The sequence below is a fragment of the Agrobacterium sp. B1(2019) genome (assembly GCF_008274755.1).
GTDB classification, from domain to species: domain Bacteria; phylum Pseudomonadota; class Alphaproteobacteria; order Rhizobiales; family Rhizobiaceae; genus Agrobacterium; species Agrobacterium salinitolerans.
This window is the reverse complement of the sequence record NZ_VTPB01000006.1, coordinates 1-55,844: the sequence shown is the minus strand read 5'-3', so window position 1 is coordinate 55,844 and position 55,844 is coordinate 1. Positions and strand designations below refer to the sequence as shown.

Sequence of the window (55,844 nt, the reverse complement as noted above, 5' to 3'; positions counted from 1 at the left end):
CGGAGCAAACAGCGACGGCTGTCAAAGCTTTCTCCGCCTACGCACGCAAGGTTCCGACCGAAGATGGAAGCTACACAATGGACCATACGGCTGGCGTATACATGATGGACGCCAATGGTAGCTTCAAAGGAACGCTCGACATGCATGAATCCCGCGAGGTTCGCATGAAGAAAATCCGAAATCTGATGACCGGCTCGTAAGCCAGAACTTCAACCGTCGAGAGGAAATACATTGCAGTCTGGCAAATTGACACGACGAGGCTTCGTTATCGGGGGGGCTGGGGCAGCGGCGGCTGTATTGACTGGCTGCTCGGCAACGACCGCAGAGACGACACAGTCTGAAATCGTACCCATATCCCATCCAGTTCTGGAAACCACCTATGGACCGATACTGAACGAACAGTTCCCGCTGCCTGCTATACCCTACCAGAAGATCGCCAAGCGCTATTACCGGCAGATGGTGAGTGATCCGACTGGAGAGCGGCCAGGCACATTGGTCGTGGATACGGCCAACTATTTTCTCTACCTGACTTACGAGGGCGGACAGGCGATGCGATACGGGGTCGGTCTCGGCCGGCAGGGGTTCGAATGGTCGGGCAAGGGGGTCATTCAGTACAAACGTCAGTGGCCGCGCTGGACGCCACCTGACGAGATGGTCGTTCGACAGCCGGAACTTGCGCCCTACAGCATTGCCAATGGCGGTATGCCACCTGGCCTCAAGAATCCATTGGGCGCGCGTGCGCTTTACATTTTCCAGAATGGCGAAGACACGCTTTACCGCATCCATGGATCGCCAGAATGGTGGACGATCGGCAAGTCGGTATCCTCAGGGTGTGTCCGGATGATCAATCAGGACGTGGTCGACTTGTATGGTCGAGTGCCAGGCAAAACCCCCATCGTCGTTACCAGCCTGCCTCGCTTCTCTGAGGCATAGGCGGAGAAAACCGTGAAGTCCCCACCGACAGTTCAGCGGCCTGAAGTCGTGAGGCCAGGCATGCGAGGCCTGTGCCCTGTAGGAGCTGACTCCGATTATCCGCATTCCCCTGGCGCTGTCATGTAGAGGCTGTCGGAAAACACCGGAAGCCTCAGCTCGTGCCCGGGCTATGCCAAACTGAACCAGATGTCCGATGGTCGTGCACTCACCAGGCAGGCCATGCGACGGAAAACATCCGATAGATCGTGTAGATCGTACACAAAAGAGTTTCTGTTTGTGCCTGCGATTTGATTTGGTGAAGCGATATGGACGGTTTGTCTGATCTAGTACGAGAATACGGGACATGGATGTACATCCTGCTTTTCGCATACTGCATGCTGAAAAGCGGTAGTCTCCCGTTGTTCGCGGGCTATGCGGCTCAAACACAAGCTTTGGACTTGTCCCTTGTTTTAGCGGTGACCTTTGCCGGCGGCTATCTCGGGGACGAAGCACGGTTCTTTATCGCGAGACGATACGGGGATGCGTGGTTAACGAGGTGGCCTTTTGCCGAAAAGGCCTATGCGGCCGCGAAAATCCTAGTTGCAAAGTACGGCTGGGCCTACATCTTTCTTTACAGATATCCCAAGGGTATGCGGACCATCGGCGCGCTTCCGGTTGGTCTCGGATCAATGTCATGGGCAAAGTTTACAGTTCTGAATGCAGGATCAGCAATAATTTGGACCGTCTGCCTGGTTTCAACGGGCTTTGTTTTCGGCGCACAGATAGAGGAGGCGGTGGAAACCGGCTGGGGCTTTGCAAGTATTGTCTTACTTGCCGCAATGCTCCTCCTGTCGGTCTTCGCATGGTGGCGTATAAATCGGATAACTGTCCGGATCCCGAAAATTGGAGAATGGAGTGCTCCCCGTTTCACCGGACAGGTCGGCTAGATTGATTTTGCCCTGATGAACTGCCGAGGGGAAGCCATCTTGAGCGCTGAATGTGGATGGATTTCGTTGTAGTCTTCGATCCATCCGTCGATGAGCCGGAGCGCCGTTTCGGCGTCCGGTAGTGCAGAGATGCGGATGTAATCCCGCTTCAGGGTTTTGACGAATGCCTCGGACATTCCGTTCGACTGCGGGCTGGCCACCGGCGTGAAGCAGGGCGTCAGATTGAGCGCCTGGGCAAACAGCCTCGTGTCCCGTGCTGTATAAGCCGAACCGTTGTCCGAGAGATGCTCGATAGCATGCGGGGCTCGGGTTGCATGGAAGCGTTTCTCGACCGCCTCCAGCATCATGTCGCGGACATCCGAGCCGGATATTCCGGCATTGGCGACCGCTGTCCAGGCGATGATCTCGCGGTCGAAGGCGTCAATGATGAAAGCGAGGCGAACGACCTCCCCATCCCAGCAGGTGAACTCCAGACCATCGGAGCACCAGCGCAGGTTGGAGCGCATGACCATGACCTTGCCGTCGTGGAGGCGGCCCTTGCGAACGGCCGTATGCTTCTCCAGCAGCATGGCGTGGTTGCCCATGATGCGATGGACCCGTTTGGCGTTGACGACAGGCTTATCGGCGGCTCGCCTTTCGCGATTGAGGAGCGCGGCGATCCGCCGATAGCCATAGGTTGGCCTTTGATCCACCAGCCTGCGGATGGCGGGCAGAAGCTCTGCATCCCCGACCTTATGGTATGCTCCACGCGGCTTCGATCTACCTTTCAGCCGCTCGATGACGTTGGAACGGGAGACGCCCAGCGTGTCTGCGACGGTCTTCATCGGGAACCGTCCTTCGGCAACAAGATCGGCCGCGATATCCGTTTTTTTGAGTCCGCTTTGGAAAGGGCTTCGCGGAGGATTTCGACCTCCATCGTCTTGCGGCCGAGCATGCGCTCCAACTCGCGGACGCGATCTTCCAGTTTCTTCACTTCCGAATTGCCGACTACCGGCTCGTCAGAATCCACGGCTGCAGCACCTCCCTCGCTCAAGAGCCTACGCCACCGATAAAGCAGATTGGGGGCAACGCCGTGACGGCGAGCGGTCGAAGATACCGTCTCGCCTGGTTCGAAACTCTGCTCAATGATCGTCAGCTTTTGCTCGGTTGTCCATCGCCTGCGGCGAACATCACCCGTCAGCAGTTCAACGTGTCGATACTCGTTAGACATAAGCCTATCCTCAAGCCTGTGCTTGAGCCTTTCTGCTTATGCCGACTGTCCGGTCGAAATGGGGGGCAGTTCAGAGAACAATCCAATTGAAGTCATCAGCAGTTTCATGCCTGTTTACTATGGAAAGGCAGAGGACAGCGCATGAATGTGATTAGGCATGGAATAAGGACCCCGCACATGGGGTGATCGGCGTCCAAACGGGACCCCCATTTGCAATGGGGTTACAACAGCCTCCGGTTTCATCGGAGGCTTTTTGTTCGGATGCTTATTGTGGAAACAATTCTGAAGATACGGCGGCTAGCCCATGTTCAGGGCAAGTCGATCAAGGCGATCTGCCGGGAGTTGGGCATATCGCGGAAAGTGGTGCGGAAGGTTTTGCGCACCGATGAGACGGAGTTCAAATACGAACGGACCCGTCAACCTCAGCCGAAGCTCGGCCCCTGGCGCGGTCAGCTCGATGGAATGCTCCTCGCCAATGAGGCCAAATCTTCTCGCGAACGGCTGACACTGATCCGGATATTCGAGGACTTGCGCGACCTCGGCTACGAGGGCGGTTACGACACAGTCCGGCGTTACGCCCGAACATGGGCGAAGGAGCGCGGGTCCGTGACGGCGCAAGCCTATGTGCCGCTCTATTACGCGCCGGGCGAGGCCTACCAGTTCGACTGGAGCCACGAGATTGTCGTGCTGAACGGCGTGACGACGACGGTGAAGGTTGCGCATATCCGGCTCTGCCACAGCCGGATGATGTATGTGAGAGCCTATCCGCGCGAGACGCAAGAGATGGTCTTCGACGCCCATGACAGGGCGTTCGCTTTCTTCGGCGGGGCCTGCACGCGCGGCATCTATGATAATATGAAGACCGCGGTGGAGACGGTCTTCGTCGGCAAGGAACGGCAATACAATCGCCGCTTCCTACAGATGTGCAGCCATTACCTGATCGAACCGGTGGCCTGCACGCCGGCGTCGGGGTGGGAGAAAGGCCAGGTCGAGAACCAGGTCAATCTGGTGCGCGAACGCTTCTTCACGCCGCGACTGCGCTTCAAATCCTACGATGAACTGAATGGCTGGTTGCTGGACAAGTGCATCAGTTACGCCCGCGCTCATAAGCACGTCGATCAGACAGAGCGCACGATCTGGGAGGTGTTCGATGCGGAGCGGCCGCACCTGGTCGGCTATCCCGGCAAATTCGACGGCTTCCACGCTGTGCAGGCCTCGATCGGCAAGACCTGCCTCGTGCGTTTCGACAACAACAAATACTCGGTACTGTCTACGGCAGTCGGCCGCCCTGCCGAGATACATGCCTATGCAGATCGCATCGTCATCCGGCAGGATGGCGTGGAAATCGGCCAACACGATCGCTGCTTCGGCCGTGGCGAGACGATCTATAATCCCTGGCATTACGTGCCGGTCCTGACCCGCAAACCGGGAGCACTGCGCAACGGTGCGCCGTTCCACGACTGGGTTTTGCCCGCCGCCATGGAGAAGGTGCGCCGCCGGCTGAAGGCAATGCATGACGGCGACCGGCAGATGGTGTCGATCCTCGAATGCGTGGGCCTGGACGGGCTCCCCGCCGTCGAAGCGGCCTGCCAGGAGGCGATCGATCAGGGCGTGTTCTCGGCCGCCGTCATCATCAACATTCTGGCCCGCAAGCGTGATCCGCAGCCGGCCGCCATCCTTTCCATCCCCGATGCGCTTCGCCTGACCCATGAGCCTCTGGCCGACTGCGCCCGTTACGACAGCCTGAGGAGGGCAAGCTGATATGGAACGATCCCAAATCCTCGACATGATGGGCACGCTGAAGCTGTTCGGCATGCGTAGCGCCTATGACGAGATCATGGCCTCCGGCATCAAGCGACAGCACGAACCGCCGCGCATCGTCGGTGACCTGCTTCAGTCGGAGATCGCCGAGAAGCAAGCGCGCTCCATCAAATACCAAATCACCGTCGCCAAGCTGCCGCTGGCCAAGGACATCGACGACTTCGACTTCACCGACACGCCGGTCAACGAAGGCCTGGTGCGCCAACTCGCAACCGGGGCCTTCCTCGCCGAGCAGCACAATATCGTTCTGGTCGGCGGAACCGGCACGGGAAAGTCTCACCTGTCCATCGCCCTTGCTCGTGCTCTGATCCGCAATGGCGCACGCGGCCGCTTCTTCAACGTCGTCGACCTCGTCAATCGGCTCGAGACGGAGGCACGTAGCGGCAAACAGGGACGGCTGGCCGACTTCATCACCAGGCTCGACTTCGTCATCATGGACGAACTGGGCTATCTCCCATTTGCCCAGGCGGGCGGCCAGCTCCTCTTCCACCTCATCAGCAGGCTCTACGAGCGGACGTCCATCATCGTCACGACGAACCTGGCCTTCGGCGAGTGGCCGGCCGTATTCGGCGACGCCAAGATGACCGCCGCTCTGCTCGACAGGCTCACCCACCATTGCGAGATCGTGGAAACCGGGAACGAATCCTGGCGCTTTAAAAACCGCTCTCAAAGCTCACATGAGGATTTCGTCGTCAAGATCAATCATCGTTTCATAGCGTGCCCCTTCGATTTCGTATCGAACCCATGGTCTGAGCCACCTTGCTTGACGCGGCACGTTTCCTTCACCGGTTCAAACTCACATACGGTCGCCGTTTTGTCCGGCAGCACCATTATCCCGCTTGCGTAGCGGCAAGGCTCAGCATTTGAAGCCCGACTTCGAGGCGGTTCGCTCACCTGGATCCGCCAGGAGTGATCAGTCCTGGAAGATTTGTGTGTTCGGCAATTTTTTGGTTGTCAGGCGGTCTTCATGACAGCCCCCTCGACGAGAACACCCGCAGTGACAAATTTCCACAGTGCGATAAGGAGTTTGCGCGCCAAGGCAACTATCGCGGCTTTCTTTAAGCGTCCACCATTCGACTGAACCCGATCCACAAACCAACGGCTGAGCGCTGATGCTGGCTGATTGCGTAGCCACAGCCACGATAGTTGGATCATCGTAGTGCGCAGCCGAGGGTTCCCTGCCTTTGAGACACCCTGCTCGTGGTCGATGGTCCCGCTCATCCATGGGGTTGGTGTCAAACCGGCATAGGCGGCAATCTGCCGCCTATTATCAAAATGCCGGGACAGGGCTTCGGTCCAAAGAACGGCGGCAAATTCAGCGCCAACACCCTTCAAGGACAGCAGCATCGCTGCGGGCGAGGTTGCCTCAACCGCTGGCTGGTCCTCCATCGATAGAAGAGAATTACGCTCGCTCTCCACTGCAGCGATCTGCTCTAGCAGCAACTCGAGACGGTCGAGTTCCCGATTGATTTGAGCCTTCAAGTGTTTCGGTAACTCACGCCCATCTCCAGTCTGAAGCTCCTCCAGCCGCTGACGGCGATCTTTACGGAGCGGCTGATAGCCGCTGACGCCTTGAGTAAAGAGTAGCCCCTTCACGCGATTGACATGCCTGACCCGCTCAGCAATCAAAACTTTGCGTTCCCGGCAAATCCGACGCCGATCTTCGTCACTCGGATCTGGCGCTCTGACCATCGCACATACGCGTGGCTCGCCGCGCTTGAACGCGAGCAATGTGCGCGTCAGAGCCTCTCCATCGATCTTGTCGGTCTTAGCACGCCGACGTCGACGGGAAGTCGCGATCGAAGCTGCGTCGACGACGTAACTCTCGATGCCGTGAGCCTCCAGCACGCGGTGTATCCAGAAGCCGTCCAATCCTGCCTCCTGGATCGTTACGATGGGAAATAATTTCCCTGTTCTCAATCGCGCCTTCTGCTGTAGCTGCTCAAATCGTTCCAGCAACTCGGCTACATTGCCACCGGCCACTACATGCTTCGACATCTTCTCGCCGCTGCCTGGCGACAACGAAGTGATCAACCAGGTCGATCGGCTCAGTTCCAATGACACAAAAATTGCGCCAAGATCGATGCGGACAGCGGTCGGTTGAATGGATGCAGGTTCCATAAACTGCTCCTCCTGAGCGAGTGTTTAGATGCAACCTCACTCTGCCAGAGCGGCGGCCGCTGTTCACTCCTCATGGGATCTAAAGCCGAAAAGACAAACAACCCGCGCCCGCAGGCCCTTGCGCTAAATGGAGAGCCCCGGGCCTACGCGCGCTGACCCGATGCAACTAGAGGCAGGGGTCCCTTTTGGGAGCCGATAAGGGGTCCCGTTACGACGCCGATTGACAACCAGGGAGTTGTGACTTGACCGCGTTGGAGGTGCTGGTTCCCCTTTCTGTCGCGATGGGCGCAGTTGGCCTCGGCGTCTTCCTATGTGTAGCGGCTTGCCAACATAAGCGCCTCTGCTCGCAAACATCGGCATTTTCTGCTCGAATTATCTGACAATGGAGCGGGCGTCGTGCTCACGCTCTTTGCCAATGTGCTCGCAAACATCCGGGTCTGCTTGCAAACATCCGCCACGTGCTCAGATTAATTGCCAGCGACGGCATGGTCAAACCGGGACGCCTGCCTGTCGTAGTTGCTCGGTCAGCTGACGGGAATATTCGGGATCAAGGGTGCCCGCCAGGAAGGCGCGGATATCCGACGGCCGAGCATTGAGGTGCGTGACCAGAGCCGTCGCATCGTAACCATTTCGGGTCAACGTCGGTTCGAGATCGTCGATGGCGCGGGACAGGACCTGCTCGACGATTTCGGCGGTAACCGGCTTGGCGCCGAGGCGAAAGCCCTGCTCGAATGCGAGGGTGAGATGCATCTCGATCTGAAGCGGCGTGCGCAAACGTTCGGCGATGAGGTCGATGGCTTCTTCCTCGAGGAGTTCGCCAACCTTTACGCCTTCGGCCGCACAGGCGCCAAGCAGCCAGGCAACATAGTCGCGGCGCGCGGAGCCGATCCCCTCGTAGTCAAAAATGGTCGTGCGGTAGCCAATCTCCTCCATTTGCGGCCGGCGCAGATCATTGCGCAACCGGGGATGCCCGACAAGAAGTACGGAAAGGAGCACGCCGGCGTCGGCGACCACCTCCATCAGTCGCTTCAGGCCGGTTAAGGTCTTGTGGTGCAGGTCATGGGCCTCGTCGACCACGAGGACGATCGGCCGTTTGCCTTTTTTCATGATGTCGCGCAGGTCGCGCTCCCGGCGCTCGGCCTGCTTGGGGATCTTGACCTGCGCACGATCGCCGGGAGACAAGTCGTAGAACAGGGCTTCAATGAGCGATGGCAGCGAAGTGCGCCGCTTGTCGACCGCCAGCGATTTGGCGAGTGCGACCTTGCCGGCTTTGGTGAGTTCGGCCTCGATGCGGCGCAAAAGGTGGGTTTTCCCCGAACCGACCAGGCCGGAGACCACGACAAGCCGACCGGTCTGGACGGCCGCACACACCTCGCGGATGATCGTGCGCTGATGCTCGGTCTCAAAGTTGCCGGCCCCTTGGAAAGGCCGGTCGAGGCCGTAACTGGATTGAACGTCAGCGAGCATCATTCTTCCTTTCTTCGCGCCTGGAAGCGTTCGCGGATACGGGCCGCGATCATCTTTTTGTCGAGTGTTTCTCCAAGCAGTTCATTGATGAAGGCGCGGTCACCGGCATTCATCGCGCCGATCGGCCGGCCGAGCTGGTCGGCGATGGCCCCACGGGCTGCGAGGCCATTTGGATAAGCGGTCTCTATTGCGGGTTCCGGAAACGGTGTCCGCCGTACACTCAGCCCAGCCGTGGTCGGGGGCAGCGAAGGCAATGGACGATCCCCGCCGGTGACCGCGGCGCGGGGGAGCCCAAGTTGGTCTGCCAGGCGCACCACCTTGTCGAGCCGCTCTTCGAGCTTGCTCTTCTGGTATTTGCGATAGCGAAAGAGGGGAACCGCCCCGCGCGAAGGTTGGAATGGACCGAAGCGCTTGCCCTCATGCTCGACGAACAGTTCCTGATCGAACAGGCCCCAGAGCAAGGTCACCGTTTCGCCGGCAAGTTCGGGCTCGACCTCATAGGATGCGCCTTCGACCGATACGGTCGCGTCTCCAGCAACCGTCCGTCGTTCCGGTTCGCGCGCAAAGGCGCAGAACCGCTCCCAGGAGCACATCGCCCGCACCCCGTCAGGAGGAAGATGCCGCAGCCAATCCTCGATGCGTGCATGAGACTCTGTGCGATGGTCGCCGTTATTGTAGGTGACCAAGGCGCGCCTGAGCCAAAGGTTGGCTTCCTCTTCGTCCTTCGGCTTGTGGAAATGATAGAGGGTCTCGTGCACTTCCTTGATCGTGCGAAACGGCCGCTCGACCTTGCCTTTCGCTCGCGCCGGCGTGCGCCGCTCGCTGTCCGACGGGGGCATATGCGTGAGAACCCGGACACCAAGGCTACCCATGACGGACTGGAAAACGCGCGAGCGGCTCACCGGCCCGTTATCCATATGGATGGTCGTTGGAATCCCCTGAAGCGGCAGTTCCGGTTCAGGCTTGGCGGCGAAGGCATTGTAGAGAAAGCGCAAGGCGGACTCCGCGTCCTCGCCGTAGACGGAGCGGTATTCCTGATAGCTCGCGCCGGAGCGATCATCGACCACGGAGAACAGCATCAGCGTCGGCCGGCCGCGCCCTTCCTCGACCCAAAGCGGCGCTTCCACCTGCTTCAGGTCGGACGGGCTCATGTCGAAGTGCCAGAGTTCGTTGGAACGCCGCGCCTGGAATCGGACGGCAGCCACCGGGCGGGTGACGCGCGCATAATCCAGGCCGGAAACACGCAGCAGCCGATCGACCGTTGCGCGTTTCAAGATGCCGGGCGGTGCACGGACCAGGCCATCGGGCGTCACCACGCCGTCTTCCTCAAGCAGCTTGATGGCGCGCGCCGTGGAGATATGCCGCCCCTTCCGGTTCGCCGTTCTGATCTTCAGGGCCGCGATGATTTCGGCATAGGTTTCCATCTCCGGCTGCGGGGCGATCCGGGAGGTTCCGTGATCGGCGCGCCGTACGGATTTCGGGCGGTTCAACTCCCGCAGCGCCCGATACAGGGTCCAGATCGAGATGCCGTAGGCATCGGCGGCACGAGCAACAATCTCGGTACGGCCTGGATCACGGGGAGAAAGCAGCGACAATCGGCGTCGAAGATCGACAAGAGCCTCTCCGGGCGGCCGCTTTCTCCGCTCAGCCATGGACGTCCTCGGATTCCACTGTTTTGGGAGAGCCACCCTTCTTGCCGATATGACGATAGAGGGTTGCAACAGAAACCCCCATGCGCTGCGCAATATTGCGTACCGGTATGCTGCCTTCCTTCATCAGGGCGCGCGCCGCGGCAATATCGCCCGGGCGCATCGCGGGCGGGCGGCCACCCTTGCGGCCACGTTGCCGCGCCTCGACCAGTCCAGCCGTCGTGCGTTCGCGGATCAGAGCACGTTCGAACTGGGCGATCGCACCGAAGACATGGAAGGTCAGCATGCCGCCCGGCGTCGTCGTATCAATGCTCTCGGTCAAGGACACGAGCCCGATCTTCGCGCGCTCCAACTCTTCCGCCGTCGCGATGAGCTTCTTTAGCGATCGCGCCAACCGATCGAGTTTCCAGACAACGAGCGTGTCACCAGTGCGAAGCACGTCGGAGAGAATTCGGCCCAATTCCGGGCGGTCATCGCGAGCGCCTGACCCGCGCTCGGTAAACACCTTCTCGCAACCGGCGCGTCTCAGCGCCTCAAGCTGAAGCTCCGGATTTTGATCGATCGTGCTGACCCTGGCGTACCCGACCCGCATAGCCATCCAAATGTTCTTGAAAGTCGTTGGACACATAGCATTTTGCGACAACCGTTTCTATAACAGTTTTGAGAAGATTCCATCGCGCCATTCAAGGGGCGTGACGGCATGCGCTATGGCATGCTCAAAAACCCTCGTTTATGACAAACGATCCATGGAAACCAACTATGTGTCTGACGGCCGAATATTCGCGACATGGAGCAGGGAACCTTACGCATCGAAAATCGGGCGGTCCCCGATCTTGTCCCCCTTGTATGGGATACTCCGGGAATTGAGGCGGCGATACCAAAGGATGCGGTCGGCCAGGCCGTTACCATGTTCGAGCCGCAGGAATGCGCCAACTACTTCAAATCTTGCGGATATGACCCCGAGTAATGTGGACGTGCTCTAGGTCACCCAGAGGGGCGCTCGCATCGAGTATAACCTTAAGCGCGATTGCTTCCGGTGAACCATCCTCCATATGTACGGGATGTACAGCCCACACAGACTTTTCGAGAACCACATTCTCAACAGAAACCTCATAAAGCCTACCCGACGCGAGCTCATCGAGGACAGTGCTCCTCATCACGATCGAAATGCCGAGACCAGCTCGAACTGCATGCTTCACAGCCTCAGTGCTCCCGACATTGAATGAGATTGGGAATTGCTCTGCCGCTTGGCCGAAGGCCTCGCGGAGCACGGATCCGGTACCGGTTCCACGTTCTCCGCCAATGAGGGACTCTTGAAATAACTCTGCCGCTTCAATTGTTTTTCGCGTCCTCCAATTATGCTGTGGGGATACGATTATTACCAGCTTTTCCTTCCGCCAAAGGCGGGCTTGATATCCTTTTCGATCGTCCCACCATTCGGTAAAGGCTAGATCAATCTCCTTCCTCAAGAGCTTTTCGATGATTTCAGGATTTGAGGCAACGGCCACCTCAGGTGGCCGGCCTTGAGCATCCTGTAAACGCTTCAAGTGGACTGGCAAAATATAGGTACCGATGTTAGTACTGGCACCCAACGTAATCCGGCCGCTGTGCAGGCGGTCCAGAGATCTCTTCGTGACGGTCAAAAGGCTGCGTGCGAATGGCAAGAATACGAGCCCTTGCCGAGTCGGCACACACTTGTCCTTCCTCCTCTCGACCAGCCGCACCCCTAGTATATCCTCCAATCGTTTCACATTATGTGAGACAGTCGGTTGGGATATCTGAAGCCGTCGCGACGCCTCGTGAAAGCTGCCAGTTTCGATTACCTCTATGAATGCTGCGACATGCGAAAGGCTAAACATTACTTTCTCTAATCAAGGAATTAGTTGAACCTCGTTAATTGCCGCACGAGGTCTTCGGCCTTGGACAAAATCTATAATGTTGTCAGCAGCCTCGTGCTCGATAGCCAAACGCGACTTCGCCACTGCTGAGCCTATGTGGGGTGTCAAGATCGAATCATGTTCGCGATTGAGGAGACCCCCGTGGACCTTGTCAGGCCGGTCGGGTCTGGCCCAGTCCTCCATCTCATAAACATCAGCGGCGTAGCCTCCCAAGCGCCCCGCCTGCAATGCAGCGACAACAGCCTCTTCATCAACCACGCTTCCGCGTGCAGGATTAATAAGAAGTGCTCCTTTGGGCATTTTGGCGAGTTGTTCAGCGCCGAGGAGATGCTTCGTTTCGGCCGAAAGCGGGAGTGCACACACAAGAAAGGTAGACGACGAGATCAACTGGTCAAATTCAAGAGGCTTTACGTTCAGTCTGATCTCATCGGCTTTGTCCAGGGATTGACGATCCCAGTACGACACAATGGCGCCGAAGGTACTTAGGCGCTGTGCTATAGCTTTTCCGATCGCTCCCATCCCTAAAATGCCGATTGCTGTGCCCTGCAGCCCAAGGCCGTAAAACCGAGGGCGCCAACCTTTGTAATCCCTCCTGACGCTCTTGTCGCCTGGCAGAATGTGCCGCCCAAGAGCAATCATCAGACCGATTGTAAGTTCGGCTGTCGGGTCAGTGAGAAGATCGGACACTATCGTGACGTGGACTCCACGCTGCGTGCAGGCTTCGATGTCGAAGTTATCGAAGCCTTTCAGCGCACATGCCACAAGTTGAAGATCGGGAGCGTGCGCGAGTACAGACGCGTCGATCATGTCCGGCATGAACGCCATCATCGCCTTGGCGTCGCTCAATTCTGCGAGCAGTTTCTCGCGGGGCCATGTATCATCAGTATCGTTGCAAACTAAACGAGCGTGGGGAGATAGCTTTGAGATAATCTCCTCGTGGACGCGATGGGTGATTACTACCTTTGGGAGCATTTAATTTATCCTTCTATTGCAGCTGGCGGCGGAGGAGAGCGCCGACCTGGTCAACGATGGTGACCATCAGAAGGACAACGAGCATGATCGCAAGAACCTCCTGATAATTCATGATCCGGAGGGATGTCATCAACTCGAAACCGATACCACCAGCTCCCACAGTGCCCAGGATTGTCGAGGCGCGGAAGTTGTACTCCCACCGATAGATGGTCACATCGGCCAATTGCGGTAGAACTTGTGGCAAGATCGCCCGCGTCACGATCTGGAACGGCGACGCACCAGCTGCGCGTGCGGCTTCTATAGGCGCATTATCGCAATGCTCGATCGCCTCCGCAAAGAACTTGCCCACCATGCCAACCGAGTGAAGACCAAGAGCCAGCACGCCTGGGAGCGCTCCAAATCCCACTGCCGCCACGAAGACGATGCCCATAATCAGCTCCGGGATCGACCGTAGACCATTCAACAATCCACGCGAGATCATATAGATGACAGCGTTGGGTGCTGTTTTCCCTGAGGCGAAAAAGCCAACTGGAAGTGATATCAGTACCGCGATCGCAGTCCCAGCTATACTCATCGCCAGAGTGTCGATGAGAGGGCTGATCCACTCCAAGCCTCGGTTGAAATCCGGGGGAAACATTTCCGTACCGAGCTGCCAGAGCGCAGGAAACCCAGATCCCAGACGCTCCAGATCAAGAAGACCGGAGTGATAACTGCTAACAATGATCACACACGCAATTGCCAACGCGATCACGCCAGCTCTGGTCCAAGCTTTGTTTTGATGTTGAAGGATAGAGTCGTAGTCGGCCGACGGCTGTGTCATCACATATCCTGGAAGAAAGGACGCAGGCCAGCGCCTGCGTCGAAAGGTGAGAAACTGTCTCGAACGCGCCTTACTGACTCAGGTCCAAGTTCAGCACTTTACCGAGCTCACGGACGACGTCGTAGGCTTTGTCATCGATCGGAGCGAACCCATCGGCTTTGAAGGATGCCAATACCTTTTCGTCTTTAAGGTCGATGAAGGCTTTGGTGATCGCCTCTTTCAACGAAGTGTCAAGATCCGACCGCATGGTCCAGGGGTACTGCGGGAACGGATCGGACTCGGCGAGGGCGATAACTTTCTTAGGATCAATGGTGCCACGAGCGACCATTGAATTGTAGATGGGCAACGAAAGTCCGCCAATCTGAGCATTGCCATTCTGCACTGCAATAGCCACGGCATCATGCGACCCTACGAAGTTCTCGCTATAGTCTTTTCCAGCCTCAACTCCGGCCTTAAGCAGCATAGATTTCGGGATAAGGTGGCTTGAGGTGGAAGCCACGTCCCCAAACGCGACCTTTTTCCCTTTTGCATCTTCAAGGCTTTCGATGCCAGCCTCTGCATTGGCGACAACTACAGCGCGATAGGTAGTTTCGCCATCCTTCATAAGTGCTGCGAAAGGCTCGATATCAGCCTTGGTTTTCGCGAGCGTGTAAGAGAGCGGCCCGAAATAAGCCAACTCAAGCCGGCCGAAACGCATCGCTTCGATCATTGACGAGTAGTCGGTCGTTACGATCAGTTCAATCTCCCGACCGAGTGTCTTCTCAAGATACTCCTCGAGAGGACGATTGTTTTTGATGACAGTGGCGGCGTTCTCGTCCGGTAGCAACGCGACGCGCAATGTCTCTGGATTTGAGCCAGCATGCGCCAACGAACTCCAGCCAAGAACGGCGAGGAATGCGAGGGACAGAAGCTTCTTCATAATGCGGCCTCCATGGCAGCTAAAGGTTGATCATACTCGTAGTTGGACAAATCTTGTGTTGTGGTCGGATTTCTTGGGGCGCTGCGGTAGATCGACGCACACATTTGATCGGTCAGTTCGTCGACAGCGGCGTCCGCAACCACTTCCCCGTCGCGCATAGCAATGACCCGGTCGCCGAACCGGCGAGCTAGATCGATCTGATGAAGGCTGATCACAGCAGTGATGCCGTCGGCTGTGCATATTTCGCGAAGCTGCGACAGGACCTCGACAGCCGTTTCAGGGTCCAGACTTGCAACGGGCTCATCTGCAAGGACCAGTTGGGGCTTCTGGACCAGCGCGCGCGCAATGCCCACCCGTTGCTGCTGACCGCCGGATAGTTGATCCGCCCTGACGAGAGCCTTATCAAGAAGGCCTACGCGTTCAAGGCATTCCAACCCCAGCCTTCGATCCGAACGCGGCATAGGGAACAACGTACGCCAGCCAGAGTGGTAGCCCAGGCGGCCCGTCATGACGTTGTCGAGCGCGCTCAAGCGCCCTATGAGTTGGTGCTGCTGGAATATCATCCCAGTTCGCCTTCGGTGAATGCGAAGCTTAGTTTCCGCATCCAGAGCACCAATATCGTTAGAAGTGATCGAACCAGACGTCGGCGCAACCAAGCCGTTGAGTGTCCGGATGAGGGTAGATTTGCCTGCGCCGGATCTACCGAGGAGCACGACGAACTGACCCTGGTTGAACGTCAATGTCGTTGTCTTCAAAGCTTGGGTGCCGTTGGCATAGGTCACGGCAACTCCGTTCAGAGCCAGCATCACAATAATCCTGATCGTTAGTGGTGCATCGATTGAATATTTGCATCACTATGGGCGACATATGACGTCCGTTTATCAGGCTCGTGAAACTTCAATGACAGCACTTAAACTCAGCTCTACCTCCTCGCGTAGCTGCGATGGAGAAATTTCACCCAGAGCCGCCTGATCATGACGGCCCGGTCCCAATTCTACACCACCTTGACGGATGCTATCCCATATTCGGCCAGATAAACCGGCCCTTCTCCAGCCGCCGGGTAAAAAGGCAGGCGCCCAGACCATCATGCCAGATGATCTTCAAAATATCCGATCTGCGGCCCCTGAAGACGAAGAGATGCCCTGACAACGGATCATGCTGCAGAACCTCCTGCACCCGAAGCGCCAAGGAGGGAAAGCCACAGCGCATGTCCGTATATCCGCGCCTTCCTGGCGGGCACCCTTGATCCCGAATATTCCCGTCAGCTGACCGAGCAACTACGACAGGCAGGCGTCCCGGTTTGACCATGCCGTCGCTGGCAATTAATCTGAGCACGTGGCGGATGTTTGCAAGCAGACCCGGATGTTTGCGAGCACATTGGCAAAGAGCGTGAGCACGACGCCCGCTCCATTGTCAGATAATTCGAGCAGAAAATGCCGATGTTTGCGAGCAGAGGCGCTTATGTTGGCAAGCCGCTACACCTATGGTCGATGCGCAGCAAACAATATGAAGACCTGGATGGCGCGGCCGAGAGAATACTACTGGATGACAATGACGAGCCGGGCTGAGCCAGCTCTGCCAAGGAGGGTGTACCATGGTCTCTGACGAAAAACTCGCTGAAACCGGCGCGACGGACACTCGCGGAGCCGCCTCGCGGGTGCTCGATCCTTCTGTTGCGGTCACGGGATTGGGCTTCATCTTCGGGCTTGTTGGCACCGTGATCGGCATTGCCGCCGCGATCTTTCTGTCGAACGGCATTGGTTGGGGATTGATCGGCTACTGTTTCCTGGCGGCGTTGGCGGGAGGCTCCGCCGGCGTCGTCACCGGCGGAATGGTCGGCGCCGCCATCGCAGTCATGCGAGGCGTAGCGCGCTCGCCGTCGCGGGCAGGACCACTTGCCGGTGCACACGAGCTGGAACGCACCGAGAAACGTTAGACCGCTTGCAACGAGGTGCCCTTTCGCGCTGCGAATTGATAAAGACTAGGCCGACGCGTTAGCGATCCACCACCGTTCGTAGAAGGTGAATGCGTAATGGACTGGAACCGTGTCAAAGGTAATTGGAAACAGATCAAGGGCAATATTAAAGAATAGTGGGGCAAGCTCATTGACGACAATCTCGATCAGATTGCCGGTAAGCGCGATCAGCTCGAGGGCAAGATCCAGGAGCGCTATGGCATCGAGAAGGATCGCGCCAGGATCGACGTGGATGACTGGTACACCCGCTAGACTTGGTAAAGAATTCGAACTCCGAAATGGCGGTATCAACCCGGTTTTTTGCTTTTTTAGGCGCTATTTCAATTTGGCCGTCGCCTTCAGCTTGCCGCGCGATACGCTGGCCGATCCAGCAGGGCCTCGATCGTCATGGGCCGGCCGAAATAATACCCCTGAAACTCGTTGCAGCCTTCTTTGTTCAACATCGCAAGCTGCTCATGGCACTGGCCTCGACGACGATGCTCTTCAGCTCGATCACGATGACGAAGCGGCTGCAGACGACCGGCATCATCCAATAAAGGACGTTTCTCCGTCCGTCTCGCTTTCGCCGCCTCCCGAGGCGGCGATTTCGTTTTGAACCGCATGCCAGCTGAGCAGGCCCGCGTCCTCGAGCGCCTCGATGTTCGGCAGGTCGCGCAACGTCTCCATGCCGAAGGCAGAAAGAAAGTGCGGCGTCGTTACGTAGGTGTAGGGCGCCCCGGGCGTCGGACTGCGCGGCCCGGAACCGATGAAACCTGCGCCGCGCAAACTGACGATGGTGTCGCGGCTGACCTCCTTGCCGAAAATCTTCGACAGCTCGCCGCGGGTGATCGGCTGGAAATATCCCACCGCCATCAACACCATCGCCTCGAACTCCGACAGGGCTGCAGCCCCTCCCCGCGTCGCCGCCGAAGACACGCGGATTGTCTCGGCGAATCGAGAACGCGTTCGATGCTGCCAGCCGCCTGCAACCGATACCAGCTCGTAGGGTCGGTCGCGCAGCTCCTCTCTGAGATCATCGACCAGCAAATCGATACTACAGTCTTTTCCCACCACCCGCGCCAGGGTCTCGCGGCTGACCGGCTCGGCGGAGGCAAAGATCACCGCCTCGACCCGCAGCATCCATTCCCGCCAGCGCATCTCCCCCGGCAGGTCCTCCAGCTCACGATCAAACAAACGTTCGTCTGCGACGTTCGCTTTCCGGCCGGCTTTGGCTGCAGGTGATCCGGTCATCGTCACAACCCGAAAATCCGGAAAGAAGGCCGGCCAGAGAGTTCTCGTACCACCTCGAAACTTTCCAGACGCTCGAATAGCCGGTTGGCCGCCCAGCGCGACAGTTTTGACCCCGGTGCGGACGCCGGCACGGCGTCTTCGGTCAGCAACCGGCGGATCACCGGCTCCGCCCCCTTGGTCCGGACATTCGACACCACAGCCAGCAACCGCGCAGCGCGGCGATCGATCTCCACCGCGGATCGCAGCGCTGCCTCAACACCGTCCACCAGCGCCAGGCAGATCGCTTTCGGATAAGCCGGTTCCCCCGGCCGGACGCGACCGCGACCGCCGATGGTGCGGAACGCCGGGCCAAAACGCTCGGGCAACACTAGCGGCACGGGTCTCGGCCAGTTCAGCTTTTGCGCCAGCACGAGTTCGGCCAGCCCAAGGGCCAGCACCTCGGCGTCCGGGCGAATGGTCGTAATCGCCGATATAAGCTCGGCAACTGCGAGGGGTGCCGCGCGCCCGGACTGGATCGCCGTATCGACCATCTCGGGGACTGGGGCAAGACTGTCGTCCCGGTTCATCCCCAGGAGTGCGACAAGCTCCTTAACGAACGGTGTGGTGACAGTCCCGGATTGGCGCGCCAGCATTCGTGCGGCCAAAAACAGCTTGCCTGCGGGGCCGGGATCGTCGCCCGCGGCTGTCAGCAAAATCGCGTCGCGGATCGCACTTTCGTCCTCGTTGCGACCGAGCATCCGGGCAACGACAGTGGCCGATTTCAGGGCGAGGCGGTCGCGCCAGCAGCCGAGCCATGGCGGGTCTGCACGGATCAGATCGTCAAGTGATTTCAGGGCGATACCGGCTGCAAAGGCGGTGTCGGATTCAGTGATGTCGTGAGTTCGCGGCCGCAACAACCCTGGCAGGCGGGGCGACCAGGGCGATGTCGTTGGAGCAGCGTGCGCGAGCGAATCCATGCGTGCGAGCATAAATCATGAGCGCGGTTTTCGCCAGAAACATCGCCACAAACCGCACCGCCTGTCGGCAATATAAAATGTCCGATAATCTTGCATTATCGGACATTGTTGACGCGCGTCTTAAGTTTTGGTAGATAATGACGAAAAGGTAGATTTTTGGAGGTTGTGGTGTCGCTGAACATCAAAAATCCAGCCACTGTAGCGCTCGTCGACGAGCTCGCTCGGCGCCAGGGTATCAGCAAAACGGCGGCAATCCACCAGGCCCTGACCGAGCGCCTTCACCGACTCGGGCATGCCGACGTCCCGAAGGACCGCATGCTTGATGAACTTCGCGCTATCAGAAAGAGGAGCACAGCTTCCAGAGTTGGAAAAGCGCAGCGACGAGGACATCGTCGGGTTCGATGAGCACGGAATCCCGAACTGATGGTCATCGATACATCGGCGATCGTCACGATCCTGCGCAACGAGCCACAGGCGGAACGACTTGAGAGAGCCATCGTCGCCGACCCGATCCGATTGGTACCGGCGACATGCGTGTTCGAAGCTCGCATGGTGATGGTCAGCCGTCGTGGCGAGCATGCATTGGCCGAAATCGACTTGTGGCTTTCCAAGATCGCGGCGGAAATCATTCCGGTCGATGCCGAGTTGGTCGATCTCGCCACCCAAGCGTGGCTCACCTATGGCATGGGCAGACATCGCGCCGGACTGAATTTTGCGGACTGCTTTTCCTACGCGCTGGCAAAGCGGGCCGACGACGCCCTTCTCTTCATCGGGGAAGATTTTAAGCAGACGGATATCGAAGCGGCATGAATAGTGAGGGAAAGATCATTGCTGATGAGGATCTGGCGGAGGTAGCCCCGTCCCCTGCCCCGCAGCCGGGGTTCGGCTTGCCGGGCCACCTTCAGGATCTCACCGATCGGGCGCGCGGCTACGTCGAGGCGGCCAGTTCCGTCAACACCCGCAAAGCTTACGCATCAGACTGGAAACATTTCTCTGCCTGGTGCCGACGCTCCAATCTTTCCCCCCTCCCCCCGCATCCTCAAACCGTTGGTCTCTACATCACCGCCTGCGCCTCGGGATCCGTGGAGCGTGGAGCCAAGCCAAATTCCGTTTCTACGATTGAACGACGCCTCTCATCGATATCCTGGAATTACGCGCAACGCGGCCTGAGCCTCGATCGTAAGGACCGGCATATTGCAACTGTCATGGCCGGCATTCGCAACAGCCATGCCCGCCCGCCGGTCCAGAAGGAAGCGGTCATGGCAACCGACATCATCGCCATGCTGGAAACGATCGATCGCGGCACGTTGCGTGGCATGCGCGACCGGGCGATGCTGCTGATCGGCTATGCCGGCGGACTTCGACGGTCCGAGATCGTTTGCCTCGATCTCAAGGCAGATCAGACCGAAGACGGTCGCGGTTGGATCGAGATCCTCGACAAAGGCATGCTGGTGACGCTTCGGGGCAAGACGGGTTGGCGTGAAGTGGAGATCGGTAGAGGCTCGTCCGACAACACCTGCCCCGTCCTCGCGCTCCAAACTTGGATCAAATACGCCAAGCTCGCCCATGGCCCCCTCTTCCGGCGGGTTACCGGACAAGGAAAGGCCGTTGGATCGGATCGCTTGAACGACAAAGAAATCGCCCGCCTAGTCAAGCGCACAGCGATGGCCGCGGGTATTCGAGGCGACCTGGCCGAGATCGAGCGTTGGTTGAAGTTCTCAGGGCACTCATTGCGGGCCGGCCTCGCCTCTTCTGCCGAAGTCGATGAGCGTTATGTCCAAAAGCAACTGGGGCACGCCTCGGCCGAGATGACCAGGCGGTATCAGCGACGTCGAGACAGGTTCAGGGTCAATCTAACTAAGGCCGCCGGACTATGACGTACGCAACGCATAGGGTTCGGCCTACCCGACCTTGTGAACACTTCGGATCGTAGGAATGCTGATCAGCCAGGGCGCCGCCCGTAACGAGCGCATCAACCTCAACCTCGCCTGCTCATTGGCGATGATAGCCGGCGCGTTGAATGCCGCAGCCTTCTATGCCGTTGGGTTCTTTTCCGCCAACATGACCGGCAACGTTTCATCTCTGTCCGACCATCTTGCGACCGCGCATTGGGGACAGGCAGTTTTTTTCTTCACCGTGATCATAATCTTCATCCTCGGTGCCGCGATTTCGTCCCTCCTTATCAACTCAGGACGGCGCCGCGGCATCGCGGCCATCTATGCCTATAGCATCCTCTTGGAAGCCATCCTGCTCGCTGTGCTCGGGATAGCGGACATCTGGTTCCTTGCAATGTGGCGCCCTCCCCTTTTAACACTTGGGCTGGCCTTTTTAATGGGATTGCAGAACGCCACCGTCACCCGAATTTCCGATGCTCGCGTGCGGACCACCCATGTCTCCGGGATGGCGACCGACGTAGGCATTGAACTTGGTATTGCGCTGGACATTCTTCGGGGACGAGAGCCAGACACGTACGCTGTTGAAAACCGTACACGGCTCACGTTACACATTTGGACGATAGGAGCTTTCCTTGTTGGAGGCATATTAGGCGTATTCGCTTATCAGCATGTAGGCGGGTACTTGTTGCTGATCTGTGCGGTATCTTTGTTCGTAATTTCACTCAAAGGGATCAGACTGAAGCGCAAGCCGTATGCCACCAGCGGCACAAGGCGAATTCGCTTGCCCCGCCGAAACTCCCGCTGATAGCTGCGTGAGTTGGATAGTGACACCATCAGTATCTTTGTAAGAGACGACTTGCGTCGGACTGCGGAATCTCCGCCTGCTTGCAGTTGAAGAACCGGCACAACAACCGGTATCGGCCGCTATTTGCGCCGACTCACTTCAGCCAAATGGGCAGTGATTCATTAATACGTGCAGCAACTCGGACGAAAATGATGATCGAACCGTGTTTATCGACTCTTTTTTTGGGAACCGTTATTATTGAATGAAAAAGGCCAACATCTGCCGGTTTCTGGGAGTTTGAGGCGAAATTCCGGCTTCATTCGCGACATGAATGGCCCAGCGTTAATATCTCATTAACTATAAAGCGCTTGCGGAAACCGGAAATCGCGTCTTATCTGTTTGCGGAGTTTAGCCGTGCGCTGGCAAAACTCCGTATCTTGGGTAAGAAAGTGCGGCAATGGTGAATTTGGATTTGGCACCTATCGAGGAGTTTTCGGGTTTTCGGGATCTTGTCCGAACCCATTCGGCTGCGCTGTCGGCGCAACTTCAAGCTTACCAAACTAAGATGTTTCCGCCCCACGCACGCAAGACGATTCGAAACTTCTCGCCGGCAGAGGCTGAGAAGCTTTTCGATTGCGCGGAAGGGTATCTTCGCACCATTGTTAGCGAGATGGAGAAAGATGATAGCCTGAACTTCAAAGTGGCTTCTGGTCCAGGCAACCGTCGCGTATATTCTGTCGAGGACATTGCGAAAATACGCCAGTACATGGATGCGGGCAGTCGGCCGGCCGGGAGATACTTGCCCCATCGCCGTGAGGGTGAGGAACTTCAGATCATTGCTGTCATGAACTTTAAGGGCGGCTCGGGAAAGACAACGACATCAGCCCATCTTGCCCAATATCTGGCGCTTCGAGGATATCGCGTCCTTGCTGTCGATCTTGATCCTCAAGCGAGCTTATCGGCGTTGTTTGGAAGCCAGCCAGAAACGGATGTCGGTCCGAACGACACGATCTACGGCGCTATCCGATATGATGATGAGCGACGGCCGATCCAGGATATTGTCAGAGCAACCTATATTCCAGACCTTCATTTGATCCCCGGTAATCTTGAACTTATGGAATTCGAACATGCAACCCCTATGGCTCTGGCAAACCGAGTGCCCGGCGACAAGCTTTTCTTTGCCCGCGTGTCGGACGCGCTAGATGAGATCGCCGATGCTTATGACGTCGTAGTCATCGACTGCCCTCCCCAGCTTGGTTATTTGACGCTTTCTGCACTGACCGCAGCGACGTCAGTTCTGATTACAGTCCACCCACAAATGCTAGACGTCATGTCCATGAACCAGTTTTTGGCGATGACCAGTGACTTGATGGACACAATTGGAGAAGCGGGAGCCGACGATAAACAAAACTGGATGCGTTATCTCGTCACGCGTTTTGAACCCACCGACGGGCCTCAGCACCAGATGGTGGCGTTCCTGCGATCCTTGTTCGGAGCAAACGTAATGGTTAATTCCATGGTGAAGAGTACCGCGGTCTCAGACGCGGGCCTGACCAACCAGACCCTTTTTGAGGTCGACAGAAGTCAGTTTAACCGCGTCACCTATGATCGCGCGCTCGAAGCGATGAACAGTGTCAATCATGAGATTGAAGGACTCATCAAAAAGACGTGGGGTAGAACATGAGCCGAAAGAATCTGTTCTCCGACCTGCCAACACCTGTCGTAACGCCGGCACCGCCTCCACATGCCAGGCCTCTTCAGGGGTCTACGAAACCGATGTCAGCTATCAAGCGGTCGGTCGGAGATCTGAACGACCGCAGCCGCCGAGCCGATGAGATAGAAAAGAGCCTGATGGAAGGCCAGGCGGTAATCGAGATTGACGCCGGCATTGTAGAACCGTCGTTTGTTCAGGACCGCATGGACGGCGACATAGAAGGTTTGAAGGCATCGATCGCTGAACAAGGACAGCAGGTCCCTATTCTCGTTCGTCTGCATCCCGAATTTCCAGACAAGTATCAAGTTGCGTTCGGACATCGACGCCTCCGTGCGCTCAAAGAGCTTGGGATCAAGGCGAAAGCCATTGTCCGTGAACTGACCGACGAACAACTGGTGATCGCGCAGGGTCAAGAAAACAATGAGCGTGCGGATCTCACCTATATTGAGAAAGCGCGGTTCGCGGCCAATCTAAAGGACCGATTCACACGGGAGATTATCGTCGCGTCGATGTCAATCGATAGAGCAGACATCTCCCGTATGATGGCCCTTGTGGATGCTCTCCCGCCCGAACTGGTCGACGCAATTGGCCCGGCGCCCGGAATCGGACGGGGCAATTGGCAGCAATTGGCGGAGCTTCTTGAAAAGTTTCCCGAACCTGCAAAAGTTCACGATCTGGCTCGATCACTGAACACTCTCCCATCGGAGGAGCGGTTTAAAAAGATTATCGCTTATCTCAAACCCGCCCGTCTTGAGCGGGGAGTTCCGGTAGTGCTGTCGACATCAACTGGGGGGCGCTTGGCCCAACTCAAGAACGGCAGGACCAAACTTGAAATAACTATCGACAAGAAGGCCACGCCAGACTTCGCGACCTTCGTACTCGAACGACTGGCCGCGCTCTATGAGGAGCATCAGGCCAGCAAGGACAAAGAGAAGGAAGCTTAACCCGCAAAAGAAAAGAGCCCCCAAAACGTCGCCGTCTCGGAAGCCCTATTCTGTTCGTTAGCAAGTTCAGATTCGCATTTTCGAGAATCATCGTCAAGAGTTTTCGGCGCCATTTTGGCGAACAAATTTCTTTTGCCTGTTGACAGGTAGAAAACGATGCAGACAGGAAATGTTTCAACGCCGTTCGGACGGCGTCCGATATCTCTTGCCCTCGTACGGCGGCAACTAACTGCCGGGGAAATCAGGGCGGGCAAGAGCGTAGACAAGTGGAAAGTGTTCCGCGACGCCTCGGTGGCTATCGAGTTGTTAGGGATCCAGTCAAACAGCCTCGCGGTCCTAGACGCGCTTCTGAGCTTCTATCCCGAAAACGAGCTTCGTCCGGATGCGCAACTCATTGTTTTCCCATCAAACATCCAACTGTCACTGCGAGCGCACAGCATGCCTGGTTCGACGCTTCGGCGGCATATCGCGGTTCTGGTCGATGCGGGACTGATCGTCCGAAGGGACAGCGCTAACGGCAAGCGTTATGCGCGGAAAAATACATCCGGCACAGTCGATCACGCGTTCGGTTTCGACCTGTCTCCCCTGCTCGCTCGTGCTGAAGAATTCGCAATGATGGCCCAACAGATATTGGCCGACCGCGCGGCCCTCAAGAAAGTCAGGGAGGCGCTGACCGTTTGCCGGCGGGACGTCAGGAAGCTAATCACAGCGGCTATGGAAGAGGGGGCTGACGGAGATTGGCAAGCTGTTGAGGACACGTATGTGGGGCTCATTGCCCGTATCCCACGCTCCCCGGATCTCAGCCAGGCGACGGCCATGCTCGATGAGATGGGAGTACTGAAGGAAGAAGTACTCAACCGACTGGCAATGCACGATAAAGTCATAAATAATAGCACCAATGCTGCCCATATTGAGCAGCACATACAGAATTCAAAACCCGAACCCCTAAATGAACTTGAACCACGCTCCAGAAAAGAGCTGGGAGCAAAGCCGAGTGCCGTTAGTGGAAGACGGAGTGAGCCGCCGAAGGTGTTCCCATTGGGATTGGTGATGAAGGCATGCCCGCAGATTGCGGATTACGGCAAGAACGGAGAAATTGTGCACTGGCGAGATTTTATGTCCGCTGCTGTCGTCGTGCGCTCAATGCTGGGTATCAGTGCTTCCGCGTATCAGGAGGCCTGTGAGGTTCTGGGGCCTGAAAACGCTGCGGTGGCGGCGGCCTGCATCCTCGAGAAGGCGAATATGATCAATTCTCCGGGAGGATACCTCAGAGACCTGACGCGGCGAGCCGAGCGCGGGGAGTTCTCGATCGGGCCTATGGTGATGGCGCTCCTCAACGTTAGTCGGCGAGAGGCTCGAAGCGCAGGATAGGTCTGGCGGGAACCCTTGGGTCTCGTTTGGTCTTGGTGCGGCGCTGGCAGTCTATTGCACTGCCGAACCACGAGGCATAGGCGGCCAACGGTTTTCATCGCCGATGGTGCCGTTGCAAAATCCTGGCGGGAACAGTTGAGAGGGCCGGAACGCATCACACATTTCTTCTGCTGGGCGAAAGAGTGATGTCAGAAGGCTTGGAAACGGGATCGCTACAAAACCCCATGGCCGCGTCATCCATATCTTGATCGGCGCTACCTCTTGCGAACGCGGCAATGTGCGTATGAGCATCTAAGACAGGAGATACATTAACGAGACCTCCTGCGAGCTCGGCCATGAATTGAAGGTTGTACCTGCGCCACGTTTGAGACAGCGTTTGCGCGAAGGTTGTCGAGCTGAAACTGGCGAACGATATCTATGCAACGCGCTCGGCAGCGCGAGACTATCGCGCCACAAAAGATTGTTCGACCACTTGCGCAGCCCGCTAGTCGCGGGATTGATTTACCTTTCGGTTTCGGCCGTTACAGCCGCAACCCATCTTCCGCGGTTTCCGGAAGCACGGTAGAGCGTGGGCGACCCAAATGGATAAAGTGCATCTCAAATTACCGCTTGCCGACGTGGATATGGGAGAGAAGCGCCTGCTAAAGACTTCAAAACTGCGACAAAAATTTAATCGATATCCATCGGGTTTGGCAGGCGGCCGTACATTCATTCCAAGGTAATGATATCGACCTGGCCGATCTCCACAATCAGCAGGTCGGTCGATCTAGGAGTGTTGCGTATTGGTTTCGTCGAAAGGAGTTTTGGGACGCCGTTCATCAACAATCGACGCGGCAGTCTGCAATGAGAAGGAGCCAGGAGGAGGATCTGGTCGGGTATCGTTGCCTGGACGCCTCGTATGGGATCTAAAAAGCGCAGGCGATGTCCTCCCTTTCACGGCAGTGAAAAAAAGACCGGAAATCTCCTTCTTGGAAAATGACGAAGGCAAGTATCTCGGCAATGTCTTCGTTGAAAGCGTTCCGGTCATCGATCACATGTCCAGAAAGCCGTGTCCGACATCTGCGCTGACAGAGGCTACTGTCAGAGCAACTATCACAGTTAGATGGCCGCTTTCACCGTTCAGGCGCTGTTTCTCGGATCTGGCTTCCTTGAACTGCCCGCGATAACACCAGCAGGATCGGGGTGAAGACCTCAATCTGTTGGACGAAACTCCAAGGCAAACCCCTCCAAGTCCATCGCGGTGAACGAGGATGAGGTCGCAGGCTTCAGCGGCACAATCCTGCTTGAAGAGGGTGGCTCATCGTTGAGGCAAAACAGATAGACGGAAGGTTGACGTCACACGTTTGCTCGATAGGCTGTCCGATATAGAAGAGGACTGCAGATCAAGGGCTAGCTGTGTTAATATGAAGGTCCGACTTTCTGACAAAAACAACACCAGTTGGTCGGCAACATCTTGTGGGAGCTCCCACAGCAACTAATGCGCTGAAAATAAAAAGATTTTTGAAAACCGTCTTTTTCCCTGTCGCGACTGTTGGTCAATTTGCATACCTGTAGACGGTTTTCGATAAGCCATGTTGTGATTTCCCCTGCCCGCAATTCGTTCCGCCAACCGCGGCGATGCCGAAGGAGTATCAGATGTTGTATCCTTTGCTGTCGATTTGAGCCGCGCGTTCAAAGCCAACAGACTCGACGTTGTTTGCTCCCGCGATAATTAACTGCCGTGATTTTTTGTGTCTGTTGATTTTGGTGCGCAGGACGGCGGCGACGGGGGAGTTATGTACCATGAGCGCTTGGGCCATTGCCGAGCTTGTCGGATGAGTTGACTCGCGATCAGAGGTGGCAGAGAAGATCATGTAGCAATAGAGGATAATCAATGGCTGACGAAGAAATCCGTACCCCTGCTGAAGGGGACCCGCAGACTGAGATTGAACAACGAGGTCCGAAGTCGCCTTCCAAGTCAAGAAGCGTTGCAGGTGGCAAGGCCCGTGGGGACACGAAAAAGCAAGTAAGGCGGAAAAGCCGCGGTCTAACCGAACTGGAGAAGCTCGACCGCGTTCGCCACATTGATGAGCACGTTGCGGCTGGCGATACCCTCAAGGCCGCGGTTGAAAAGGCCGGGATATCTGACCAAACCTATTATCAATGGAAAAAAGCGCTGGGACCCGCTCCCCAGTCAGGAATTCCAGAAGATGATGAGTTTGCCGAGTTTGTTCACCTCGAAGAAGAGAACCGTCGGCTGCGCAAACTCCTGGCAGAAAAACTTCGGGCGGAAAACGCCGATTTGCGTCGAAGGCTGGGTTTGAAATAGCCATCATATTAAGGTTTATCGAGCCATAGGAACGCATGAAGCTGATGAGCATGCGCTTTATAACGGGCCCAAGTCGATTGGTCTTGGGACTCTATTTAATTCAGACATACGACCCATGAGAACACCACGACCCAATTTTGTCGTCGAGTACAAGACGAACAGGCGCCAAGTGAAGCCAAGAGGAACCTCAATTTGGGGCAGTCTCGATTTGCAGGCCGTCGCTCGACAAATCGAAGTCGATGGGATGGTACCGGGTGATTTGGCAAACGCGGGCACTGCACCTCGCTCGCTAACGCCTGATAGTGCATCGCCGGTATCGATTCTGGAATCGCAGCCAGAACCACATCAACATACGCTTTCTTCGGGCGGCGAACGAATGCCGGAGCAATGCCCGGATGTCGGCGCGCTAGACGATCAGACTACCGAAGCCGCATTAATGGTTCCGGCGCAGGATGACGATTCAGCAAAACCGGTGCCAGGCCGAGCTCAGGTGCGGAAGGGGAGGGGAGCCAAACGAGCACCTCCGATAGCCCCTAAACTCTTCAGAACGGAGGACGACGACACAGCGCCAAGCGTACTCGCGTTGCTTGAGGCTGACAATCGCTACCTAAAACGACTGATGATGAACAAGCTTCGTGAAGAAAACGAGTGGATGATGTCCAGGCTCAATCGCTTGCCGAGGTGAGGCCGTCCGGATCGCGCGTCACGTGGAATCTGGTGGTTGCCTTTTGATGCTCTTCGTCTGAAGGTTCAACGAGCTTTTGCTGCAAGCTCTCCCATTGGTGTCCCACCTCTAAGAACAGGGCGCGCATAGCACATGCGCTCGAAGGCTTTTCGAGCGGATCACCGTCTACATCCGTGGTTTTTCCAGGGGTCTTAATATGGCGGACTACGTACATCCAGTTCGCCTCAGCTGCGGCGCAGTTTGGTCAAGCTCCCGAATAGAGCGCACAAACAACGTCCCGGCCGGTTCTGCGATTACAGTGAGGTTATGCGAGCTGCAATAAGCAGTCTGCTCTTTGGCCTCTTCATGGTCTTCACTTTCACATGGATTCTCATGGAAGTTTGGTCGAACTAGTCCCGATTTCTCGGGGTCTTGAGACGGATCTGGTGAGTGGGTCTGCCGCTCTTGACGGTAGCTATACCGAACATTGGGTTCGTGTTGGATCGTTGGTGCGAGCCCTATGCGACGACAATACCCTCGTCTGACATAGGCTGGAAATGCACATCATTAGCTGGTGTTCCAGATTGACTGGCAAAGATTTTGACAGGCCCTGTCGACCCGCATCTGTCATTGGATCGCATGTATCTGTTACTCCCCAACACCGGGGCCCTTTAATAATCGTCGGCTCATTGTCGTAGCGCCAAGAAAGAACATAAAGAGAACGAAGGGGTGAGTTAGCTTCGTCACCCGACCCCTTGTTGGCGGTGCGCCTTTCCGTGCGCCCGTCGAACTTCCCGTCCGTGGCCCGAGCTTTGCGCGCTTGAATATCGAACACACCGATTGCCGTGCCGCGGGAAGTGGTGAATGTGTTCGACGCCTGTTATGGCAAGAATGTGGATGAAGAAAAGATCCCGCCTCTTGAATCTTTGCCCTGGCTTGATCTGAATCTATTGCAGAACCCAGAGGGGAGGGGAGGTGATTGCCCACCGATCGGCGGACATGTCGGCAGAAGCGGGCAGCGTCGGATCGCGGCATCATGGATTTTCTCTGTCCAACGGGTGAGGGGATGAGCCCATCACACTGAACCATCAAGAGTCGGACAGCATTGCCCAAGACGCGGAATCTTGCCGATCAATATGCACCCATTGATCCGCAGAGGATACTCAATCGAGATTCCGTTAACCGCTACGCACATTCCCCAGCGATTTAATGCAAAGCGTCGTCGAGCGAGACTATATGAGTTGCTGCAAATGAAAATTGAGCGACGAGGACGTGCCGTTGCAAGGCCTTTTGACCGTTTGCGCCAAGCAAGTTTTTCCAAAGAAACCGATACCAGCTGGCTTGGATCGAGCAATGGATAGCCGGTGAAATCGAAATTCCAGAAGCTCGGCATAACTACATGCAACTGCTGCAGGAGCAGTGCTCACTGCAAAAATACGCCCAGGACAGATACTTTCAGGCGTGCAGACAAATGATGCGTGGAGCGACAATCTTTCCCGCTCGGCCAACAGGCGATCGCCTCGCGCAATGACCGTGCTGATTGACCCGGATCCCGGCGCACATCGGCGAACATGGAGTTCATTGCGACGGCCCAATACTCTCAACAACTTCGTAACGCTGAACAAATGAACCTAAGCCCTTATTCAATAACGCAAGTATACTCTCTGAGTTGACGGGGACTGTTACTACTTTTTCTATGTTCATAACCGGCCACTCCATCTCGGGGTCGGCTACTATATCTGCGCGCATTTCTTTCAAGGCGCGCTGAGCTTCTTCATGACTGTCAAAGAAAACATCTGGAATGCCGGTTGGCTTCCAACGCTCCTCGGCGGTTACACCGGCATTTGAATATGTGTAAAAGGTGAAGGCAATGTCCTGTGCCAATGGTTTCTCCTAAAGCAATTTCGGCGGTGCGCCCCCGCCGTTCAATGCTCATTGACCCCTGGTGATCGGGGGATTCGAAACCGCATACCACGGCCCCATGGCCTTTAGTTCCGGAGAACCTATTGCATACGCCACAGGTCCCCCGACCGCAAAGGTCAAGGAGTCTGGTGCCTTACGGGTGGCACCAACCGGGTATGAGGGGTTTCGACGCCCCGAAGCGGCGCGTACCGCTTCGCTGCGGACGATATGTGATCTTGTTGAATTTGTCCTGAAATTTCTTCGATTATCTTCGATCACGGCTCCCTCGACATTGCGAATATCGGCATATCCGCAGAATGGCGTGGAAGGGGCCTGTGGCAGTCAAAATGGGCGCTAGGTGAAAGCCTGGAGTGTTTCGCCAGCCAACTTTCCAACGGTCCGGATGGAGGTTGCCGCTCTTTAGTGACATTTCGTTCGCTAGCAGCGGCTTGATCGAGCCGAGCCTGATGAAGCCGGCTCAAGACGCCGCCGGCTTGCCCTCTCGGGTGCCGCTTGCGAGCCGGCGGCGGCAAGGGAAGCTTCGCCGCGGCGGGCAGGTGGCGCTTGTGGTTCCGGACCTGCCGGCAACTCCCGCCGCGCCCTTGCCTCCGCATGCTCTTCGCGGCTGTCAGATGGGGTCCCGCAAAATGTGTGGGAAGGCAACCCAAGTGGAAAAGAGGGCGGCAAGAAATGCCGAAAAGAGAATGGAAAAGAAAGAAATCCAGGAACTGCGCATTCGTGTGCCATGCTCTGCGGTGCTGGAAAAAGCGGGCTTCGTCATCGATCTGAAAGAGAGCACCCTGCGGGCGGTAAAATATCGCCGTGACAGCGAAATCATCATCATGATTCATGACGGTCACGGCTGGTTTGACCCGCTTTCCGAAGCCAAGGGTGATGTATTCTCGCTCGTCGCCCATCTGGATGGCGGAGGCTTTAGGGCAGCACGCGATCGCGTCGCCGAGTTGATCGGCTATGTCCCGCAAGGAACCGCCAGACGCACGGTTAATCGTGTCCGAGGGCCAAACCTTGCAATTGCCGAACGATGGAACCGCCAACGCCGGCCATGGCCTGGTTCTCAGACCTGGCACTATCTCTCCGAAATAAGGTTGTTGCCATCGCATACACTCCATGCTGCCATTTCCCAGAACGCTGTTCGCGAAGGACCTTACGGCAGCATGTGGGCCGCCCATACGAACGATCTTGGCGCCATTACGGGCTGGGAGGAGCGAGGCCCGGAATGGAGGGGCTTTTCGACCGGGGGAACAAAGGTTCTGTTTCGCCTCGGCCGGTCTGTGGCGTCCCGGCTCTGTGTCACTGAAGCGGCGATCGATGCCATGAGCCTTGCTGCCTTCGAGGGTCTGCGTGATGGCACCCTCTATCTCAGTACCGGCGGGGGCTGGTCTCCGGCAACAGATGCGGCGCTGCGCATGCTTGCCGCCCCTTCCGGTGTCCAATTGGTCGCGGCAACGGACAATAACGCGCAGGGCGACACGTTCGCCGATCGGCTTCGAACCCTTGCGGAAGAGGCGGGCTGTGGCTGGCAGCGATTGCGGCCTCCTGCAGATGACTGGAACGAGGCTCTGCAGGAGAGGGAGGCGGAAAGAAGAAAAAGAAGGGGGGAAAGGGAAGGCGTGCCGCATTCGCGCCAGCCGCATCAAGGGAAGCTTCGCCCGGCCTGAAGCCGGCCCTTGACCCGGCCGGTCACGATGCCGGCGGCTGAGAAGGGGTAATGAAGGACTGAAGTGGATGGTGAGGTCGAGAGGGCAGCGCCGCGCATCGGTCCGGAACAACTCCCAGGGAGCCGAAGATGAATACCTCACCCGCAATCCGCAAGGTCTATCAGGGGGTCGCCGATCGCCACCAGATGTTCCGCATGTTCGACCGCCACGCCCAGCGACCTGATCGTTGGAACGATGATGCGACAGCGCTCTACAGCGGGGAATGGTTTGAGATCCGCGAGAGCGAACACGATTACATGTTCGAGATCCTGCCACCCCTATGGATCCGGGGGTCGTTGTTCGCCATGCGCGAGTTTCTGACCGGATCGATCACCAGCGTCTTCTTCGCGCTGCGCATCGACGGAACCATCCGCCACTTCCACGGCTATTGCGATCTTTCAGACACGTCTTCTGTCGAAAACATGCGGCTCGCCATCACCGAGCGCGAAACCCGGCCGGTGCGTGCCATGACCCGGGATGAGCGTCTGGACCACATCTGGAGCAGCACGGCCGATGATTATCGGGGCTATGCCACTGATCGCTGGCCACACGCCTCACGCGGCAAGAAAACGATCATCCTCTATGGTGGCGCGGCCGGCACCACGCTCAAGCTGCTCGAAGACCTGACCGACGACGAGATCGCTGCGAAACTGCCCGTGCATCTGCGCCACCTTCCCGTTTCCATCGCAGCGTGAGGGGGCGTGACATGGCCGACTATCATTCTCCCACCGTGGTAACCCCGAACGTCCCGTTTCACGACGTCACCCCTCTCGAAGCTCTCCTCTTGCCGCTCGTGTTCGATGAAAGTGCCGAAGAGGACGGGTTCTATTTTCATTCCTGGTGTGGGCCTTCCCACGTCATTACCGTAGGTATCGGCGAGCTTCGCGAGGCTCTTCATGCGTCCCAAAGCACCGAATCTAGGATCACCGTCTACGTGACCAAGCTGCTGGAGGAGCACGAAGCCACCCCCGAGGAAGATCTTCCGGATGATCTTGATATCGATCTGACGGCTGGGCCGGGCTGGGACGAGATCCTTCAGGATATCGCCCGTCGTTCATCCATATTGGACGAGATCGTCGTCACCGCGGCCTTCACCTGCACGAAAATGCGCGCAGACGGCTTCGGCGGCAGTGTCATGCGCATCACGAAGACGGCGATCCAGTATTCCTCGACGACCGACATGCTGGAGCGCATGTGGAACGAGCACCCAACGCAGCCGGCGCCAGACACCGGCTCGAATGAAACCGGTGGCCATGACACCCGGAGCCGTCTGGAGGGCATCGCCGCCGCCGCGGGTTGGGACAGTTTCACGTTGTCGCTGCAAATCTCCCGCTGGCTTGACCAGAACCGGCACACCGAAGCGCTGGCCGGCTATCTCGACGGCCTCGCATCCGACGAGACGGACTGACGTCAGTCCGACCACAGAACCCCGTCATCGAAGGAGCGATCCGGATGCCCACCACATCTCTCTTCTCGCCGTTCCGTCGCATCAACACGGGGACGGCGTCTGCTGCTGAAGTTCGAGCGCTCCTCTCGAGGCACGATACAGCACCCATGTCCCTGCGACGCTTCACCGGTATCCTGCATGCAGGTGAGTGGTTCGAGCTCGACGAGCCCGCGGCGCGCGCGATGGCTGGTCTGTTTCTCGGCCGTCTACGGCCCGGTGGTCTTATCGTGCTCCCAGGGCGGCGCCCCGAGCAGATCCGGTCCGTCTCTTCAGCCTTGTGACCAGTTATGGCGAACGCTGGTTCCACGGTTTCGTCAGCGTCACCGATCCCGCCGTGACGCCTGAGGCCATGCGGGCGGCGATTGTCGCGCGGGAGACCGGCGAACCTGTCCCGTACATCCGCGAGGAAGAGCTCGAACGCATCTGGAACGGCGCGGGTAGCGATGGCGGCTATGCCGACGACGTCTGGCCGCCGGGCAATAAGGGGTTCAGGACCATTATCGTCCGCAAGCCGGGCTTCAGGCCCGTTCTCAAACTTCTCGTCCACCTGTCTCCCGACGAGGTGCAGCAGCTTTTGTCGGTACCCTGACCGCCATCCGCAACGCCGCAGTCAATCAACATTCATTCCGACCAACTGGCCCGGAGCATCGTTTCGGGCCTTTCCATTTTCAAAAAGGACAACCCCATGGACGACCTCGAAACCACCATCGTGATCAACCCGGCGATCCCACTCGTCGACATCACCGAACTCGAACGGCTGGTTCTCTCCAGCGTGTTCGACGCAGGCGAGGTCGACAACGCGCTATTGCTCTATACCGACCGCGGCGCCGCCCTGACGTTCAGCCTGGCGGCGGGCGATCTCTCGGCAGCCTATGAAACGTCTCGCCGTGCGCCCAAGAGCGAACTGAATCGGATCGTTGCCGAATGCTGGCGTGACCAGATCGATGGTCGGGACAGAATAGAAATCGATCTGCGACCGAGCTCCTGGGAGTTCATTCTGCAGGACATTGTCGCGCGCTCCGAAACGCTTTCGGAAGTGCGCGTGCTCGAATGGTCCCGGCATTCATCGCAGAGACCTGACAGTTTCAGCGCCAGCATCATGCTGATCACCGCAACGGAATGCGCCGGCCGTTCCAGCGACAATCTCTTTGAGGATCTGCGCGCTGCGACCGAGACACAAAGGCCCGCCGAGGGCCTGCGATACCCGCCCGGTGCGCCTGATCTCTCAAATGCCGATCCGGTTCTTGCGCGTATGCGCCGCACGATCGACCGCCAGATCACAGGGCGTTTCCCGCACGACCAGTTCATGCTCGATCGGGGCGGTCGCAACTCGCTGACCACCATCCGCCGGTTCATCGAGTCCTTCGCCACGTCGGCGCCAGTGATCGCCGACATTGATAGCCGGCAGTTGGACGCGGCCCTGTGCTGCTGGGAGGCCATGCAGGACTACCGCATCCTGTTCGAACACGACAAGCCGCTGGTGCGGAACATTCATGCTCTGATGTTGCACTGGACCCAGCTCGGTTCGATCGAACTGCGGCGCTGGGCGCGGCCGGCTGCCATCTATGCGCTTCAGATCCATGACCATCTTGGACGGGAGCTGATCGATCGTCATGCCCCGTTCGACTACGGATTTATCCCGGCAGTCCTCGAAGTGCTCGAATGGACGGAAAATGGCCCGGACTTCGCAACAACGCTCGAGGACGCCGCCGTCCGCGTGCTGAAGAAGCTCGACGTGCAGCAGGGAGCAAACCGATGAGCGAGCAAGCCCCATCTCCCGCAATGTCGGCAGCTGGAAAGGATCCTGGCGATCCTGCGCGCAGAAAGCATTTCGTCCATGTCTACGCCGTGGTCCGGGTGAAGGTTGAAGTCGATGCCGAAAACCACCGGGCGACCATGGCCGCGGCTGACGAACGTCTGTTCGGCAACGGATTTGCCGTCAGCCTCAATCCCCGTGGCAACGGCGTGATCGAGGCCGATTATGCCGGGGAAGTGGTCGGTTATCTCGTCGATGAGGTGGACGACCCGGTCTATGAGAGAACCCGGAACTATGGTGCGGACCACCAACTGCAAACATTGGATGAGGGACGCCGGCGTCTGCCTGTCACTTTATCGGAGGACCTGCGCGTGACGCTGACGTTCGTACCCCAGATCTGGCGCGACGATCAGGCGATTGAGGACGATGTCTCCGAGCCGACAGACCGGACCGTGTCGCGGTCGCTGCTTCTCGAACGGTTTCCGACAGAGGCGGACTGGTATGCCAAGGCTGAGATCAGGGATGACCTGCGTTACGAAGGTGATGCTCCGCAATGGATCCGGGACTGGCCCGGCCCCTTTGAAGTACGGCTGGACGATGACGTTGCGGACGTCTGGGATGGCGCCGATGAATAATGAGCGTCTTCTGCGGTGCCTCCGAGCTCACCCTGATCTGTTTGGCGATGACGATGAACGGTCCCGCCGCGAGACACGCCTGATCCTGCGTTGCAAGGCGCGGCTGATGCCCGAATGGAACGCCCGCTCCGAGCATGTACGGCTGGAGGCCGACCGTCGTTTCTGGTTCCGGACCCTGTGAAGGGAAGGGAAGGGGAGGGAAGGAGAAGAAAAGAAGACCTCTGCCGCATGTGGCTCCGGCCCGTCAAGGGCGGGCTTTGCCGCTAAAGCGGCCCTTGACCGGCCATCGCCAATGCGGCGGTGAAAAGCTGGATTGGAAGGTCCGAAAAGACGCGAAAAGCGTCGGGGAGCTTCCGCTCCATCCCCGAAAAACAGCGATCACAAAGCCACGACATGCCCCGGCGGATTTTATTCCGGCCGCGCGATCGGTCGCTCAACAGAATGGAGAAGAGCATGCCCAGCAAGTCCTTCACGTCAACTTCAATTCCATCGTTTGCCGGTCGGCCTGGTGGATCGGAAAGCCGGTTCATCCCGGCGGCTGCCAATGACGACGATCCGGATCCGACGCCGCCGTCACCTGCGGCCGCCGCAAGGCCAGCATCGGTGGCGAATGAGATCCCGCCACTTCCCATCGCGGTTTGAGGGAGGATCGAACATGTTGACTTTCCCGGTCCAATCCATCCTCGACGTCATCGCACGTGGTCGAGCCGATGCAGAAGTCAATGGCGGCTTCCGTGACCCCTATTATGGGCTCGAACCCGGCAAGGGCGAGAAGCCCGGCCTTTGGCTCGTCGGGGACCATGGGGTTTACGTCATGTCCAACGGAAAATTGCCTGACAACGGCAAGCCGCTGGTCATCTATGCCGAACAATGCCACCCCGAGCGAAATGACGACTGGTTCGAGGTCAAACGCCAGACCTTCGGCGGCGACGACGGTGTCGATTTCATCGATGCCGAGAGCCTCGAAGCAATGATCGCCGCCAGCCCCGGCGGTACGCATCTCTCTTTCGCCTTCGATGACGACGCGATGCAGATCTCGGTCATTCAACGCGGCTGACGCATCGGCGTCCGCTACAACCACAACCTTTCCCCCTTCCACGCGAGCGTCATGCCGGTTCACCCGGTCGATGACGCTCGTCTTTTTTCAGGAGCATTCACCAGATGTCCAACGATTCCTTTTCCCTCGATATGTTCGGCAATACCGCGCTCTCCTCCGGGCTTGGTTTTGGCCTTGGCATGAACGAAGAATTTGCCCCCGAACCGGCCACGCCTGAAAACACAAGCGCCGCGCCTGAAGCGCCTATCGTCCCGTTACCGGTTGTCGCGGCGAAACTACCGTCGCCTCGCAAGATGGGCGATCGTGCCAATTTCTATCTCGATGACGATGATCGCGACCTTCCGAAAAGCTGGAAGGAGCGCGCCAGGATCAATGTCGCCGCCATCCTCTCCGCCAACGAGATCGAGAAGCTCGATATTCCGGTGACGCGCGAACACCAGAAGCGGCTGATCCGCTTCACCGGTTTCGGAGCCTCCGAACTGGCGAACGGCATGTTCCGTCGCCCCGGCGAGGTCGAATTCAGGGACGGTTGGGACGATCTTGGCGGTTCGCTGGAAAGTGTGGTTTCAGAGACGGATTACGCCTCGCTGGCACGTTGCACGCAATATGCTCATTTCACGCCCGAGTTCATCATTCGCGCCATATGGGCAGGTCTTCAACGTCTGGGATGGCGCGGCGGCCGCGTTCTTGAACCGGGAATCGGTACAGGTCTATTCCCGGCCCTGATGCCGGAGGCATTCCGCGCCTCCAGCTATGTCACCGGCATCGAACTCGATCCGGTCACCGCCCGGATCGTCCGCCTCCTTCAGCCGAAGGCGCGGATCGTCAATGGCGATTTCGCCCGCACCGATCTTGGGGTGATCTACGATCTTGCCATCGGCAACCCGCCGTTTTCTGATCGAACGGTGCGCTCCGACCGCAACTATCGCAGCCTGGGTCTCAGACTGCATGATTACTTCATTGCAAGGTCGATCGATCTGCTGAAGCCAGGCGCTCTCGCCGCTTTCGTCACCTCCCACGGTACGATGGACAAGGCCGATACGACGGCCCGTGAGCATATCGCGAAATCGGCCAACCTTGTCGCCGCCATTCGCCTGCCGGAAGGCGCGTTTCGCGCAGATGCCGGGACCGATGTCGTGGTCGACATCCTGTTCTTCCGCAAACGCAAGGCCGGAGAGCCCGAAGGCGATGTCACCTGGCTTGACGTCGACGAGATCCGGCCCGCCACCGCCGATGAGGGCGCGATCCGCGTCAATCGCTGGTTTGCCAGACATCCCGTCTTCGTGCTCGGCGACCATGCCCTGACCTCCGGGCCCTTTGGCGAGACCTATACCTGCCAGCCGCGTCCCGGCGAGAACCTTGAGGGTCTGCTGAAGGACGCCATCTCGCTGCTTCCCGAACATCTCTATGATGGCGAGCCGAGTATCATTGATCTCGATCTGGAAGAAGAACTCGCCGAGATCGTCGACCTGAAGCCCGATAATGCCAAAGTCCGCGAAGGCAGCTTTTTCCTCGACAGCCAAAATTCCCTCATGCAACTGATCGACGGCTCCCCCGTGCCTATCGGCATACGCAAGGGTCGCGGCGGCGACGGCATTCCGGAAAAGCATGCCCGCATTATCCGCAAATTGCTCCCGATCCGCGATGCCGTTCGCGAGGTGCTGAAAGCCCAGGAACAGGATCGTCCCTGGCGGGATCTTCAGGTCCGGCTGCGCATCGCCTGGGGGGCCTTTGTTCGGGAATTCGGCCCGATCAATCATACTACCGTCTCGATCAGCGAGGACGAACAGACCGGTGAGGTCCGTGAGACCCACCGCCAACCGAACCTGGCGCCGTTCAGGGACGATCCCGATTGCTGGTTGGTCGCGTCCATCGAGGACTACGACCTCGATACCGACACGGCAAAGCCCGGTCCGATCTTCTCCGAACGGGTAATCGCGCCACCGGTTGCGCCTGTCATCACCAGCGCCGGGGATGCGCTTGCGGTCGTGCTCAACGAACGTGGCCGTGTCGATCTCGAACACATCGCCGAACTGCTGCACATGTCCGCCGAGGAGGTGATCGAAGAACTCGGCGAAGCAATCTTCCAGAATCCCACCGACGGCTCCTGGCAGACCTCCGATGCCTATCTCTCGGGTCCGGTTCGGACCAGGATGACAGAAGCGGAAGCAGCGGCCAAACTCGATCCAGCTTTTGAGCGCAATGTCCGTGCCCTGCAGGCGGTCCAGCCGGCCGATCTTCGGCCTTCCGATATTACCGCCCGCCTCGGTGCTCCCTGGATCCCCGCATCCGACGTCGTGGATTTCGTCAAGGAGTTGATGGGCGCCGAGATCCGTATCCACCACATGCCGGAACTCGGCAGCTGGACGGTCGAGGCGCGCCAGCTTGGATACAGTGCAGCAGGTACGTCCGAATGGGGCACCAGCCGGCGCGATGCCGGCGAACTGCTCGCCGATGCACTGAACTCCCGCGTGCCGCAGATCTTCGATACGATCAAGGACGTCGGCGGCGAGCGGCGCATCTTCAATGTGATCGACACCGAAGCAGCGCGCGACAAGCTTCAGAAGATCAAGGAGGCGTTCCAGAAGTGGGTCTGGACCGATCCGGATCGCACCGATCGATTGGCCAGAATCTACAACGACCGGTTCAACAACATCGCGCCTCGGGCTTTTGACGGTTCGCATCTGAAACTGCCGGGCGCCAGCGCCGCCTTCCGCCTCTATTCTCACCAGAAGCGTGGCATCTGGCGCATCATCTCCGCTGGTTCCACCTACCTCGCGCATGCTGTCGGGGCGGGAAAAACCATGACGATGGCCGCCGCGATCATGGAGCAGAAGCGTCTGGGCCTGATCGCCAAAGCCATGCAGGTCGTGCCAGGACATTGCCTTGCACAGGCCGCCCGAGAGTTCCTGGCGCTCTATCCATCCGCCAACATCCTTGTTGCGGACGAGACCAACTTCACCAAGGACAAGCGGGCGAGGTTCCTCTCCCGCGCCGCGACCGCGACCTGGGATGCGATCATCATCACCCATTCGGCTTTCAAGTTCATCGGTGTTCCCTCCGCCTTTGAACAACAGATGATCCACGACGAACTGGAGCTTTATGAGGAATTGCTGACCCGGGTCGACAGCGAGGATCGTGTCTCACGCAAGCGGCTGGAACGATTGAAGGAGGGATTGCAGGAACGGCTTGAAGCGCTTTCGACGCGCAAGGACGATCTTCTGACCATCTCCGAGATCGGTGTCGACCAGATCGTCGTTGATGAGGCCCAGGAATTTCGCAAATTGTCGTTCGCGACAAATATGTCGACGCTCAAGGGCATCGATCCGAACGGTTCGCAGCGCGCCTGGGATCTCTATGTGAAATCCCGCTACATCGAAACTCGCAATCCCGGCCGCGCGCTGGTGCTCGCCTCGGGGACCCCGATCACGAACACGCTCGGCGAGATGTTCTCGATCCAGCGGCTGCTCGGACATGACGCGCTTGCCGAACGTGGCCTGCACGAGTTCGACGCCTGGGCAAGCTGCTTCGGCGATACGTCAACCGAGCTGGAGATCCAGCCGTCCGGCAAGTACCGACCCGTCAGCCGCTTTGCGAGCTTCGTGAATGTCCCGGAGCTGATCGCCATGTTCCGGGCCTTCGCCGACGTGGTGATGCCCGACGATCTTCGCGAATATGTCAGGGTGCCGGCGATTTCGACCGGCCGCCGCCAGATCGTCACCGCCAAGCCGACGCCTGCCTTCAAGATGTATCAGCAGATCCTCGAAGCGCGCATCAAGGCAATCGAGATGCGTGAGGGACCGGCGCAGCCCGGTGACGACATTCTCCTGTCGGTGATCACCGACGGCCGCCACGCGGCGATCGATCTTCGTCTGGTCATGCCGGCGAATGATAACGAGGACGAAAACAAGCTGAACATGCTTGTGCGCAACGCTTTCCGGATCTGGCAGGAGACAGGTGAAAGCATTTTCCGCCGCCCGGATGGCAAGGATTACGATGTGCCGGGTGCTGCCCAGATGATTTTTTCCGATCTCGGAACCATGAATGTCGAGAAGACACGTGGCTTCTCCGCCTATCGTTGGATACGCGATGAACTGATCCGGCTCGGCGTGCCCGCTTCCGAAATTGCCTATATGCAGGACTACAAGAAGACCGAGGCCAAGCAACGGTTGTTCGGCGATGTGCGTGCCGGCAGGGTGCGGTTCCTCCTCGGATCCTCCGAGACAATGGGAACAGGTGTTAATGCGCAGTTGCGCCTCAAAGCCTTGCATCACCTCGACGTGCCGTGGCTGCCTTCCCAGATCGAACAACGCGAAGGACGCATCGTCCGTCAGGGCAATCAGCATGACGAGGTCGATATTTTCGCCTACGCGACGGAGGGCAGTCTCGATGCATCCATGTGGCAGAACAATGAGCGCAAGGCGAGGTTCATCGCTGCGGCGTTGAGCGGCGATACCTCGATCCGCAGGCTTGAAGATCTCGGCGAGGGCCAGGCCAACCAGTTCGCAATGGCGAAAGCGATCGCCAGTGGTGACGAGAGGCTGATGCAAAAGGCAGGTCTGGAGGCCGATATCGCCCGGCTCGAACGGTTGCGTGCTGCCCACGACGACGATCAATATGCCGTTCGACGCCAGATCCGTGACGCCAAGCGTGACATCGAAACGGCGACCCGCCGGATCGCTGAGATCGGTGAGGACTTGATACGGCTGATTCCGACCGCGGCGGATTCCTTCACCATGACCGTTCTGGGTGAGGTCCACGATGAACGCAAGGAGGCTGGCCGGGCACTGATGCGGGAAATCCTGACGCTCGTACAGCTTCGCCAGCATGGGGAGGTTCATCTCGCATCGATCGGCGGGTTCGATCTCATCTATGAGGGCGAACGGTTTGGCAAGGCGGACGGTTATCGTTATGCGACGCTGCTGCAGCGCACCGGTGCGGACTACGAGATCGACCTAGCCGTCACGGTAACGCCGCTCGGGGCGATCTCCCGCCTCGAACATGCGCTCGACGGGTTCGGGGAGGAGCGTGATCGTTATCGCCATCGTCTCGAAGACGCCCGCCGACGGCTCGCCTCATATCGCACCCGTGAGGGCGGCAGCTTCGCCTTCGCTGAGGAACTTGCTTTAAAGCGTCGCCAGTTGAGCGATGTCGATGAGGCATTGGCCGCCTCGATGCGTGAGGAGAGCCACGGTGTTGAGCAGGCAGCCTGATCGCTTCCATCGCTTGTCCCCGCTGATCGGGGGGGACAAGTTGTATTTCTACGCTGCCTTCGGCTGTTCACATACGCAGAACCGCCGGAATTGCAAAATAGTCAAATAATTTGTATATTCCGATTAAATTGAATGGAGCGTGACCATGAAAAAGTTTTCGACTGTCGAACTGCTGCGTGACATCAAGACCGTGACGATGGCAGCTGATCGTCAGCCTGTTGCGATCACGCAGCATCGCAAGCCAAGATATGTGCTGATGACCTATGACGAGTTTGAGGCGTTGAAAGGCAGGAGCGATCCCCGCCGGGTCTACGGCCCCAATGAAGCACCAGCTGACCTCGCGGCGATGGTCCTGCCTGAACTGGACAGGCTGATCGAGGAAGGGCGTGACCCCAATGGTTGACGTACCGTCGAATGGCTCTGTCATTTCCTACCCCTATCTTTGGGCATGGCAACGCGACAAAGGGGAGACGGAGGGTCGAAAAGAACGGCCCGTCTGCATGGTTCTTGCAATCGCCAAAGGTAGCCAGACAAATCTCATTCTGCTGGCAATCTCGGGAACACCACCACGTTCAGATCAGACAGCGCTCGAGATCCCGCAGCTCGAATGCCGCCGTGCCGGTATCCGAGATTGGAAAGATGCCTGGATTACTGTGTCGGAATTCAATCACGACGTGGCAGAGACCTCCTTCCACTATGACCCGAACATGGAAGTGCTGGGATCGTTCAGCAAAGGCTTTCTTTCCAAGATTGCCGCAGCCTTCAAGCCGTATCTCGCAACCTTGAGCGCAAAAATCAGCCGTATCGACTAAATCTCATACGCGGCACACAGGGTCTATCCGTTCTTTTTTCCAGATTTTTGCTTGACCCGGATACGCAGCGGGCGGCCCTCTGCATGCTCAAGATCGAAGGCGTTTGTTTTCCTCACGAGATCGCTCAGCTTGCGAAACCCATAAGTTCGCGGGTCAAAATCCGAAGCGAGATTTGCAAGTTGATTGCCGACGGCGCCAAGCGGCACCCATCCATCCTCGCTTTCCATCTGGGCGATGACCTTCCTGATGATGGGCGTGGCGGCTGTCGGAGGCTGGAGAGAGGCTGTCGCCTGTGCCGTATCTGTCCCGTTCGCGGCAGCCACGGGCAACAGATTTTCGGTATAGATGAAACGCCGGCAGGCCTGCCTGAAACTTTCAGGCGTCTTCTGCTCTCCAAAACCGAAGACGTCGATGCCTTGTTCACGGATGCGAGAGGCGAGGCGGGTGAAATCGCTGTCGGAAGATACCAGGCAAAAACCGTCGAAGCGACCACTATGCAGCAGGTCCATCGCGTCGATGACAAGCGTGATATCGGAAGCATTCTTGCCGGCCGTGTAGGCGAACTGCTGCTGGGGAATGATTGCGTGCCTTGCGAGAACGTCGATCCACGCCTTTGAACGAGGATTGGCGAAGTCGCCATAGATGCGTCGAACACTCGCTTCGCCGATCTTGGCAATTTCTTCAAAAAGGCCATCAACGATTTTCGCGGACGCATTGTCAGCGTCGATAAGCACCGCGAGGCGCGGGGAACGGGGTTCTGCCATGCCAAAGGATCCTGCCTATCACAATTGACTGTAATCCAGCATCAACGAGCGGGTGGCGTGTTGCAACAACCTTGTTTCCCTACGCTCGCGATAGCTGGTCTATAAATTGATGAGCGCTCCGCATCCCCAAGAAAACAGGGAGCGCAACGAATGCGGCCAGTCGGTCCCGCCGTCTCAGTGCATTTTCTGGAATTGCTCGCCCCAGTCGCGCATCGTTATCAGTATGGGGGCGAGTGAGACACCGAGCGAGGTGAGTTCATATTCTACCTTGGGCGGCACCTCGGGATAAACGATGCGCCGAATGATCCCATCCACCTCCAGCTCTCGCAATTGCAGTGTCATCATGCGGGGTGTGGCTGCCGGGACGAGGCGACACAGTGCGTTGAAACGCAGCTTGCCGTCCAGCAGGTGAAACAGAATGACTGGCTTCCATATGCCGCCGATAACCGACAGCGTAGCTTCGACTGCGCATCCGGTGCGATCGGCGCGGCGCCGCCCCCGTTTCATGCGGGTACTATCGTTCATGATACTACATGCTCAATTTGTACGTACTTCATCAAATTGACTTGTAGGCTTATCTGGAGGCTCTGAAAAGGAGATGCCTCGATGCAACGATACATATTGACCGGAAACGAAAACCCGCGCCTCAAGCTCGCCTCGGCCGATGTGCGCCAGCCGGAGAAAGGCGAAGTTGCCGTAGATCTGCGCGCTGCCTCCCTTAACTTCCGCGACGTGATCATCGCCAGAAACTTCAAAGACGTGGTGCCGCTCTCCGATGGCGCAGGCATCGTGTCGGTCGTGGGCGAACAGGTAGACGGCTGGGAGGTTGGCGATCGCGTGGTAATCGGATTTATGCCGGGATGGGTAGATGGCCCGATCACTGCCGCCAAGAAGGCAACAAGCCTCGGGGGTCAGACCATGGACGGCGTTCTGACAGAGCGCATTGTCGTGCCCGCCGACAGCATCGTGCGCCTTCCGGACGCGATGACGTTCGAGGAAGCCGCGACGCTGCCTTGCGCTGGCGTGACGGCGTTCGCCGCCCTGTTTGAGCGTCGGCCGGTGCAGCCAGGTGAATCCGTTTTGTTGCTCGGCACGGGCGGCGTATCGATCTTCGCTCTTCAGCTCGCTAAAAAGGCAGGCGCCCGTGTCATCATCACCTCCAGCTCGGACGAAAAGCTCTAGCGTGCCCGTAAGCTGGGCGCGGATGAAGTCATCAACTATCGCCGTACTCCGGCCTGGCAGGATGAGGTTCTGAAACTCACAGATGGCATCGGCGCTGACCTGGCGGTTGACGTCGCTGGCCCGGCCACGCTCAGCCAGACACTTGCCGCTACCCGTTTTGATGGTCGTATCTCCCTGATGGGAGTGCTAACCGGGTTTGACGGTCACATTGATACGGGAGCGATTCTCGAAAAGCGGATCACCCTGCAGGGGATCTATGTCGGCCCCGTGGCAACGCTCGCGTCCCTCGTGAAGACCGGAATCACCCCCCAGGTTGACCAGGTGTTCCCTTTCGAGGAAGCAGAAGCCGGCTATAACGCGCTGCGGGATGCAGGCCATTTCGGCAAACTGGTCATCAAAATAGGATAAAACCAGTGCGCGACGATTCCGTTCCCGCACCCTATGTGCCAGCTGAGGCGGCTTATCTTGCAATTTAAGGTGATGCGCGCTAAATGTAGTTACGTAACCACGATATTTGGAGGCTTGTCATGACGGTCACCACGCTTTCAGGCCGGGAACTCAATCAGGATCTTGGCCGCGCAAAACGCGCGGCCAACGAGGGGCCAGTCATCATCACCGACAGAGGACGGCCAGCGCATGTCCTCTTGTCGTTCGACGAGTATAAACGGCTGACCGGAAAAATGCGGACGCTCGGCGACATGCTGGCTGCACCGGGTGCGGGAGAAATAGATTTGCCGCTTTCGCCGCGGACGGAACGTGCGCAGGCAGTTGACCTGTCCTGATGCTGTTACTCGATACGAATGTTGTCTCCGAACTGCGCAAGATTGTGAGCGGCAAGGCGCATCCCAATGTCGTGGTCTGGAACGAAACCGTTGATCCGGCCGAAACGTTCATCTCTTCTGTTGTTCTGCATGAGCTTGAGATCGGTGTGCGGTTGGTGGAACACAATGACAGCGCTGCCGGGAGAGTATTGCGCAACTGGCTGGACAACACGGTTATTACGGCGTTCTCGGGTCGAATCCTTCCCCTTGACGACGCGGCGGCCTTACAGGCAGCCAAATGGCATGTGCCTGACCCCAAGCCGATCAACGACGCCTATATCGCGGCAACGGCGCTCACCCGTCGCATGACACTCGTCACGCGCAACATCAAGGATTTTGCGGGGATGGGCGTGAAACTCGTCAATCCTTGGGATCCTGCCATGTAGCAGCGGTGTGATAAACTTCGTTCGCGCCAAAACATAGCGACGAAACCGCGATAGCGCTCAATCTTTGCGCAAACCCGCATCCGGACCCAGAAATATTCCAACCCCGTTTGCGGGCATGTGGTCAGCGGAACTGTGCTCGGCAATTGGGGCCATTCACAAACGCAGTGCAGCATCTGCATGGCTGCATTGCACAATAAATAGTTTCCATCTGGGCAGAAATTAGTCATACAGCACATAGCTGATGCATTTTGACGGTCACCTCCCAGTTCCGTCGCATCAGCTGTTCCCCTCTGGAGGTTCAAGATCTCCACACTTCATGGGCCGCGGTTTCCGACGGCCCATTTTTTTATCTTTCGCTCAACTCTGATGTCGCGCGCCTCGCAAGAGGTGGCATCGGCCTGTCCCTCGTGCGTGGTGGGCGGAAAAAGAATGGGAAGGAAGAAAAGGGGGAAGAAGAAACCGGTCGCAGATCGGTCCTCCCGCCGACGCTCACGCTCAACCGCCGCCTGCCGCATCCCGGCAACTCGTCCTTCGCAGGGCCCATAGCCCCGCTTGTCCTTCGCCGCAGGGACGCTCGGCCGCAGTTGCGCCGGTCCGGCCGTCCCGCGGTCCGGAAGATGTCTTCGGAAAAAAGAAGACACGAACAGGAGTGGCAACGGGCCGCTCCGTATCCGGTGAAGGAGAAACCCATGTATCTTGTCACGCTCGATCCACGCGCGCTGAAAGACAACCCCGACAAGACACGCCAGTCAAAGTCATCGCCACAGGGTGATGCGCTACTTCTGGCCACCATCAAGGCCGTCGGTATTATCCAGCCGCCAGTGGTCGAACCCGAAAAGGATGGCGGTAACGGCTACATCATCGATGCCGGCCATCGCCGCGTGCGCCAGGCCATCGCCGCTGGCCTTGAGGAAATTCAGGTTCTCGTCGATGAGGCGGCGAACGACAATGGTGCGATGCGCTCCATGGTGGAAAACACGGCACGCGAACCCCTCAACCCGGTCGACCAATGGCGTGGCATCGAACGGCTCGTGGCTCTCGGCTGGACCGAGGAAGCGATCGCGCTGGCGCTGACACTTCAGGTACGGCAGGTCCGCAAGCTCAGGCTTCTCGCTAACGTATTGCCTGCGATGCTCGACCAGATGGCGCTCGGCGACATGCCGTCCGAGCAGCAGCTTCGCACCATCGCCTCCGCCAGTGTCGAAGAACAGAAGCAGGTCTGGAAAGCCAACAAGCCGAAGAAGGGCGAGCGGGCATCCTGGCACCAGATTTCCAGTGCACTTGCCAAGAAGCGTATGTACGCCAAGGACGCGAGCTTCGGCGACGATCTCGCGGCAGCCTATGGTGTCGAATGGGTCGAGGATCTCTTCGCTCCGGCCGACGAGGATACGCGCTACACAACCAACGTCGAGGGCTTCCTCGGTGCTCAGCACGAGTGGATGACGGCCAATCTCCCGAAACGTGGTGCCATCGTCGAGGTCAATTCCTGGGGACAGCCGGAACTGCCCAGGAAAGCCGAGCGCGTCTACAGCAAGCCGCAGAAATCGGACCATGCCGGCATCTATCTCGATCGTGATGGTAAAGTGCAGACGGTCTATTATCGTCTTCCCGAGGTGAAGAAGCCGAAGGGCGCCGGTGGTGCGACGACGGGCGGTGTCGGAGAGGCCGAGGACGACACGATCATTGGCGCAAAACCACGCCCCGATGTCACTCAGAAGGGCCTCGACATGGTCGGGGATTTTCGGACCGATGCCTTGCATGAGGCGCTCGGCCGCGCGCCGATCGAGGACGATACATTGCTGGCTCTGCTGGTACTCGCCTTTGCAGGTACCAACGTACGCGTCGATTCCGGAGCCGGGGACACGGTTTACGGGCAGAAGCGTTTTGCCCGGCATGTCGTCCGACTGATCGATGAGAATGGCAAGCTGTCCTTCGATCTCGACACATTGCGGGTCGTTGCCCGCTCGACGCTGGTCGAGGTGCTGTCATGCCGCCGTGGTATGTCGAACAGTGGCGTTATCTCCAGGATTGCCGGCGATGCCATCGGGGCGGATGGCTATCTGCCGAATATGGGCAGCGAAGACTTCCTGCTTTGCTTGTCGCGCCAGGCGCTGGAGGCGTCCTGCAAGGACGCTTCCGTTCTGCCGCGCCAGAAGGTGCGCGAAACCCGCGCTGCGCTGGTCGACCATTATCAGGACGGCCATTTCGTGCACCCCTCGGCTCTCTTCGCACCGGAGGCTGGCGACGTGGCAGATCTGATAAAGCGTGGCGAGGTCATCGACGCCGATGACGACGGCCCGGGTAGTGACGAGGAGGAGATTGCCGCCTCCGAGGATGTCGAGGCTGGAACCGAGGCGGCTCACAGCGACCCGTCCGAAGCCGGTGATGGTGAATCGGGTGAGGATCCTGCCGATACAGACGGTGGATCCGACACGCCGGCAACCGACGAAGACGACAGCGCCTACGGTATCGCCGCCGAATAGCGGTGCAGCTCTCATCCAGATCGTCACCCGCCGCCGGCTCATCACCGGCGGCGGTTTTGTTTCCAGCCCCTCAAATCCACAGGAGAAATCTCATGTCCGCCTCTCTCGTTTTCACGCTCGTTCCGATCGGATCCATCGTGTCCTGGTCTGATGGAACGCCCAAGCCGCCGGAGCGCCATAAGAAAAAACTCGCTGCCTGGAGGACCAGAAACAGCTCCGGCCGCCTGATCCGCAAGCAGCCCAGCCAGACCCGTGGCAGCTACACCGCGCCTGACTGCTTCACCATCCATGAAGGCGACCATGGCAGCAAGGGCACCATCGTGCTGCGTGTCTATCGCACCTTCGATGTTGGCGCCTGCTCCCTGAGTTTCACCGTGGTGGAGCGTCCGGCGATCGGTTCGGTCCGCATCTTCGATCGCGCCGGCGAGGGCGCGGAGCTCGTTCATGTCGCTGCCGATCATCCCGCGGCGGAAGAATGGCTCGCCCGCCACCGGCATCCGCAAGCCGTGCTGGAAGAGGTAACGCGCAGCCAGGAAAGCCCGTCCGAGGACAAGGCCGCCGCATAAGCCGCCATTCCCTTTGTACATCGAAATCATCTACCGCCGCCGGCCTGTCCGGCGGCGCTTTCGTGTTCAATTCCCTTATCGAGAAGGAGGACATAGATGTCCGCACTCATGATCTTCGACCTTGCGCCGATCGGCGCCGTCATTTCCTGGTCGGACGGCAATCCTCGCCCGTCCGAGGACAGAATTCACACGCTTGCCGGATGGAAACGCGACAATGCGGTTGGACGGCTGGTGCGTAAACGCAGCCGTACTGTCATGGCACAGTCTCGCATTCCCGCAAGTTTCAAGGTTGCCACGGACGGTATCGACGATCTCGGTGCCATCATCGGCGCCGACTTCAGGATGTTTTCCGTCGGCAGCGTGCTCACTTTCGCCGTGCTTGAACGGCCTCAGGTCGGCTCCATCCGTATTCTTGACGGTGATGCCGAGGATGCTGAACTCCTGCATCTTGCGGCCGATCAAGCCCATGCCGAGATCTGGGTACGGAGCTGTGGCTTCAGCAATACGATGTTGCGCGAGGTCACCGCGGATGAGGTTGCCGCTGACCGGATCGAGGGGAGGGTGGCATGAACAGGCAAGCCAACGCCCATGATGCAATGACCCCCCAAAATTCAGGGGTCGAGTTCGCGCGCAGTGCTGATGATTTCCCGGTCGCCCGGATCGGCGATATCACGCTCGCGATGCTGCCGTTGGTTGATGGCGGCGTTTTCCTTGCCAGTGCCTGGCGTGTGTACCGGCCACTCGCGGAGATGACACGAGCCGATTTTTACGGTCACGAACGCCGGCTGGACGACGAGGCGGCATTCCGCGATCGCGTGTTCGAGACGGCCGAACACCGTCGCGAGCTTGCAGGTCTTGACCGTGTCGAGAGGCGGATCGCCTGCAGCACCCCATGGGGCGCCTCGCAAATGGCGACGGTCTATGCCGAGGGTGTGACGTCACACATGACGGCCGGTCACGGCGGATTTCACCTGTCGATGGAACGCAATCTGCGAATCCATCCTTCGCTTCGCAAGGAGACCCCGTGGTACGAAGAAGATGCCGAATGGGCGATCGTCGCCGTGACTTTCCCGGAGCTATTCACCAGCTACGAGCGCCGGATCGCCGGAAATACGATCCGCAATAGCTGGCCGGATGCGTGGGAAACAATCAACGGCTGCGTGCTGGATCCTGCCGAATCCTGGGAAAAGGCCCGCAGGCTTTTCGACACCGCGCATGCAGACGATTGGGTGGTCATTTCCGCCATCCTTTCCGACCAGCATCAAGGCATGACCGAAGTGATCGCCACGCTCGGCGGGAAACGCGACCTTTCTGCCGGGGAGCGGCGCTATCTTGTGCCAAGTCCCGAATATGGCACCCGGAACCCGCTCGGTTTCGTCATCGATCCGGGCCGTCATCAACTCTACGACGGTTCGTCGAGCTTCGTGGGCTGGAAGGCGCGGAGGACGGCCGGATGAAACCCGTCAATCCTCGCGTGCTGTTGAAGCGAATGGAGGCAGCCCATCGGGACACCCGCCGGCACCTCGATCTCGTTCATCGGCAGATCGCATGCCGCGCCGAACGCATTACGATCACACAGAAGGCAAAGGCGAGACACTCATCCCGCAAGCGGTCGGGTACGCGGTGGTGCCGAAACGACCAGATGCTGCTTCAGGCACATCTCGATCGGCTTCAATTCGAGCGGCGTCTTGAACTCGATGGGCTCGCCGGCAAACTGGCTCGTCAGGAGCAGGCGATCGACACGCTGCGTCGAAAACTCGGCGAAGAGGCCGGCCGCAGGGTTGCGTGAGCACCTCGCAGGGACGGTCTTGCGAAGGGGACCCGGGGTGCTGACACGGTGATCGCCAATTGTGGTGAGGGCGCGTCATTGTCGGGCGGGTATCCCACCACGCGTTTCCAATGATGCCTTAAACCCCTTGCCGCTCCGCCCCTCGGTTGTGTTGCGGTCTAAACCGGCGGCCGTCTGCTTCAAGGCCGCTATCGCGCCGCGCGGCGGCCGGAACAGCCTGTCTCACATCACCATCCCGCGTCCCGCGCAGGGCTGCACCCCGCTTGGCCGCAGGCCGATGACGCTCGTCATGGCCGCCCCGGACCCTGAAGCAACCGTCATTCCGCCGGCTTTTCCAGACCGCACCCGAGGGACGGAGCGGCAAGGGGCCGCTTCGGGTCCCCGGAGGAAAACCCGAAGAGGAAACCCTCATGGCAAAGCCCGCTACCCCCTCCCGTCAGTCGCCCCGTCCGTCGGCACGCGTCGTCCAGCTCCGCAAGGGAGCCACCCTCGAAATGGTTCGGCTCACTTGCCCCGATACCGCACAGGCACTGCTGATCGCGGAGAGTTTCGGGACCGCCGTGGTCGATAGCGGCGGCATCCGCGATCTGCATGAGCGGCTGATTATCGAAACCGCAGACAGCCTTTCCGAGGGCCTGGGCGAGCGGGCGATGCAGATCCATCTCCAGCGTGTCGTTGGCGCCTATGTCGGGTCCGCTCATGGTGCGGGACAGTTTTACAGCCGCGCCGTCACCGAGGCTCGCGATGCAACGGCCAAGGCGGCCAACGACGCCCGCGACGAGGACCTCGATGGACCGGTCGGCTACGATAGCGCCGCCCAGCGCAAACGCGAGTTTGCCGCGGACATGGCGATACAGTCCCACGCCCTGCGGATGGCAGCCGAAGGGGCCGTCGCGGCCTATGAACAGGTGGTTGGTGAAAGCTGGAAGCCGTTCGACCGCCCGGTCGAAAATCCCGGCCAAAATCTCGACCGCAAGGCTGCCGCGGCACAGATGGCGGCATTCGACTGATCCGCAAGATGGCGGGGCTTCGGCCCCGCTTTTTTTGTGCCTATAGCGGTGCCCGCTTTCGGCCAGCTTCGCCGGCAGCCGTTTAACCGTCGCAGTTTGTCACTATATCCCCATGGACGGCGTTATCGAAGGGGATCACATGAACAACGAACAAACGTCCAAGATGAAGCCCTGGGTCACCTCGCAAGGCCCGGTTCCTGCCAGTGCCAATGATCTCAAAAAAGCCGCTGCCATCAACGAGTTGCTGACCGAACCCGCGGCAATCCTTCCGCAGCAGGAAACCGATCCGATCTTACCATTCGAGATCGGCATCTTCGAGCAATTCAGCGGCAGACTTCAGCCTGGAATTGCCAGGATCCGTCTTCGGCGTGCTGTCGCCGCCTATGCGGCTGCAAAAAACTACCTGCTGGCCTGCGCCCAGCCGGATGCCATGCGCCATGATATTGCCGGACGTCCGACATCGCCGGTCAGTGCCGACGACAGAATGGCAGCGCAACTGCGCGTGACCGAAATTCGCCGCCAAAGAAAATTGCAGGCCGATATGGCCGGCGGCACACCCGGTATCGATATCGGCGGTACCCAACAGGATTGACCCTATCCATCTCCGTCCAGCGCGCCACCCCTTTGTCGTCTTCGGGTGAGGACCAGTGTGGGTCTGCCCCTGCCGTGAGCGCATCGATGGCCAAGAGGCTTTGAACGGTCGCTGCAATGCGGCCCCGTCCTTGCTGTCGGTCCTGCAGGAGCCGGCGGCAAGCCGCAACGGCTGCGCCGTCCTCCACTGCGTTCCGGCCGTTCCGGTGCAGCTCACCGCCTGACAGCTCCTGCCCTAGTCCCTCCGCGACGAGGCCGCAATGGCGCGGCCTCCTGATTGGAGGGCAAAGGAAAATGAGCAGGAAAGAGCACAGCGATCGAAGCGATATCTATTCACGGATCACCGACCGGATCATCGCCGATCTGGAAAAAGGCGTCCGGCCGTGGATGAAACCCTGGAGTTCCGCCAACGCCGCTGGTCGGGTTACCCGGCCGCTGCGCCACAACGGACAGCCCTATTCCGGCATGAACGTCCTCCTGTTGTGGTCGGAGGGTATCGCGCGAGGCTTTGCCTCACAGACCTGGATGACGTTCAAACAGGCCTTGCAGCTGGATGCTGCCGTGCGCAAGGGCGAGACCGGTTCCACCGTCGTCTTCGCCAGCCGCTTCACAAAGTCCGAGGACGATGGAAAGGGCGGCGAGGTCGATCGGGAGATCCCGTTCCTGAAGGCCTACAGCGTATTCAATGTCGAACAGATCGACGGTCTGCCCGACCATTATTACCATCATCCGGTCGTGCAGATCGATCCCGTCGAGCGCCTCGAACAGGTTGACCGGTTCTTTCGCCGCACCGGGGCCCTTATCCGGCATGGCGGTAGCCAGGCCTATTATTCGCCGGTCATGGACTACATCCAGATGCCCCCCTTCGAGACGTTCAAGGATGCGGCCAGCTACTATGCAACCTTGAGTCACGAGGCAACCCATTATGCCGTAAGCTGGATTATGCCGCATGGCCGAGTTCGGCGGCCGTTGCGTCTGCTGTCGGCCATGCGGCAGTTCGGCATAATCAGAGCGTTTCGAGGAAAGCGAGCAGCTCATCGCTTGGGCGATAACGCCCGGTATGCGTTTCTGGGCTGGCAACCTGCGCGAGCGCCTTTTCCTTCAGCCGCATGTCGGCGTGGATATAGATCTGGGTTGTTTCCACGGATTCGTGCCCAAGCCATAGAGCGATCACGGATTGGTCGACACCATGATGCAGCAATTCCATCGCCGTGCTGTGCCGCAACGTGTGCGGCGTGACGCGCTTGCCTGCGAGGCTCGGGCAAACTCGTGATGCTGCTAGGCAATGCTTGCGCACCAGGTGTTCCAACGCATCGCGACTGAGCCGCTCGCCCCGGATCGACGGGAACAATGGCCCATCGCTGTTACGGCGTTCGCCTATCCAGCCCTGAATCAGCTTAGCTGTATCGCGACGAAGAGGAGTGCTGCGTTCTTTCCGCCCCTTTCCGATGCAGCGGATGTAGGCGCCAGTCCCAAGAACCACGTCCTTGCAGCGCAGATTGATCAGTTCTGACGCTCGCAATCCGGTCTGAAGCGCAAGCAGCAACAGAGCGTGATCACGGCGTCCCACCCATATCGTTCGATTTGGTGCTGCGAGCAGCGCCGCGATCTCTTGAGCGTCAAGGAACGTCACGCTTCGCTTCACATACCGCTTGTTCGGCATCGAGAGAATACGCTGGCAATGAAGAAGCCAGCTCGGATCGGTCATTGCGACGTAGCGGAAGAATGATCGGATCGCGGCAAGGCGTGTATTGCGGGTGCGCGCCGTGTTGCCGCGCGCCGTTTCCACATGGGTCAGGAAGTCGGCAACGAGATCGGCGTCGAGATCCTCGATCGTGAGCTTCGTCGGCGGCTTCCCGCACCTGGAACTCGCATACCGGATCAGCAACCGGAATGTGTCCCGGTAGCCAGCGACGGTGTGGCGGCTCGCCTCCATTTGCGTAGAGAGCCGGTCGGTGAAGAAGCGTTGGATCAGCGCGGGGAAGTTGGTCGCCTTCATCGGATTCCCGCCTCCGCCGCCACGCCAGTCATTCGGGACGAAGCCAGTTCCAGCAGTTCCGGGACCGCTTCCAGATACCAATAGGTATTGGCAGGGCTTGCATGACCCAGCCATGTCGTGAGCTTGATCATCTCGCGGCTGACATCTTTGCCCGACCGGTACCAGTTCAGCATGGTCCGCACCGCGAAGGTGTGGCGAAGATCGTGAATGCGCGGCCCACGGCCATGTCGAAGATAAAGCTGCGGCTCTCGTAGCCCAATCTGCTGGCACACATGCGCGAAGTTGTAGCGGGCGCTGCAATCGCCAAGACGATGCCCCTCGCAGGTCACGAAGAATGCTCCCGGCCTGCGCCCGAGCAGCCGGTCCCGCTCGCGGCCGTAGCTTTCGAGCCGTTGCACGACGCTATGATCCAGCGGCAGCAATCGCTCCTTGCCGAGTTTGCCCTGCCGGACGTGAAGAATGCCGGATTCAACCTCCAGGTCAGCAGGATCGAGACCGAGAGCTTCGCTGATCCGAAGTCCGGTCACGGCGATCAGCCCGAAGAGCGTCGAGCAGGTCAGGCCACGCAGGCCGTAGACCGATGGTAACGTCCGCGCCTGATCGATGATCGCAACGATTTCAGCTTCGCTATAAATATATGGATGCACGCGTTGAAGGCGGCCAGGCACCAATCCTCGGGGTGGAGCCTCGTGCCTCGGATCAATGCCATGCAACCATTCCGCAAATTGACGGGCCACCCTGAAGCGTGTTGCCCGGGTTCCGGGACTGGCGGATGGCAGGCTCTCGAGCCAGCGCATGACCAGATTGGTGTTCACGTGCTGCGCGCCATCGCGGTCGGCGAAGGTGGCGAAGCGACGGAGTATCCGTGCATCGGTACTCAGATCGGCGCCGAGGACTCTTCTGAGAGTCACGTAGCGGTCAAGTTCGGCAAGGAAGCTCATCGTGCCTCCTCCGCGACGGGCCAAGATTGGGCGATGGAGCGTAGGCCATCCGTGTCGAGTTTCGCGTAGATCATCGTCGTCGCCCGCGACCGATGCCGTAGCAGATCGCCGATTTCCTCAAGCGATGCGCCGGAGCGCACCATATTCGTCGCTAGGCTGTGGCGCAGAACATGCGAGCCCACATAGGGCGTCGGC

Annotated in this window: 59 protein-coding genes and 3 pseudogenes (1 of these 62 running past the window's edge); 40 read left to right on the top strand and 22 right to left on the bottom strand. The window is 58.5% G+C overall.

Annotated elements, in window-relative coordinates; translation table 11 throughout:
• The 3 genes from AGR1_RS27990 to AGR1_RS27980 all read left to right on the top strand — a co-directional run.
• Positions 1–200, top strand: partial view of an SCO family protein gene (locus AGR1_RS27990; RefSeq protein ID WP_072495074.1) — the 3' portion only. Its footprint begins 418 nt before the window's first position; the window shows 200 of its 618 coding nt (coding positions 419–618); its start codon lies off the left edge, out of view; the stop codon is at positions 198–200.
• A gap of 31 nt (positions 201–231) precedes the next feature.
• Positions 232–933 (top strand): L,D-transpeptidase, encoded by a 702-nt coding sequence (locus AGR1_RS27985; protein WP_083532141.1) that lies wholly within the window; start codon positions 232–234, stop codon positions 931–933.
• Between the two features lie 347 nt (positions 934–1,280).
• Entirely contained in the window at positions 1,281–1,859 is a 579-nt protein-coding gene (locus tag AGR1_RS27980) for a DedA family protein (RefSeq protein WP_246669769.1), read from the top strand.
• On the opposite strand, the gene AGR1_RS27975 is transcribed toward AGR1_RS27980, so the two are convergent.
• Positions 1,856–3,069, bottom strand: a protein-coding gene (locus AGR1_RS27975; RefSeq protein WP_149149104.1) for an IS3 family transposase whose coding sequence is annotated in 2 segments (ribosomal slippage) — positions 1,856–2,733 and positions 2,733–3,069 — 1,215 coding nt in all. Because the reading frame shifts where the segments join, the coding sequence is not laid out codon by codon here. The genes AGR1_RS27980 and AGR1_RS27975 overlap by 4 nt on opposite strands.
• A gap of 261 nt (positions 3,070–3,330) precedes the next feature.
• Here AGR1_RS27975 and istA point away from each other — a divergent pair.
• Positions 3,331–4,890 (top strand): annotated as a pseudogene (istA, locus tag AGR1_RS27970) (IS21 family transposase).
• Positions 4,832–5,737: an IS21-like element helper ATPase IstB gene (gene istB, locus AGR1_RS27965; protein ID WP_246669768.1), complete on the top strand. Its 906-nt coding sequence runs from the start codon at positions 4,832–4,834 to the stop codon at positions 5,735–5,737. Before istA ends, istB begins: the two are co-directional and overlap by 59 nt.
• A 107-nt stretch (positions 5,738–5,844) precedes the next feature.
• Here the strand turns inward: istB and AGR1_RS27960 are convergent, their stop codons facing one another.
• From AGR1_RS27960 to tnpB, 10 genes are all read right to left on the bottom strand, one after another.
• The gene (locus AGR1_RS27960; RefSeq protein ID WP_149149103.1) at positions 5,845–7,011 is read right to left on the bottom strand and encodes an IS110 family transposase; all 1,167 of its coding nucleotides are present in this window, start codon (positions 7,009–7,011) and stop codon (positions 5,845–5,847) included.
• Between the two features lie 489 nt (positions 7,012–7,500).
• Positions 7,501–8,481: an AAA family ATPase gene (locus AGR1_RS27955; protein WP_003501092.1), complete on the bottom strand. Its 981-nt coding sequence runs from the start codon at positions 8,479–8,481 to the stop codon at positions 7,501–7,503.
• Positions 8,478–10,130: an IS481 family transposase gene (locus AGR1_RS27950; protein ID WP_003501095.1), complete on the bottom strand. Its 1,653-nt coding sequence runs from the start codon at positions 10,128–10,130 to the stop codon at positions 8,478–8,480. Before AGR1_RS27950 ends, AGR1_RS27955 begins: the two co-directional genes overlap by 4 nt.
• Positions 10,123–10,719 (bottom strand): recombinase family protein, encoded by a 597-nt coding sequence (locus AGR1_RS27945; protein WP_024710158.1) that lies wholly within the window; start codon positions 10,717–10,719, stop codon positions 10,123–10,125. Before AGR1_RS27945 ends, AGR1_RS27950 begins: the two co-directional genes overlap by 8 nt.
• Positions 10,720–11,065: 346 nt before the next feature.
• A complete protein-coding gene (locus AGR1_RS27940; protein WP_003501100.1) occupies positions 11,066–11,986 on the bottom strand; it encodes a LysR family transcriptional regulator in 921 nt (306 codons plus the stop codon).
• Positions 11,987–11,998: 12 nt separating this feature from the next.
• Positions 11,999–12,997: a phosphonate dehydrogenase gene (locus tag AGR1_RS27935; protein WP_003501101.1), complete on the bottom strand. Its 999-nt coding sequence runs from the start codon at positions 12,995–12,997 to the stop codon at positions 11,999–12,001.
• Positions 12,998–13,010: 13 nt separating this feature from the next.
• The gene (phnE, locus tag AGR1_RS27930) at positions 13,011–13,817 is read right to left on the bottom strand and encodes a phosphonate ABC transporter, permease protein PhnE (RefSeq protein ID WP_006473411.1); all 807 of its coding nucleotides are present in this window, start codon (positions 13,815–13,817) and stop codon (positions 13,011–13,013) included.
• A gap of 70 nt (positions 13,818–13,887) precedes the next feature.
• Positions 13,888–14,736 carry a phosphate/phosphite/phosphonate ABC transporter substrate-binding protein gene (gene phnD / locus AGR1_RS27925; protein WP_003501103.1) on the bottom strand — a complete coding sequence of 283 codons (849 nt, stop codon included), beginning with the start codon at positions 14,734–14,736 and terminating at the stop codon, positions 13,888–13,890.
• Positions 14,733–15,542: a phosphonate ABC transporter ATP-binding protein gene (phnC, locus tag AGR1_RS27920; RefSeq protein WP_006473175.1), complete on the bottom strand. Its 810-nt coding sequence runs from the start codon at positions 15,540–15,542 to the stop codon at positions 14,733–14,735. Before phnC ends, phnD begins: the two co-directional genes overlap by 4 nt.
• A gap of 208 nt (positions 15,543–15,750) precedes the next feature.
• Positions 15,751–15,945, bottom strand: a complete 195-nt coding sequence (tnpB, locus tag AGR1_RS30040; protein WP_006473174.1) for an IS66 family insertion sequence element accessory protein TnpB — start codon at positions 15,943–15,945, stop codon at positions 15,751–15,753.
• Positions 15,946–16,175: 230 nt separating this feature from the next.
• Between tnpB and ccoS the strand changes: the two genes are divergently transcribed.
• The 4 genes and pseudogenes from ccoS (at position 16,176) to AGR1_RS27895 (ending at position 17,247) form a co-directional block, all read left to right on the top strand.
• The gene (gene ccoS / locus AGR1_RS27910; RefSeq protein WP_246669767.1) at positions 16,176–16,304 is read left to right on the top strand and encodes a cbb3-type cytochrome oxidase assembly protein CcoS; all 129 of its coding nucleotides are present in this window, start codon (positions 16,176–16,178) and stop codon (positions 16,302–16,304) included.
• A 26-nt stretch (positions 16,305–16,330) separates the two neighbouring features.
• Positions 16,331–16,672 carry a hypothetical protein gene (locus tag AGR1_RS27905; RefSeq protein ID WP_107341122.1) on the top strand — a complete coding sequence of 114 codons (342 nt, stop codon included), beginning with the start codon at positions 16,331–16,333 and terminating at the stop codon, positions 16,670–16,672.
• A 96-nt stretch (positions 16,673–16,768) separates the two neighbouring features.
• Positions 16,769–16,963 (top strand): annotated as a pseudogene (locus AGR1_RS27900) (CsbD family protein).
• Between the two features lie 26 nt (positions 16,964–16,989).
• A complete protein-coding gene (locus tag AGR1_RS27895; protein ID WP_149149102.1) occupies positions 16,990–17,247 on the top strand; it encodes a hypothetical protein in 258 nt (85 codons plus the stop codon).
• Here the strand turns inward: AGR1_RS27895 and AGR1_RS27890 are convergent.
• Together AGR1_RS27890 and AGR1_RS27885 are read right to left on the bottom strand one after the other, a co-directional pair.
• The gene (locus AGR1_RS27890; protein WP_107341124.1) at positions 17,237–17,941 is read right to left on the bottom strand and encodes an SMC-Scp complex subunit ScpB; all 705 of its coding nucleotides are present in this window, start codon (positions 17,939–17,941) and stop codon (positions 17,237–17,239) included. The two genes, AGR1_RS27895 and AGR1_RS27890, sit on opposite strands and share 11 nt — an antisense overlap.
• Positions 17,942–17,943: 2 nt before the next feature.
• Entirely contained in the window at positions 17,944–18,897 is a 954-nt protein-coding gene (locus tag AGR1_RS27885; protein ID WP_234823770.1) for a DUF1403 family protein, read from the bottom strand.
• Positions 18,898–19,062: 165 nt separating this feature from the next.
• Between AGR1_RS27885 and AGR1_RS27880 the strand changes: the two genes are divergently transcribed.
• The 7 genes from AGR1_RS27880 to repC all read left to right on the top strand — a co-directional run bounded on the left by AGR1_RS27880 (position 19,063) and on the right by repC (position 25,605).
• On the top strand, positions 19,063–19,302 hold the full coding sequence (locus tag AGR1_RS27880) for a type II toxin-antitoxin system VapB family antitoxin (protein WP_308400497.1): 240 nt from the start codon (positions 19,063–19,065) through the stop codon (positions 19,300–19,302).
• A gap of 18 nt (positions 19,303–19,320) precedes the next feature.
• Complete coding sequence (locus AGR1_RS27875; protein WP_011983020.1) at positions 19,321–19,707, top strand: type II toxin-antitoxin system VapC family toxin; 387 nt, start codon at positions 19,321–19,323, stop codon at positions 19,705–19,707.
• Positions 19,704–20,774, top strand: coding sequence for a site-specific integrase (locus AGR1_RS27870; RefSeq protein WP_011983021.1), 1,071 nt, complete (start codon positions 19,704–19,706; stop codon positions 20,772–20,774). Before AGR1_RS27875 ends, AGR1_RS27870 begins: the two co-directional genes overlap by 4 nt.
• Before the next feature lie 58 nt (positions 20,775–20,832).
• Positions 20,833–21,597: a YoaK family protein gene (locus AGR1_RS27865; protein ID WP_011983022.1), complete on the top strand. Its 765-nt coding sequence runs from the start codon at positions 20,833–20,835 to the stop codon at positions 21,595–21,597.
• A 436-nt stretch (positions 21,598–22,033) separates the two neighbouring features.
• A complete protein-coding gene (gene repA / locus AGR1_RS27860; RefSeq protein WP_036589493.1) occupies positions 22,034–23,260 on the top strand; it encodes a plasmid partitioning protein RepA in 1,227 nt (408 codons plus the stop codon).
• Complete coding sequence (repB, locus tag AGR1_RS27855) at positions 23,257–24,234, top strand: plasmid partitioning protein RepB (protein ID WP_011983024.1); 978 nt, start codon at positions 23,257–23,259, stop codon at positions 24,232–24,234. The genes repA and repB overlap by 4 nt, the downstream gene beginning before the upstream one ends.
• Positions 24,235–24,390: 156 nt before the next feature.
• Complete coding sequence (repC, locus tag AGR1_RS27850) at positions 24,391–25,605, top strand: plasmid replication protein RepC (RefSeq protein WP_011982934.1); 1,215 nt, start codon at positions 24,391–24,393, stop codon at positions 25,603–25,605.
• Between the two features lie 1,631 nt (positions 25,606–27,236).
• Here the strand turns inward: repC and AGR1_RS29730 are convergent.
• On the bottom strand, positions 27,237–27,404 hold the full coding sequence (locus AGR1_RS29730) for a hypothetical protein (RefSeq protein ID WP_155275991.1): 168 nt from the start codon (positions 27,402–27,404) through the stop codon (positions 27,237–27,239).
• A 74-nt stretch (positions 27,405–27,478) separates the two neighbouring features.
• Here AGR1_RS29730 and AGR1_RS27845 point away from each other — a divergent pair, with 74 nt between their 5' ends.
• Complete coding sequence (locus tag AGR1_RS27845) at positions 27,479–27,913, top strand: transposase (protein WP_011982936.1); 435 nt, start codon at positions 27,479–27,481, stop codon at positions 27,911–27,913.
• A 665-nt stretch (positions 27,914–28,578) separates the two neighbouring features.
• Here AGR1_RS27845 and AGR1_RS29725 read toward each other — a convergent pair.
• Entirely contained in the window at positions 28,579–28,812 is a 234-nt protein-coding gene (locus AGR1_RS29725; protein ID WP_035226686.1) for a hypothetical protein, read from the bottom strand.
• A 1,343-nt stretch (positions 28,813–30,155) separates the two neighbouring features.
• Positions 30,156–30,461 carry a hypothetical protein gene (locus AGR1_RS27835; protein WP_011982939.1) on the bottom strand — a complete coding sequence of 102 codons (306 nt, stop codon included), beginning with the start codon at positions 30,459–30,461 and terminating at the stop codon, positions 30,156–30,158.
• 722 nt (positions 30,462–31,183) lie between these two features.
• Between AGR1_RS27835 and AGR1_RS27830 the strand changes: the two genes are divergently transcribed.
• The 7 genes from AGR1_RS27830 (at position 31,184) to AGR1_RS27795 (ending at position 36,216) form a co-directional block, all read left to right on the top strand.
• On the top strand, positions 31,184–32,158 hold the full coding sequence (locus AGR1_RS27830) for a DUF3991 and toprim domain-containing protein (RefSeq protein WP_035226685.1): 975 nt from the start codon (positions 31,184–31,186) through the stop codon (positions 32,156–32,158).
• A gap of 128 nt (positions 32,159–32,286) precedes the next feature.
• Positions 32,287–32,892, top strand: a complete 606-nt coding sequence (locus tag AGR1_RS27825; RefSeq protein WP_011982941.1) for a DUF1419 domain-containing protein — start codon at positions 32,287–32,289, stop codon at positions 32,890–32,892.
• Between the two features lie 11 nt (positions 32,893–32,903).
• Positions 32,904–33,605, top strand: coding sequence for a hypothetical protein (locus AGR1_RS27820; protein WP_011982942.1), 702 nt, complete (start codon positions 32,904–32,906; stop codon positions 33,603–33,605).
• Positions 33,606–33,921: 316 nt separating this feature from the next.
• Positions 33,922–34,233, top strand: a complete 312-nt coding sequence (locus AGR1_RS27810; protein ID WP_049768469.1) for a hypothetical protein — start codon at positions 33,922–33,924, stop codon at positions 34,231–34,233.
• 96 nt (positions 34,234–34,329) lie between these two features.
• On the top strand, positions 34,330–35,403 hold the full coding sequence (locus AGR1_RS27805; RefSeq protein WP_036589489.1) for a hypothetical protein: 1,074 nt from the start codon (positions 34,330–34,332) through the stop codon (positions 35,401–35,403).
• On the top strand, positions 35,400–36,035 hold the full coding sequence (locus AGR1_RS29720; protein ID WP_011982944.1) for a hypothetical protein: 636 nt from the start codon (positions 35,400–35,402) through the stop codon (positions 36,033–36,035). Before AGR1_RS27805 ends, AGR1_RS29720 begins: the two co-directional genes overlap by 4 nt.
• Positions 36,028–36,216, top strand: a complete 189-nt coding sequence (locus AGR1_RS27795; protein WP_142627586.1) for a hypothetical protein — start codon at positions 36,028–36,030, stop codon at positions 36,214–36,216. Before AGR1_RS29720 ends, AGR1_RS27795 begins: the two co-directional genes overlap by 8 nt.
• An 82-nt stretch (positions 36,217–36,298) precedes the next feature.
• Here the strand turns inward: AGR1_RS27795 and AGR1_RS27790 are convergent, their stop codons facing one another.
• Complete coding sequence (locus AGR1_RS27790) at positions 36,299–36,580, bottom strand: hypothetical protein (RefSeq protein ID WP_149149101.1); 282 nt, start codon at positions 36,578–36,580, stop codon at positions 36,299–36,301.
• Between the two features lie 110 nt (positions 36,581–36,690).
• Between AGR1_RS27790 and AGR1_RS27785 the strand changes: the two genes are divergently transcribed.
• The 4 genes from AGR1_RS27785 (at position 36,691) to AGR1_RS27770 (ending at position 43,117) form a co-directional block, all read left to right on the top strand.
• Positions 36,691–37,092, top strand: a complete 402-nt coding sequence (locus tag AGR1_RS27785; protein ID WP_011982946.1) for a DUF3085 domain-containing protein — start codon at positions 36,691–36,693, stop codon at positions 37,090–37,092.
• 104 nt (positions 37,093–37,196) lie between these two features.
• On the top strand, positions 37,197–42,305 hold the full coding sequence (locus AGR1_RS27780; protein WP_011982947.1) for a DEAD/DEAH box helicase family protein: 5,109 nt from the start codon (positions 37,197–37,199) through the stop codon (positions 42,303–42,305).
• Between the two features lie 145 nt (positions 42,306–42,450).
• The gene (locus AGR1_RS27775; protein WP_011982948.1) at positions 42,451–42,708 is read left to right on the top strand and encodes a type II toxin-antitoxin system Phd/YefM family antitoxin; all 258 of its coding nucleotides are present in this window, start codon (positions 42,451–42,453) and stop codon (positions 42,706–42,708) included.
• Entirely contained in the window at positions 42,701–43,117 is a 417-nt protein-coding gene (locus AGR1_RS27770) for a hypothetical protein (RefSeq protein WP_035226674.1), read from the top strand. Before AGR1_RS27775 ends, AGR1_RS27770 begins: the two co-directional genes overlap by 8 nt.
• Before the next feature lie 23 nt (positions 43,118–43,140).
• Here the strand turns inward: AGR1_RS27770 and AGR1_RS27765 are convergent, their stop codons facing one another.
• Together AGR1_RS27765 and AGR1_RS27760 are read right to left on the bottom strand one after the other, a co-directional pair.
• On the bottom strand, positions 43,141–43,881 hold the full coding sequence (locus AGR1_RS27765; protein WP_011982950.1) for an NYN domain-containing protein: 741 nt from the start codon (positions 43,879–43,881) through the stop codon (positions 43,141–43,143).
• Positions 43,882–44,055: 174 nt separating this feature from the next.
• Positions 44,056–44,406, bottom strand: coding sequence for a helix-turn-helix domain-containing protein (locus AGR1_RS27760; protein ID WP_011982951.1), 351 nt, complete (start codon positions 44,404–44,406; stop codon positions 44,056–44,058).
• Positions 44,407–44,502: 96 nt separating this feature from the next.
• On the opposite strand from AGR1_RS27760, the gene AGR1_RS27755 reads away from it, so the two are divergent.
• The 12 genes and pseudogenes from AGR1_RS27755 to AGR1_RS27700 all read left to right on the top strand — a co-directional run.
• A complete protein-coding gene (locus AGR1_RS27755) occupies positions 44,503–45,063 on the top strand; it encodes an NAD(P)-dependent alcohol dehydrogenase (protein ID WP_051796474.1) in 561 nt (186 codons plus the stop codon).
• 12 nt (positions 45,064–45,075) lie between these two features.
• On the top strand, positions 45,076–45,471 hold the full coding sequence (locus AGR1_RS27750; protein ID WP_080514378.1) for a zinc-binding dehydrogenase: 396 nt from the start codon (positions 45,076–45,078) through the stop codon (positions 45,469–45,471).
• A 119-nt stretch (positions 45,472–45,590) separates the two neighbouring features.
• Positions 45,591–45,845: a type II toxin-antitoxin system Phd/YefM family antitoxin gene (locus AGR1_RS27745; RefSeq protein WP_011982952.1), complete on the top strand. Its 255-nt coding sequence runs from the start codon at positions 45,591–45,593 to the stop codon at positions 45,843–45,845.
• Positions 45,845–46,270 carry a type II toxin-antitoxin system VapC family toxin gene (locus tag AGR1_RS27740; protein ID WP_011982953.1) on the top strand — a complete coding sequence of 142 codons (426 nt, stop codon included), beginning with the start codon at positions 45,845–45,847 and terminating at the stop codon, positions 46,268–46,270. Before AGR1_RS27745 ends, AGR1_RS27740 begins: the two co-directional genes overlap by 1 nt.
• A 689-nt stretch (positions 46,271–46,959) precedes the next feature.
• Positions 46,960–48,753 carry a ParB/RepB/Spo0J family partition protein gene (locus tag AGR1_RS27735; protein WP_011982954.1) on the top strand — a complete coding sequence of 598 codons (1,794 nt, stop codon included), beginning with the start codon at positions 46,960–46,962 and terminating at the stop codon, positions 48,751–48,753.
• A gap of 92 nt (positions 48,754–48,845) precedes the next feature.
• Positions 48,846–49,319 carry a hypothetical protein gene (locus AGR1_RS27730; RefSeq protein ID WP_107341129.1) on the top strand — a complete coding sequence of 158 codons (474 nt, stop codon included), beginning with the start codon at positions 48,846–48,848 and terminating at the stop codon, positions 49,317–49,319.
• A gap of 96 nt (positions 49,320–49,415) precedes the next feature.
• Positions 49,416–49,889 (top strand): hypothetical protein, encoded by a 474-nt coding sequence (locus tag AGR1_RS27725; protein WP_011982956.1) that lies wholly within the window; start codon positions 49,416–49,418, stop codon positions 49,887–49,889.
• On the top strand, positions 49,886–50,776 hold the full coding sequence (locus AGR1_RS27720; protein ID WP_011982957.1) for a hypothetical protein: 891 nt from the start codon (positions 49,886–49,888) through the stop codon (positions 50,774–50,776). Before AGR1_RS27725 ends, AGR1_RS27720 begins: the two co-directional genes overlap by 4 nt.
• A complete protein-coding gene (locus AGR1_RS27715) occupies positions 50,773–51,108 on the top strand; it encodes a hypothetical protein (RefSeq protein ID WP_011982958.1) in 336 nt (111 codons plus the stop codon). The genes AGR1_RS27720 and AGR1_RS27715 overlap by 4 nt, the downstream gene beginning before the upstream one ends.
• A 410-nt stretch (positions 51,109–51,518) precedes the next feature.
• The gene (locus tag AGR1_RS27710; protein ID WP_011982959.1) at positions 51,519–52,118 is read left to right on the top strand and encodes a hypothetical protein; all 600 of its coding nucleotides are present in this window, start codon (positions 51,519–51,521) and stop codon (positions 52,116–52,118) included.
• Between the two features lie 139 nt (positions 52,119–52,257).
• A complete protein-coding gene (locus AGR1_RS27705; RefSeq protein ID WP_036589660.1) occupies positions 52,258–52,710 on the top strand; it encodes a ProQ/FinO family protein in 453 nt (150 codons plus the stop codon).
• A gap of 293 nt (positions 52,711–53,003) precedes the next feature.
• A pseudogene (locus AGR1_RS27700) lies at positions 53,004–53,633 on the top strand (ArdC-like ssDNA-binding domain-containing protein); the annotation flags it as partial.
• Between the two features lie 82 nt (positions 53,634–53,715).
• Here the strand turns inward: AGR1_RS27700 and AGR1_RS27695 are convergent.
• The 3 genes from AGR1_RS27695 to AGR1_RS27685 form a co-directional block, all read right to left on the bottom strand.
• Positions 53,716–54,708: a tyrosine-type recombinase/integrase gene (locus AGR1_RS27695; RefSeq protein ID WP_024897186.1), complete on the bottom strand. Its 993-nt coding sequence runs from the start codon at positions 54,706–54,708 to the stop codon at positions 53,716–53,718.
• Positions 54,705–55,649, bottom strand: coding sequence for a tyrosine-type recombinase/integrase (locus AGR1_RS27690; protein ID WP_149145806.1), 945 nt, complete (start codon positions 55,647–55,649; stop codon positions 54,705–54,707). Before AGR1_RS27690 ends, AGR1_RS27695 begins: the two co-directional genes overlap by 4 nt.
• The coding region (locus AGR1_RS27685) for a tyrosine-type recombinase/integrase (protein WP_149149100.1) at positions 55,646–55,844 on the bottom strand (199 nt) is incomplete at its 5' end. The genes AGR1_RS27690 and AGR1_RS27685, both read right to left, overlap by 4 nt.

Bases quoted from the DNA above. Each gene is read 5' to 3' on its own strand.
- AGR1_RS27980 (WP_246669769.1), top strand. From the start codon at position 1,281: ATGTACATCCTGCTTTTCGCATACTGCATGCTGAAAAGCGGTAGTCTC.
- istB (WP_246669768.1), top strand. From the start codon at position 4,832: ATGGAACGATCCCAAATCCTCGACATGATGGGCACGCTGAAGCTGTTC.
- AGR1_RS27960 (WP_149149103.1), bottom strand. From the start codon at position 7,011: ATGGAACCTGCATCCATTCAACCGACCGCTGTCCGCATCGATCTTGGC.
- AGR1_RS27955 (WP_003501092.1), bottom strand. From the start codon at position 8,481: ATGATGCTCGCTGACGTTCAATCCAGTTACGGCCTCGACCGGCCTTTC.
- AGR1_RS27950 (WP_003501095.1), bottom strand. From the start codon at position 10,130: ATGGCTGAGCGGAGAAAGCGGCCGCCCGGAGAGGCTCTTGTCGATCTT.
- AGR1_RS27945 (WP_024710158.1), bottom strand. From the start codon at position 10,719: ATGCGGGTCGGGTACGCCAGGGTCAGCACGATCGATCAAAATCCGGAG.
- AGR1_RS27940 (WP_003501100.1), bottom strand. From the start codon at position 11,986: ATGTTTAGCCTTTCGCATGTCGCAGCATTCATAGAGGTAATCGAAACT.
- AGR1_RS27935 (WP_003501101.1), bottom strand. From the start codon at position 12,997: ATGCTCCCAAAGGTAGTAATCACCCATCGCGTCCACGAGGAGATTATC.
- phnE (WP_006473411.1), bottom strand. From the start codon at position 13,817: ATGACACAGCCGTCGGCCGACTACGACTCTATCCTTCAACATCAAAAC.
- phnD (WP_003501103.1), bottom strand. From the start codon at position 14,736: ATGAAGAAGCTTCTGTCCCTCGCATTCCTCGCCGTTCTTGGCTGGAGT.
- phnC (WP_006473175.1), bottom strand. From the start codon at position 15,542: ATGCTGGCTCTGAACGGAGTTGCCGTGACCTATGCCAACGGCACCCAA.
- tnpB (WP_006473174.1), bottom strand. From the start codon at position 15,945: ATGCGCTGTGGCTTTCCCTCCTTGGCGCTTCGGGTGCAGGAGGTTCTG.
- ccoS (WP_246669767.1), top strand. From the start codon at position 16,176: ATGTTTGCGAGCAGAGGCGCTTATGTTGGCAAGCCGCTACACCTATGG.
- AGR1_RS27905 (WP_107341122.1), top strand. From the start codon at position 16,331: ATGGTCTCTGACGAAAAACTCGCTGAAACCGGCGCGACGGACACTCGC.
- AGR1_RS27895 (WP_149149102.1), top strand. From the start codon at position 16,990: ATGGCGGTATCAACCCGGTTTTTTGCTTTTTTAGGCGCTATTTCAATT.
- AGR1_RS27890 (WP_107341124.1), bottom strand. From the start codon at position 17,941: ATGACCGGATCACCTGCAGCCAAAGCCGGCCGGAAAGCGAACGTCGCA.
- AGR1_RS27885 (WP_234823770.1), bottom strand. From the start codon at position 18,897: ATGGATTCGCTCGCGCACGCTGCTCCAACGACATCGCCCTGGTCGCCC.
- AGR1_RS27875 (WP_011983020.1), top strand. From the start codon at position 19,321: ATGGTCATCGATACATCGGCGATCGTCACGATCCTGCGCAACGAGCCA.
- AGR1_RS27870 (WP_011983021.1), top strand. From the start codon at position 19,704: ATGAATAGTGAGGGAAAGATCATTGCTGATGAGGATCTGGCGGAGGTA.
- AGR1_RS27865 (WP_011983022.1), top strand. From the start codon at position 20,833: ATGCTGATCAGCCAGGGCGCCGCCCGTAACGAGCGCATCAACCTCAAC.
- repA (WP_036589493.1), top strand. From the start codon at position 22,034: ATGGTGAATTTGGATTTGGCACCTATCGAGGAGTTTTCGGGTTTTCGG.
- repB (WP_011983024.1), top strand. From the start codon at position 23,257: ATGAGCCGAAAGAATCTGTTCTCCGACCTGCCAACACCTGTCGTAACG.
- repC (WP_011982934.1), top strand. From the start codon at position 24,391: ATGCAGACAGGAAATGTTTCAACGCCGTTCGGACGGCGTCCGATATCT.
- AGR1_RS29730 (WP_155275991.1), bottom strand. From the start codon at position 27,404: ATGGCCCAAGCGCTCATGGTACATAACTCCCCCGTCGCCGCCGTCCTG.
- AGR1_RS27845 (WP_011982936.1), top strand. From the start codon at position 27,479: ATGGCTGACGAAGAAATCCGTACCCCTGCTGAAGGGGACCCGCAGACT.
- AGR1_RS29725 (WP_035226686.1), bottom strand. From the start codon at position 28,812: ATGTACGTAGTCCGCCATATTAAGACCCCTGGAAAAACCACGGATGTA.
- AGR1_RS27830 (WP_035226685.1), top strand. From the start codon at position 31,184: ATGGAAAAGAAAGAAATCCAGGAACTGCGCATTCGTGTGCCATGCTCT.
- AGR1_RS27825 (WP_011982941.1), top strand. From the start codon at position 32,287: ATGAATACCTCACCCGCAATCCGCAAGGTCTATCAGGGGGTCGCCGAT.
- AGR1_RS27820 (WP_011982942.1), top strand. From the start codon at position 32,904: ATGGCCGACTATCATTCTCCCACCGTGGTAACCCCGAACGTCCCGTTT.
- AGR1_RS27805 (WP_036589489.1), top strand. From the start codon at position 34,330: ATGGACGACCTCGAAACCACCATCGTGATCAACCCGGCGATCCCACTC.
- AGR1_RS29720 (WP_011982944.1), top strand. From the start codon at position 35,400: ATGAGCGAGCAAGCCCCATCTCCCGCAATGTCGGCAGCTGGAAAGGAT.
- AGR1_RS27795 (WP_142627586.1), top strand. From the start codon at position 36,028: ATGAATAATGAGCGTCTTCTGCGGTGCCTCCGAGCTCACCCTGATCTG.
- AGR1_RS27785 (WP_011982946.1), top strand. From the start codon at position 36,691: ATGTTGACTTTCCCGGTCCAATCCATCCTCGACGTCATCGCACGTGGT.
- AGR1_RS27780 (WP_011982947.1), top strand. From the start codon at position 37,197: ATGTCCAACGATTCCTTTTCCCTCGATATGTTCGGCAATACCGCGCTC.
- AGR1_RS27775 (WP_011982948.1), top strand. From the start codon at position 42,451: ATGAAAAAGTTTTCGACTGTCGAACTGCTGCGTGACATCAAGACCGTG.
- AGR1_RS27770 (WP_035226674.1), top strand. From the start codon at position 42,701: ATGGTTGACGTACCGTCGAATGGCTCTGTCATTTCCTACCCCTATCTT.
- AGR1_RS27765 (WP_011982950.1), bottom strand. From the start codon at position 43,881: ATGGCAGAACCCCGTTCCCCGCGCCTCGCGGTGCTTATCGACGCTGAC.
- AGR1_RS27760 (WP_011982951.1), bottom strand. From the start codon at position 44,406: ATGAACGATAGTACCCGCATGAAACGGGGGCGGCGCCGCGCCGATCGC.
- AGR1_RS27745 (WP_011982952.1), top strand. From the start codon at position 45,591: ATGACGGTCACCACGCTTTCAGGCCGGGAACTCAATCAGGATCTTGGC.
- AGR1_RS27740 (WP_011982953.1), top strand. From the start codon at position 45,845: ATGCTGTTACTCGATACGAATGTTGTCTCCGAACTGCGCAAGATTGTG.
- AGR1_RS27735 (WP_011982954.1), top strand. From the start codon at position 46,960: ATGTATCTTGTCACGCTCGATCCACGCGCGCTGAAAGACAACCCCGAC.
- AGR1_RS27730 (WP_107341129.1), top strand. From the start codon at position 48,846: ATGTCCGCCTCTCTCGTTTTCACGCTCGTTCCGATCGGATCCATCGTG.
- AGR1_RS27725 (WP_011982956.1), top strand. From the start codon at position 49,416: ATGTCCGCACTCATGATCTTCGACCTTGCGCCGATCGGCGCCGTCATT.
- AGR1_RS27720 (WP_011982957.1), top strand. From the start codon at position 49,886: ATGAACAGGCAAGCCAACGCCCATGATGCAATGACCCCCCAAAATTCA.
- AGR1_RS27715 (WP_011982958.1), top strand. From the start codon at position 50,773: ATGAAACCCGTCAATCCTCGCGTGCTGTTGAAGCGAATGGAGGCAGCC.
- AGR1_RS27710 (WP_011982959.1), top strand. From the start codon at position 51,519: ATGGCAAAGCCCGCTACCCCCTCCCGTCAGTCGCCCCGTCCGTCGGCA.
- AGR1_RS27705 (WP_036589660.1), top strand. From the start codon at position 52,258: ATGAACAACGAACAAACGTCCAAGATGAAGCCCTGGGTCACCTCGCAA.
- AGR1_RS27695 (WP_024897186.1), bottom strand. From the start codon at position 54,708: ATGAAGGCGACCAACTTCCCCGCGCTGATCCAACGCTTCTTCACCGAC.
- AGR1_RS27690 (WP_149145806.1), bottom strand. From the start codon at position 55,649: ATGAGCTTCCTTGCCGAACTTGACCGCTACGTGACTCTCAGAAGAGTC.